We start from the raw sequence: 53204 nt of genomic DNA, 5'->3' as shown, positions 1-53204 counted from the left end.
TCGGTGGTGTTGTCGTAGTAGATGCCGTCGTTGAAGGCCATGGGAGTCATGCCGGCCTCCTTGACCATGGCGGACACCTCATTGACGTACTTGATAAAGTCGTCGTACTGGCCATTGGCTACCAGCTTGGGGAAGCCCATGCCGCCGGCATCGTTGGCGTACTCGTCCACACCCATGTTGAAGAGGGTGCAGCCCTTGCTGGCGAAGTAGGTGATGTACTTCTGGAGGAACGCCTTGGTGAAGCTGGTGGCGGTCTCGTTGGTGATGTCAATGGTGCGCTGAGAGGTGCCATAGGCGCAGTCCACACCAGTGAGGGCCTCGGCAGCGTCCAGGATGGAGTCCATGTGGCCGGGGGTGTTGATCAGAGGCACGATCTCCACGCCCTTGGTGGCGGCGTAGGACAGGATCTCGTTCATCTCGGCCTCGGTGAGCTCGTCCACCTCAAAGTCGCTGTAAGCCTCGTTGCCAGCGTGGATGGCGTCGGAGACCTGCTTGTCGGTGTAGGTAGTGCCGCCCACGGTCAGGGTCATGTCGTCCAGCAGGAAGCGCATACCGTCGTTGCCCAGACCCAGCATCACATAGTGCATGCCAGCGGAAGAAGCGCTGTCGATGATGGACTTCAGGCTGTCCACGGAGAAGTACTTCCGGCCAGCGTCCACCATGACAAAGGACTTGTCATACTCGTTGAGAGAGGCGTCGCCGTGGACGTGGCGCTCGGGAGTCTCGGGCAGAGCGGAGCCAAAGGCGGCGATGACGTCGGCCACTTCTTCTGCCACGCTGGCATCGGTCTGAGCCTGGGGCACGTCGCTCCAGATGCAGAACATGGCGCCCACGGGGTCCTCGATGGTGCCGCTCATGAAGCTGTTGATGTTAAACTGGCTGGCCTTCTCGGCGGTGCACTTGTTGCCGCCCACGATCCAATACCAGTCGCCGTGGGTGTTCACCAGCTGGTGGCCCTGCTCAGCCAGGAAGGCGGGCTTGGCCACGTCATAGCCCCACCAACCGGAGGACCAATAGCAGATGATGATGTCCTGGTCGAAGGTGCCCTGATCGGTGGTGTTGTCGTAGTAGATGCCGTCGTTGAAGGCCATGGGAGTCATGCCGGCCTCCTTGACCATGGCGGACACCTCATTGACGTACTTGATAAAGTCGTCGTACTGGCCATTGGCCACCAGCTTGGGGAAGCCCATGCCGCCGGCATCGTTGGCGTACTCGTCCACACCCATGTTGAAGAGGGTGCAGCCCTTGTCGGCGAAGTAGGTGATGTACTTCTGGAGGAACGCCTTGGTAAAGCTGGTGGCAGTCTCGTTGGTGATGTCAATGGTGCGCTGAGAGGAGCCATAGGCGCAGTCCACGCCGGTGAGGGCCTCAGCGGTGTCCAGGATGGCGTCCATGTGGCCGGGGGTGTTGATCAGGGGGATGATCTCCACGCCCTTGGAATCGGCATGGGACATGATGGCGTCCATGTCGTCCTCGGTGAGCTCGTCCACCTCAAAGTCGCTGTAAGCCTCGTTGCCAGCGTGGATGGCGGTGGACACCTCTTCGCTGGTGTAGGTGGTGTCACCCACAGTCAGGGACATGTCGTCCAGCAGGAAACGCATACCGTCGTTGCCCAGACCCAGCATCACATAGTGCATGCCAGCGGAAGAAGCGCTGTCGATGATGGACTTCAGGCTGTCCACGGAGAAATACTTACGGCCAGCGTCCACCATGACGATGGACTTGTCGTAAGAGCCCTCAGTGGCGGTTGTGGTGGTCTCCCCACTGCCCTGATTGGCGGCAGCGGCGGGGAGCAGCATGCTGGCAGCCATTGCAGCAGACAGCAGGATGGGCATAGCCCGTTTGAATAGTTTCACTACTCTTACCTCCTTGTGGTACATAAACTTCCTTTACCTACGCACGTTTTATCAATCATCACAGCCCGAGCCGTCGCTCTATGGCTGCTCTGTGGCCTGGGGCAAAGCCGTGCACATCATCGGGAACGCCGGTCCGCGCTCCCCCTTCCATTCTCCATCCTTCACCTACCTTACCTGGAAGTTGCAGCTGCCTTCCCCCATATGAAACTAGTGGAAACGCATAAATCTCCATGGTAATTCTGGTATAGTTTACCACGACATCACCAGGTTGTCAACATTTCCCCACAAAATGTCAGCTTTTATTGGGTTTTGTCCTCTGTCCCGGAAAAAAGGGCAAAAAAAGACCCGCCATCGGCGGGTCTTTTTCCCAGTGTTTGCTTGTCAGTGAGGGGCTCAGCCCGTCTCGCCGGGGAGGTTGACCTCCGGCATCAGCTCCTGGCTGACGATGGCCAGCATCTCCTCCAGCTTGTCGCACTCCTCCGGGCTAAAGCGCTCTTTGATGCGCTCCATGACCTTTCGAATGTAGTCGGTGCTGACATTGCAGTAATCCCGGTATTTCTGGGTCACTTGCAGGTGGTATTCCCGCTTATCCTGCTCCGACTGCACCTTGGTCAGGTACCCCTTGCGCACCAGACTGTTGATCTTATAGGCCGCATTGGGGGGTGAGATGCGCATAAAGGTGGCAAACTCGTTGACGGTGGGGGTGCCCAGGGCCTGGATGGTCTCCATGGCGAAGGTCTCCACCGTGGTCAGGCTGGCCTCCCGATTCTGAAAATGGGCGAAAATCTCCTGGTAAAAATGGAGCTTAAACTTGGTATACACCGCTCCGAATCGCTCCTCCAACATTCCGTTGCCTCCGTGTCCGTCTGTTTTATGGTACATAGTTCCAGATTTCACACAAAAGCCCGGTAATTTACTTACCCAGCGCCAGGGTGAGCTCGGCGGTGACGGCCACCTGGCCGTCCACCACAGCCTTGGCTTCCGCCACGGCCACGGGGCCTTTCTGCTTGATGATGGTGCACTCCAGCTCCAGCACGTCGCCGGGCACCACCTGGCGGCGGAAGCGGGCGTTCTTGATGCCGCCGAAGAAGCCCAGCTTGCCCCGATTCTCCTCCATGGACAGCACGGTGATGCCAGCCACCTGGGCCAGGGCCTCCAGAATGAGCACACCGGGCATCACGTGGTACTGGGGGAAGTGGCCCTGGAAGAAGGGCTCGTTGACGGTGACGCACTTGATTCCCTTGGCCCACTTGCCCTCTTCTCCGTCCACGATCTTGTCCACCAGGGCGAAGGGGTAGCGGTGAGGCATGATCTGGGCGATCTCATTGGAATTGTACTGCATAGCCTTTAGCCCTCCCACTTCTTCATGAGCACGCAGGCGTTGTGGCCGCCGAAGCCCAGAGAGTTGGACAGCGCGCAGCGCACGGTAGCGTGGCGGCCCTGGTTGGGCACGATGTCCAGGTCACAGGCGGGGTCGGGCTCTTTGTAGTTGATGGTGGCGGGGATGTAGTCCTCCTTCACAGCCAGAGCGGTGAAGATGGCCTCCACGCCGCCGGCAGCGCCCAGCATATGGCCGGTCATGGACTTGGTGGAGCTCACGGCCAGCTTGTAGGCGTGGTCGCCGAACACGGTCTTGATGGCGGCGGTCTCGCCGGAGTCGTTGAGGGGGGTGGAGGTGCCGTGGGCGTTGATGTAGTCCACGTCCTCCGGCTTCATGTCTCCGTCGGCCAGGGCCTGAGCCATGGCACGGGCGCCGCCCTCGCCGTTGGGGGCGGGTGCGGTCATGTGGTAGGCGTCACAGGTGACGCCATAGCCCACCATCTCGGCGTAAATCTTGGCGCCACGGGCCAGAGCGTGCTCCAGCTCCTCCAGCACCAGGATACCAGCGCCCTCGCCCATGACAAAGCCGCTGCGGCGGGCATCAAAGGGCACGGAAGCGGCGTTCTTGTCCTCTCCGGTGTGGAGAGCCCGCATGGTGGTAAAGCCGCCGATGGACAGAGGGGTCACGGCGGCCTCGGCACCGCCGCACACCATCACGGTGGCGTAGCCGTCCCGGATGTGGCGGAAGGCGTCGCCCACGGCGTTGGAGCCGCCGGCACAGGCGGTGACGGGGCAAGTGCACATGCCCTTAAAACCCAGGTCGATGGCAATGAGGCCGGCGCCCATGTTGGCAATGGCCTCGGGGATGTAGTAGGGGTTGACCCGGTCGAAGCCCTTCTCCAAGCCACGGGTCTGCTCGGCCTCGGTGGTGCCGATGCCGCCCACGCCGCTGGAGACGATGACACCGCACTGGGTCAGGTCCAGCTTCTCCTTCTCCAGGCCGCTGTCGGCAAAGGCCTCCCGGGCGGCCACCATGGCAAACTGGGCATAGCGGGCCATGTGCTTGACCTCCCGCTTATCCAGCACGGTGGTGGGGTCCCAGTTCTTCACCTCGGCGGCCAGCTTCACCTTGCGGTCGGTGGGGTCATAGAGGGTAATGGTGTCGATGCCGCACACGCCCTCCTGCACTGCCTGCCAGCTCTCCGCCACGTTGTGGCCCAGGGGGTTGACAGTGCCCATGCCAGTGATGACAACTCTGCGTTTGTTTCCCATAATTTCCTCCTTGTCTGGTCACATGCCCATGCCGCCGTCCACGCTGAGCACCTGGCCGGTGATGTATCCGGCCCCGTCGCTGGCCAGGAAGGCCACGGCCTTGGCCACATCTTCGGGGGTGCCTGCCCGGCGGGCGGGGATGGTGGTGAGCATGGCCTCCCGGGCCTGTTCGGGCAGGGCGGCGGTCATATCGGTGGCGATGTAGCCGGGGGCCACAGCGTTGACGGTGATGCCCCGTCCGGCCAGCTCCTTGGCCAGGGACTTGGTCATACCGATGACGCCAGCCTTGCTGGCGCAGTAGTTGACCTGGCCGGGGTTGCCCCGCAGGGCCACCACGGAGCTGAGGTTGACGATGCGGCCATACTTGGCCTTCATCATGGGCCGGGTCACCGCCTTCATGCACAAAAAGGTGCCTTTCAGGTTGGTGCTCACCACGGCGTCAAAGTCCTCTTCCTTCATGGTCATGGCCAGGCCGTCCCGGGTAATTCCGGCGTTGTTGACCAGGATGTGCACCCCGCCCAGCTCTTTCACGGCGGTGTCCACCAGGTTCTTCACGGCCTCGGCGTCGGTGACGTCACCCTTGAAGCTGCGCGCCTCCACACCCAGCTGGGTGAGGGCGGCCAGGGTCTCCTGAGCGGCGGCATCGTTGCCGGCGTAGGAGAACACCACATTGGCCCCCTGGGCGGCCAGTTCCAGGCAGATGGCTCGGCCAATGCCCCGGCTGCCGCCGGTGACGATGGCCACTTTTCCCTTCAATGACATGGTCGAATCCCTCATTTCAGTGCCTGGACCAGGGCCTGAACGTCGGCCACAGTCTCCACGGCATAAGTCTTGATCTCGGGGGTGGTCTTGCGCACAAAGCCGCTGAGCACCTTCCCCGGTCCGATTTCTACGATGGTGTCCACACCCAACTCAGCCAGACGGCGAATGGTGTCCTCCATGTACACGGAGGACTGCACCTGGCGCTCCAGCAGGGCGGGAATGGTGTCGTCGGGGCCCTTCTCACGGCCCAGACAGTTGAAGAGCACCGGCACCTGCATCTCGCCAAAGGTCTCCCCCTTGAACTTCTCGGCCAGGGCGTCCCCGGCGGGCTTCAACAGAGGGGTGTGGAAGGGTCCGCTGACCTTCAGGGGCATGCAGCGGCGGGCACCCATCTCCTTGGCCAGGCGAGCGGCCTCGTCCACAGCAGCCTGGTGGCCGCCGATGACCAGCTGGCCGGGGCAGTTGTAGTTGGCGATGCACACCACACCCAGAGCGCTGGCCTCGTCACAGGCCTGCTCCAGCTTTTCCCGGTCCAGGCCCAGCACGGCGGTCATGCCGCAGGGCACGTCCTTGGCGGCCTCGGCCATCACCTTGCCCCGGAAGGCCACCAGGGAGATGGCCTGCTGAGGGTTGAACACCCCGGCGGCCTGGAGGGCGGAGTACTCGCCCAGGCTCAGGCCCGCCACGTAGTCGGGGCGGATGCCCTCATGGTTGAGAATCTGGGTGACGCCCACGGCAAAGGCCACCATGCAGGGCTGGGTGTACCGGGTCTCATTCAAAACCCCCTGGCTGTCCTGGAAGCTGACCTCTTTGACATCAAAGTCCAGGTCTGCCCCGTCCAGCACGGCCCGGAACTGGGGGTAGGTCTCGTACAGGTCGGCACCCATGCCCGGGTGCTGGCTGCCCTGTCCGGCATACAAAAACGCAATGCTCATCCCTGCATCTCCTTTACGGTCTTGTCATAGCCTGCCATCAGATCCTCAAAGATCTGGCGCAGGGGGCGCACCTCATGGACCATACCGGCCACCTGACCGGCCATGAAGCTGCCGGTGTCCACGTCGCCGTCAAACACAGCCCGGCGCAGAGAGCCCAGGGTCAGCTTCTCCAGCTCCTCCAGGGGCAGGTGATCCTTCTCCATGCGCACATACTCCCGGGCCATCTTGTTCTTCAGCACCCGCACGGGAGCGCCAGTGGTGCGGCCGGTGACGATGGTGTCGGTGGCGCTGGCCTTGATGACCGCCTTCTTGTAGTTTTCATGGATGGGGCACTCCTCGCTGGCCAGCAGGCAAGTGCCGATCTGAGCGCCGCAGGCGCCCAGGGCAAAGGCAGCGGCCAGCTGACGGCCGTCGGCAATGCCGCCGGCGGCGATGACGGGGACGGACACGGTGTCCACCACCTGGGGCACCAGGGCCATGGTGGTCATCTCACCCACATGTCCGCCGCTCTCGGTGCCCTCGGCGATGAAGCCGTCCACACCCAGACGCTCCAGGCGCTTGGCCAGGATGGGAGCCGCCACCACGGGGAAGACCCGGATGCCAGCCTCTTTCCAGGCGGGGACGTACTTGCCGGGGTTGCCGGCGCCAGTGGTGACCACGGCCACCCCCTCCTCCACCACGACCTTGGCCAGGTCGTCGATGTGGGGGTTCATGAGCATGAGGTTGACGCCGAAGGGCTTGTCGGTGTGCTCCTTGGCGATGCGAATTTCACGGCGCAGGGTCTCAGCGTCCCAGCCGCCGGAGCCCACCAGGCCCAGAGCGCCAGCGTTGGACACAGCGGCGGCGAAGGCGCCGGTGGCGATGTTGGCCATGCCGCCCTGAATCAAAGGAAACTCAATTCCCAGCAGTTCATTTAACTTCATATCTGTTCAATCCTCCATTCTCAGCCCTGGGCCACTTCCAGCAGAGCGCCCGCCCAGGTCAGTCCGCCGCCGAAGCCCACGCACAGGACCTTATCTCCGGGCTTCACGTCTCCGTTTTGCACCAGCTCGTCCAGCAAAATGGGTACGCTGGCCGCCGAGGTGTTGGCGGTATGTTCGATATTGCCGGTGCACTTGGCCGGGTCTACCCCCAGCTTCTTCACGGCAAAATTGATGATTCTCTGGTTGGCCTGGTGGAGCACAAAGCGGTCCACCTCATCCAGGGTGATGCCCGCCTTCTCGGCTACTTCCCGGGCGCACCGGGGCAGGGCCTCCACGGCGAAGCGGAACACATCCTGTCCCTCCATGTGAATCACAGAGGGCTCACCCTTGTTGACCCCGGGGATGGTGAGCACCCGGTCGTTGCCCCGGCAGCCCAGAACGGCGTGGATGGAGGGGTAGTCCTCCCGCCACTGAACCAGGGCAGCGCCAGCGCCGTCTCCGAAGAGCACGCAGGTGCTGCGGTCCGTCAGGTCCATGACCCGGCTGAGCACCTCAGCCCCCAGCACCAGGGCGTACTTGCGCTTTGCGGCAGCCAGCAGGCACTCGGCCGTGTGCAGGGCGTAGACAAAGCCGGAACAGGCGGCATTCAAGTCAAAGCAGATGGTGTCCTCCTGGAACCCCAGCTCCTTTTGCAGCACGCAGGCGGTGGCGGGGGTCAGGTGATCCTGGGTGAGGGTGGCCACCAGGCACACCCCGATCTGCTGGGGGTCAATGCCCCCCCGCTCCAGGGCCTTGCGGGCGGCGTCCAGACACAGGCTGGTGTGGCACTCCTCCCCCCGGCAGTGGTGGCGGGCACCGATGCCGGTGCGGGTGCGAATCCACTCGTCGCTGGTGTCCACAATTTTCTCAAAATCCTGGTTGGTTATGACATGCTGGGGCAGGGCACTGCCCGTGGCCAGCAATTTGATGCCACTCATGTGCGCTCCTTTCTCAGGGCCTTTGCGCCCATGGCTCTAAATTTTTCATATCGACCGGTGAACAGGGCGTGGCCGCTCATGCGGCTCAGGCCTGCCAACTCCTCCTGGAGCACCCGGTCCAAGGTGTGTACCATAGCGGCCACATCGGTGTGGGCTCCGCCAGCGGGCTCAGGGATCACCCGGTCGATGACCCCCAGCTCCAAGAGGTCGGCGGCGGTGAGCTTCATCACCTCGCAGGCCTCGTCACTGCGAGAGGCATCCTTCCACAAGATGGCCGCAAAGCCCTCGGGAGAGAGGACGGAATACACGGCGTTTTCCAGCATCAGCACCCGGTTGCCCACGCCCAGGGCCAGGGCGCCGCCGCTGCCACCCTCTCCGGTGACAATGGCGATGGTGGGCACGGTGAGGGCGGACATCTTGGCCAGCATCCGGGCGATGGCCTCGCCCTGGCCTCTGGCCTCCGCCTCCAGGCCGGGGTAGGCGCCGGGGGTGTCGATGAAGGTGATCACCGGGCGGCCAAACTTCTCCGCCTGGTCCATGAGCCGTCCGGCCTTGCGGTATCCCTCGGGGTTGGGCATGCCGAAGCGGCAGGCCATGCGCTCGGCCAGGTCCTTGCCCTTGCGGTGGCCGATGACGGTGACGGGACGGCCGTGGAACAGGCCGATGCCGCCGAAAATACTGGGGTCCTCCCCGCACAGGCGGTCCCCTTTCTGCTCAAAAAAGTCGCCAAACAGGCCCTGGACATAGTCCACCACCCCGGGACGGGCGGTGTTGCGGGCCAGCGCCACGCGCTCAGCAGCAGTATACTCAGCCATCCCGGTTTGCACCTGCCTTTCCATGGAGCTTCAGCAGCCGGATGAGGGTCTCCCGCATCTGACTGCGGGGAACCACAGCGTCCAAAAAGCCGTGCTCCAACAAATATTCTGCGCTCTGGAAGCCCTCGGGCAGCTCCTGGCCGATGGTCTGCTCAATGACCCGGGGCCCGGCAAAGCCGATGAGAGCCCCCGGCTCGGCCAGCATGATGTCGCCCAGGCTGGCAAAGGAGGCGGTGACGCCGCCGGTGGTGGGGTGGGTGAGCACCGAGATGTACAGGCCGCCCCGGCGGGAGAACCGCTCCAGGGCCGCCGAGGTCTTGGCCATCTGCATCAGGGACAAAATGCCCTCCTGCATCCGGGCTCCGCCGCTGGCGGCAAAGAGGATGAGGGGCAGGCGGGACTTGGCGGCCTGCTCCACCAGCCGGGTGACCTTTTCACCCAGGGCGGCGCTCATGCTGCCCATAAAGAAGCGGCTGTCCAGCACGCCCACCGCCACTTTCGTGCCGCCGATGCGGCCCAGAGCGGTGACCACGCCCTCGTTCATGCCGGTCTTGGCCTGGGCCTTGGTCAGCTTCTGGCGATAGCCGGGGAAGTCCAGGGGGTCGGCGGAGGCCAGCTCCTCGTCCAGCTCCCGGAAGCTGCCCCGGTCCAGAATCTGACTCAGGCGGTAGTAGGCGCCAATGGGGTGGTGGTAGCCGCACAGGGGGCACACGTACCCCGCCGCCACCAGGTCCCGATGGGGCACCTCTCCACCGCAATTTTTGCACACCTCACTGCTGTGGGGCTGTACCGAGGCGGACACGCTGTGCATGGCCTTCAGGGCCAGCAGCTTCTGTCTGCGCCGTTGAAACACAGAACTCATGCCTTCTTCTCCTCCTCAGCAGGATTGCTCCAGGCCAGCAGGGTGTCCAGATTGGCATCCATGAACCCGGTGTGATAGCTGCCCCGGACAAAGTCGGGGTGGTACAAGATCTGGTGGAGCAGATCAATGTTGTTGGTGGTGCCCTCAATGACCAGCTCCTCCAGGGCCCGGCGCATGCGTCGGATGGCGTCCAGCCGGGTGGGGGCGTGGACGATGATCTTGGCCATCATGGAGTCGTAGTAGGGGGGCAGGTCGTAGCCGCCGTACAGGCCGCTGTCCACCCGCACCCCGCAGCCGCCGGGCATGTGGAGAAAGTCCACGTGGCCGGGGGTAGGTCGGAAGTCGTGGGTGGGGTCCTCGGCGTTGATGCGGCACTCAATGGCGTGGCCATGGAGCTGCACCTGGTCCTGGGTCACCGACAGGGGCAGCCCGGAGGCCACCCGAATCTGCTCCCGTACCAGGTCCAGCCCGGTGACCATCTCGGTGACCGGGTGCTCCACCTGGATACGGGTGTTCATCTCTATGAAGTAAAACTCTCCTTCCGGAGAGAGAACAAATTCTACCGTACCGGCGTTGACGTATCCGGCCGCCTTGGCCGCCGCCACCGCCGCCGCCCCCATCTTCTCCCGCAGCTCAGGGGTGAGGGCCTTGGAGGGGGATTCCTCCAACATCTTCTGGTTGCGCCGCTGGATGGAGCAGTCCCGCTCCCCCAGCTGGATGACGTTGCCCTGCCCATCGGCCATGATCTGGAACTCGATGTGGCGGGGGTTGACGATGAGCTTTTCCAGGTACATCTCGTCGCTGCCAAAGCAGGCAATGGACTCGCTGCGTGCCTCCTGGAACAGAGGGATAAGCTGGTCGGGCTCGTAGACCCGGCGCATGCCCCGTCCGCCGCCGCCGGCGGCGGCCTTGATGAGCACGGGGTAGCCCATGGCATCCGCCAGGGCCTTGGCCTGCTCAGGGGTGTCCACCGCTCCGTCGGAGCCGGGCACCACAGGCACCCCGGCCTGCTGCATCAGCTTGCGGGCGGCGGCCTTGTTGCCCATGTTGCGGATGACGTCCCCGGAGGGGCCGATGAAGGTGATGCCCGCCTGAGCACAGGCATCGGCAAAGTCGGCGTTCTCCGACAAAAAGCCGTACCCGGGGTGGAGGGCGTCACAGCCGGTCTGCTTGGCCACGGTGAGAATGGCGTTCATATTTAAGTAGCTGTCGGCAGAGCGGGCGGGGCCAATGCAGTAGGCCTCCTCGGCCAGCTGCACGTGGAGGGCGTCGGCGTCTCCCTGGGAGTATACCACCACGGGCTGGATGTTCATCTCCCGGCAGGCCCGGAAGATGCGCACGGCGATCTCGCCCCGGTTGGCAATGAGAATGCGTCGAAACATGCCGCTCACCCTTCCCGGTAGCGAATCAGGTTCTGGCCATAGGACACCAGGTCGCCATCCTGGGCCAGTACCTCCTCCACCACGCAGTCACAGGGGGCCTTGATCTCGTTCATGGTCTTCATGGCCTCCACCAGGCACAGCACGTCGCCCTTTTGCACCTTCTGCCCCGGCTTGACGTAGGGCTCTTCCCCGGGGGCGGAGGCGGCATAGAAGGTGCCCACCAGGGGGGCGGTGACAAAGGTGCCCTCTTCCACAGGCTCTGCCACAGGGGCAGCAGCCGCGGCGGGAGCGGCCACAGGAGCCACCACAGAGGCGGCGGCCACCGTCACGTTCTTGCCCAGCTCCAGGGAAAAGTCCTTGCGGGTCACCTTGAGAGTGGTCAGCCCACTCTGGTCAAAACGAGCCATCAGCTCGTAAATTTCTTGATTGGTCATAGCTCCTCCTTTTGGAAAAAAGGCACCGGGGTCCCCGGTGCCATTGCTTTTCCTCTTTCGATTAGCCCTGGTGGCTCTCCAGATAGTTCACCAGGTCGCCCACGGTCTTCATCTGGGGCAGAGCCTCGTCCTCGATGGTCACACCGAAGGCCTCCTCCAGAGCCATGGACAGCTCCACAGCAGCCAGGGAATCGGCGTCCAGGTCCTCAGCCAGACGGGCGTCCATGGTCACCTTGTCGGCGTCACAGTTGAGAGTCTCCACAATGATGTCGCGAATCTGCTCGAAATCCATATTGACAGCTCCTTTAAATTTGTGTTTTTTGAATTTAGTTAAAATTATTTAAGTAAAATAATTTAAGTACATTGTAGCACCATCGCCCTCAAAGTCAAGGGGTGATTTTAAGTTTTACAGATTCATGCAGGTTCCATAAAGTTCGACGTTTTATCATAGTGGAGGTGCACAACAAAAATTCCCAGGTGGGGAAGTTGCTGGTTGCGAACTTCCCTGCCCCCTCTCCCTTTCGCGGGAGATTGCCCTCCTGTTTCTCCTTGGCACAGGCTTGCCAGCCAGGCGGGGACGCTCCCCGCTTGGGGTTCCTTTTGCTCGGTCAAAAGGAACCAAAACCCGCTTAGGGCGTTCCCCCCTAAGGACCCCCCTGGGGTACGAGGCTGGAACTGCGTCAATCCTATGGCCGGCCCTGGCCCCGGTGGGGTCACATAGATGGCCTGGCAAGTCTATAGCAAGCATTTCCTTCTCTGTGAGACTGTACCTCTGTTTCCAGGGCCTCACCCCGGTGTGCGGCGTTTCCGCCGCCGGGAGCCAGGCCTCCGGCAACTGGGAACAGTTGCATTCCAAGGTAAGGCCCTGGCAGTAGAAGGACACACGAACAGAGGAGTAAATACAAACCATAGAACGACAAGTCATCTATGTGACCCCACCAGGCTAAGGGCCGAAACAAGGAGGACGCAGGGACTCCCAGTACCGCGGGGTGGATTCCACAAGGCGGGGGAAGGCCCCGCCTTTGGCGATTCTTTCCCCGATTTCTCATCGCTGAGAAATCGGGCCCAGCGGAGCGTCCCTGGAGGGGCGCTGGTTTCTGCCGAGGAAATCGGAGAAGCAACTCTTCTTCCTAAGAAAAAGGAGGAAGCACACAGCTTCCTCCTTCTCTTATTCCTCAATGGCAATGTCTACGCCGTTGACCTGCACCCCGTCCTGGGCACGGATCAAAATGTACTTTACCCCGTCAATGACCCGGGTGGACACCAGGTCGCTCTGCTCGGCGGGCAGACGCACCGTCACGTCGGCGGCGGCCACCTCCACCTGCTTGGGCTGGATGACGTTGGCGGGGTTGATGGCGGTCTCCTCCCCAAAGGCCTCCTGGAACTTGCGTCCGAACTCCTCGGCGCAGTGGGCGGGCACCCCGCAGGAACGCAGTACACCCGCCATCTCCCCATGGTTCAGGGTCAGAGGCTCCGGCTCGTGGCTCTCCTTATGGACCTCCATCATCTCTCGCAGCTGCTGGTGCACCCCTTCCACCACCTCGTAGCTGCCCTGTCCCTCCAGGGCCTCGCTGAAAATGGTCTGGAAGGTCTCCTTCTGGGCCTGGGCAGGCATGGGAGGCTGGCAGCGGAACAGCTCGCTCCACATAGCCTCCTGGCTGGCCTTGGTGTCCTTGGTGTAAAAGAGCGCCCCATACAGGTTGGTGCTGCGCTCGTCAAAGGCGGGGAACAAAAAGCCCAGAGCGGGGGGACTGACCAGGTGGTTCATCTGGCGGTTGTGAAACTCATTTTCCCGCATGTAGTAGCTCAAGGCAGGCTTGGTCTCCTTCACGGGACAGATGGAGCACATAATATAGCGGTACACCTCGTTGCCCCCATCGTCCTGGCGGCTGCCGTCCTTGCCCCGGTAGGGCACGTCGTAGCTGTCCTGAATGAGCAGAATGAGATAGCTGCCCTCCAGCTCCACCGTCTCCACAATGCGGCGGAACAGCTCCTCCACGGCGGCGTCATCCTTCAAGGCGGAGTCCCGCACCGTCATCAGCAGCTTGTGCTCCTCCCCATAGGCCACCTGCTGGGTCTCAAACTCCATGGGCAGCAGGTTCTTCCCCAGCTTGCCCGAGAGGGTCTTGCGCAGCACCCCCAGGAACATGTCCCGCTCGTCCTCGCTGAGCATGGACAAGGGCTGGTTGAACTGGGATACAATGTGCTTGAGTTCATTGACATAACAGCCCCGGATGGAGCCGATGGCATTGCGGTCATCTTTAAAGCGGCGGCGAATTTCGCCGATTTCCTTCTCATTCATGGTGGAATACTCCTTATAACTCGGTATCAACCCCCACAGCGGGGGAATATCAGTATAGCACGCTTCCGCCGCCCCTGGCAAGGAGAGTTGTGAAACATGCACATTGACAAGGGAAAAAAATCTCGTATAATAAAACCCACTTGTGTCATGACACCTGTATGGATAGAAAGAAGGAGGAAATCCCATGTCCAAATTCAAGGAGTTTTTGGCCCGAAAGGACGTTGTCATCTCGGGCAAGCGGTACGGCATTGACGCCCTGGGGGCCATGGCCCAAGGCCTGTTCTGCTCCCTGCTCATCGGTACCATCTTAAATACCTTAGGCAAACAGCTGGGGCTGGAGGTGCTGGTGACGGTAGGCGGCTACGCCTCCGCCATGAGCGGGGCGGCCATGGCCGTGGCCATCGGCTACGCCCTGAAAGCCCCTTCCCTGGTGCTCTTCTCCCTGGTCACTGTGGGCTACGCCGCCAACGCCCTGGGCTCTACCACTCTGGACGGCGGGTCGGGAGCCGGCGGTCCCCTGGCGGTGCTGTTCATCGCCATTATCGCCGCCGAGCTGGGCAAGCTGGTGAGCAAAGAGACCAAAATTGACATTCTGGTCACCCCCCTGGTGACCATTCTGGTGGGTGTGGGCCTGTCCGCCTGGTGGGCCCCCGCCATCGGCACCGCCGCCTCCTCCGTGGGTGACTTTGTGGAGTGGGCCACTGTGCTCCAGCCCTTCTGGATGGGCATTCTGGTGTCTGTGGTCATTGGCGTGGCCCTCACCCTCCCCATCTCCTCGGCGGCCATCTGCGCCGCCATTGGCCTGACCGGACTGGCGGGCGGCGCTGCGGTGGCAGGCTGCTGCGCCAACATGGTGGGCTTTGCCTTCCTCTCCTTCCGGGAAAACCGGTGGGGCGGCCTCATCAGCCAGGGCCTGGGCACCTCCATGCTGCAAATGGGCAACATCGTCCGCAACCCCCGCATCTGGCTGCCCGCCATTTTCACCTCCGCCATCACGGGACCTCTGGCCACCTGCGTGTTCCAGTTCCAGATGAATGACCCCTCCGGCGGCGTGGCCTCGGGCATGGGCACCTGCGGCATGGTGGGCCCCATTGGGGTATACGCCGGATGGGTCAACGATGTGGCCAACGGGGCCAAAGCCGCCATCACCGCCATGGACTGGGTGGCCATGGCCCTCCTCTGCTTCATCCTCCCCGCCGTGCTCACCTGGGCCTTCGGCCTGCTGCTGCGCCGGATTGGCTGGATTCGGGAGGGAGACCTGACCCTGTCCTAACCCCCACCCCTTGACATTCCCACTTTCCCCCTGTAACATAAGATTCAAACAGAGAGAAAGAAGCGAGAGACCATGGTAGATCCGACTGTTGAGAATAAGCTGCGCTCCCTAGGCCTGATGGGAAACTATCAGGGGTACCACTGTCTGGTGTACAGCGTGCATCTCATTCAGGCCGACGACACCTACCTGGACATGGCCACCAAGCGGCTCTACCCCGAGGTGGCCCGGTTCTTCGGCATGAACCCCGGAGCGGTGGACAGCGCCATGCGCACCGCCATCTCCCTGTGCTGTACCCGGTGCCAGGCCCAGGTCTCCCAGATGTGCGAAGGCAAGGCCCGGCCCACGGTGACCGAATTTCTCCACGGACTGGTGAAGCAACTGGCAGAATGACCCCAGGGTGCGCCTCCCAAACATCGGGAAGGCGCACCCTTTTTGTACCCCCTTTCGACCCGGTTGTGTTGACTTTTCCACCCCAAGTCTGATACAATACCCCGTAAATCTGAAAACAACGAGGTGTGAACATGGACAAATACAAGCTCTGTGCAGCGGCTCTCTCCGCCGCTCTTCTGGTGGCGCTGCCCGGCTGTACCCTTGGCACTCCCACCCCTACCCCTACGCCCACCCCCACGGTGGCCCCCACGCCCAACCCCTATGAGGAGGAGGCGGAGGCCTTTGTGGAGACCTTCTCCCAGGACCACCCCGGCTATGAGCTGCTGGACTACGCCGTGGGCAGCCTAGACACCACCCCCATCCATGCGGCTGTCATCGCCAAAGACACCGAGAGCGGCTCCTCCTCCACCCTGTTCCTTCTGGGCGACAACGGCGTGACCCAGCAGTTGGAGCTGGCCCAAGACTCCTACACCGTCTACCGGGAGGAGGACGGCATCACCCTGGAAGGGAATGTGGTCCACCTGTCCCTGGATCTGTCCATCCCAGCTGCTGCCTCCCTGTGGGAGATTCACGACTATGCCATCACCGTCACCCAGGACGAGAACGGCATCCAGAACACCAATCAGGACACCATCCGAAGCGAATAAGCAGAAAAATACCCCTGAGACTTGTTTGTGCGTCTCAGGGGTATTTTTTTCGGTTATTTGCCCGTCTGGCGCTTGATGACCTTCAGACGCACAAACTCCTCCCGTTCCTTTTCCTCCAACGCCTCAGTGATGAAGCGAATGGTGTTGTCCAGGTCGGGGATGACGATGTTTTTCAGGGCGTTGGCCCGCTTCTGGGCCTTCTTGATGGCCTGGGCCAGGCGGTAGATGGAGATCTCCACCTCCGCCATACGCCGGGTCAAATCCTTGACCTTGGCAAACTGAATGTAGGCCTGGTCGAAGGCGGGGGACGTATAGGCAAAGCCATAGGTGGGGCTCAGGGGCGGGGTGTTGTCGGGGATGTGGGGCAGCTCCACCCCCATCACCGAGCGCCAGCGCACGTCCAGACTGTTGTCCGGCTCCACGCCCTCCGCGATGCGGTCGCACAGGCCCAGCTCGATGTTTGCCTTGGCCAGGGCGATATAGGCGGACTGGAAGACCTGGTCAATCTCCCGCTGGATGCGGGAGGCGTCCTCCATCAGTGTCATCATTTCACGGACCAGAATGTTCCGCTTCCGGTCCATCAGCTCATAGCCGGTGGTTGCCAGCGCCCGGGAGCGCTTGGCGGCCATGAGGTTACCCTTGGTGGGCAGAATGGCAGCCATTGGGCCACCCCCTTTCCGTCACGTGTCCCATTACAGCTCGCCCAGGGACTCGAAGGCCCCTTCCTTGTAGTGCTCTTCCAGCTCCTTGTCGCTGATGCGGTCCAGCTCGCCTTTGGGCAGGATGGACAGCAGGGCCCAGCCCAGCTCCAGGGTCTGCTCCAGGGTGCGGTCCTCCTGCTGGCCCTGGCGGACAAAGTACTGCTCGAAGGCCCGGCCAAAGCGCAGGTACTGCTGGTCCAGGGGGGACAGCTCATCCTCGCCGATGACCGAGGCCAGGCTGCGGGCGTCCTGTACCTTGGAGTAGGAGGCAAACAGCTGGTTGGACAGGGCGGGATGGTCGGCCCGGGTGTAGCCCTCGCCGATGCCGTCCTTCATCAGACGGGACAGAGAGGACAGGATGTTGATGGGGGGATAGACCCCGGACTGGTCCATGTTCCGGTCCAACACGATCTGGCCCTCAGTGATGTAGCCCGTCAGGTCGGGGATGGGGTGGGTGATGTCGTCGTTGGGCATGGTGAGGATGGGCACCTGGGTCACCGAGCCCTTCTTGCCCACGATCATGCCCGCCCGCTCGTAGAGGGAGGCCAAATCGGAGTACAGGTAGGCGGGGAAGCCCTTACGGGAGGGAATCTCGCCCTTGGAGGAGGAGAACTCACGGACGGCCTCGCAGTAGGAGGTCATGTCGGTCATCACCACCAGCACGTGGTAGCCGTGGTTGAAGGCCAGATACTCGGCGGCGGTGAGGGCGCAGCGGGGGGTGAGGATACGCTCAATGATGGGGTCGGAGGCCAAGTTCAGGAACATGGCCACCCGGGGCAGAGCCCCGGACTCCTCAAAGTTGCGGCGGAAGAACTCGGCCACGTCGTTTTTCACGCCCATGGCGGCAAAGACGATGGCGAACTCCCCGTCGTCCCCGGCCACGTGGGCCTGGCGCACCATCTGGGCGGCCAGCTCATTGTGAGCCATACCAGCGCCGGAGAAGATGGGCAGCTTCTGGCCACGAATCAGGGTAGACGTGCCGTCGATGGCGGACACGCCGGTGTAGATGCAGCTGCGGGGGTACTGGCGGCTCACCGGGTTGATGGCGGAGCCGTTGATGTTGCGCCGCTCGTCGGGGTACAGCTCGCCCAGGCCGTCAATGGGGCGGCCCGCGCCGTCAAAGACACGGCCCAGCATCTCCTTGGACAGGGCAATGTCCATGGGCTTTCCGGTGAAGTGGGTGGAGGTGTTCTCCAGAGAGATGCCACGGGTGCCCTCAAACACCTGGAGCACCGCCCGGTCGCCCTCGATGAGAATGACACGGCCATAGCGGCGGGAGCCGTCGGCCATCACCAGCTCGGCCATCTCGTCGTAAGACACGCCGGAGACCCCTTCCAGGGCCACCAGGGAGCCGTTCAGGTCAGATAGTCCGGTATATTCCAATCTCATGGCAGTCACCTCAGCTATTGGCAGTGTTGACCTGCTCCAGGGCTTTGTCGATCATGGCGGCGTAGTCGTCGAACTTGGACAGGTCTTCGTTGGGAATCTCGTACTTCATCTTCACCACCGTGTCGAAGATGCCGGTGGCGGTGTACTGGGACAGGGGAATGGAGCGGTCAATACCCTCCTTCACCCCGTCGTAGAGGCGCAGAATGGTCTGCATCATCAGCAGCTGCTTTTTCAGGGGCACATAGGTGTCCACAGGGTTATAGGAGTTCTGCTGGAGGAAGCCCAGGCGGATGAGGCGGGCGGTCTCCATGATGAGCTTCTGGTTTTCAGGGAGAATGTCCGAGCCAATGAGCTTGACGATCTCCATCAGCTGGCTCTCCTCCCGCAGCAGGTTGGCAATGCGCTGACGGCAGGGGGCGAAGTCCGGGGAGACGTTCTCACTGTACCAGTCTTTGAAATCCACGGTGTACTCCGAGTAGGAGTTGAGCCAGTTGATGGAGGGGAAGTGCCGGGCGTAGGCCAGGCTTCGGTCCAGGGCCCAGAAGCAGCGGACAAAGCGCTTGGTGTTCTGGGTCACCGGCTCGGAGAAGTCGCCGCCCTGGGGGGACACGGCGCCGATGACGGTGACGGAGCCCTCCTTGCCCTCCAGGGTCTCCACGTAGCCCGCCCGCTCGTAGAACTCGGCCAGGCGGGAGGCCAGGTAGGCGGGGAAGCCCTCTTCGGCGGGCATCTCCTCCAGGCGGCCGGAGATCTCACGGAGCGCCTCGGCCCAGCGGGAGGTGGAGTCGGCCATGAGGGCCACGTGGTAGCCCATGTCCCGGTAGTACTCGGCAATGGTCATGCCGGTGTACACCGAAGCCTCACGGGCAGCCACCGGCATATTGGACGTATTGGCAATCAAGATGGTACGGTTCATCAGGGGCAGCCCGGTGCGGGGGTCCTTCAGCTCGGAGAACTCCTCCAGGGCCTGGGTCATCTCGTTGCCACGCTCGCCGCAGCCTAAGTAGACGATGATGTCTGCGTCCGACCACTTGGCCAGCTGGTGCTGGGTCATGGTCTTGCCTGCGCCGAAGGGGCCGGGGATGGCGGCGGCGCCCCCCTTGCCGATGGGGAAGAGGGTGTCCAAAATCCGCTGACCCGTGATGAGGGGGCGGTGGATGGGCAGACGCTGGGCGATGGGCCGGGCGCCTCGGATGGTGCACCGGGTGGCCAGTTTCAGACTCGTCACCTTGCCTCGGGCATCGGTGACCTCCACCAGCACGTCCTCCACGGTGTAAGGGCCATTGGGCATCACCCGGGTGACGGTGCCGTTGAGTCCGGCGGGGGTGAGGCAGCGGTGGAGGATGGCGGAGGTCTCCTGGCACTGGGCGTAGAGGGTGCCGGGCTTGACCGGGTCTCCCTCTTTCACGGTGATCTCCACGTCCCATTTCTTGGAGAGGTCCAGGGCGGGGATGTTGACCCCTCGGCCCAGGAAGGGGCCGGAAATGGCCTCCAGGCTCTTCAAGGGGCGGGCAATGCCGTCAAAGATGTTGCCCAGCAGGCCGGGGCCCAGCATCAGGGCCATGGGGGACCCGGTGGTGGTGACCGGCTGACCGGGGGCCAGTCCGGCGGTGTCCTCGTACACCTGCACGGTGGTCATGTCCCCTTCCACGCCCACCACTTCGCCGATGAGCTGCTGGTCGCCGGCAAACACCATGTCCATCATGGCCAGGCCTTTGCCACCCACTACCTTTACCACAGGGCCGTTGACACTGTAAATGCGATATTCACTCATTCCACTTCCCCCTCCTTACATCTCGTCCAAGTCATCGGACAGGGACAGCCCGAAGGACTCGGCGAAGTGGCCGGCCAACTCGTCCAGCCGGTTGTCGAAGGAGCAGTCCACCCGCAGCCCTAACTGGCTGCACTGGAGGATGAAGCCGCCCAGGGAGAAGCTTCCCTCCTGGCACTCCACCTTTACCGGGGCCAGGGCGGCGGAGAGCTTGGGGGCGAAGGACATGTCCTCCCCCCGCAGCTGCACCGTCACCTCCTGAGCCCCGGGCAGCTGCTCCATGGCACGGCGGAGCATCTGCACCATGTGGTCATAGTAGTCAGGGGTGCCGGTGAAGGTGCGGATGCGCTCACACACCTGCTCAAACACTTCCTGGGTGATCTCCTTGCGGCGCAGGTAAATCTGGCGCTTGCTGTCCATCAGGTGCCGGGACACCTCCCGGCCGGACTCCGCCCGGATACGGGCGGCCTCCTTATCGTAATAGGACCGGGCAGCGTCCTTGGCCTCAATTTTGGCCTCTGCCAGAGCGGCAGCCCGCTGCTCTTCCAATTCTTTCTTCATCTGCTCACTCTGCTGGGCGGCGTTGCGCACCACCTCTTCGGTGAAGTGAAGCAGCTTTTCGGTTTGTTCTGGCATGTTGAGATCCCTCCTTGTCATATGGGACTTGCCTGTCCAGTTAGAGCTTGACTCCAATGGCCTCCCGGATGTATCGGCCAATGGCATCGTGGTTGCGAGTTCCATGTCGGTCTGGAATCTCCACCACCAGGGGGGTGCGGCCACTCATCTTCCAATCCCCCAGCTGGTCGGCACACAGCTGGGCCAGGCTCTCGGTGATGAGCAGAATGCCCACCGTGTCGTCGGCCAGAGCCTTTTGAATGGCCTTCTCCGCCTCCTCTTTGCTGCGGGCTACCACGCCCTCCACGCCCGCCAGGCGCAGACCCACTTGGGTGTCCGTATTATCGGAGATGACAAAGTAACGCATGGTTCGCTCCCCGCTTCCCCATTAAGACACAAAGAGAAGGACGAGGGCGATAATCAGACCGTACAGAGCCACGCCTTCGGCCAGACCCACGAAGATCAGGGACTTACCGAACATGGAGTCGTTCTCGGAGATGGCGCCCAGAGCGGCGGAAGCGGAGGAGGACACGGCGATGCCGCCGCCGATGCCGGACAGGCCCACGGCCAGGCCGGCGCCGATGTACTTCAGACCAGTGGCCAGACCGTCCGCAGCGGCGCCAGTGGCAGCAGCAGCGTCGGGGGCGGCAGCAGAGGCCCCGGTGAGGCCCAGCACAGCGGTGATGACGAACAGGCCGCAGAACATGGCGATGTTGCTCAGCAGGGCGTGACGGGCGGAAGCGCCGGTGAGCTTCTTGACGGCAATGGTCACCAGGGGCAGAAACAGCATCAGGGAGCCCAGGATAAACAGGATAACTTTCATAATAATGACCTCCAATGTTTGTGTTTTTGGGATGGATTAAGAATTTTTCGCCGTATAGTCAATGATGCGGGGGCTATACTCCCGGCCGCTGTCCTGATAGAACCGGCCGAACAGCTCGTAGAATTCCAGACGCAGCACCTGGATGCCCACCAGCAGGCCCTCAAAGCCCATGACAAACAGGTTGCCCAGAATGAGGACGATGGGATTGAGGTTGGCCCCTGCCATGGTGTGGATGACCAGCATCAGACACACGTGGGTGATGGCATAGGCGCCCACACGCAGGAAGGACAGGGTGTTGGTGAGGAAGGACAGCAGGGTCTCAAACAGCTCGAAGAAGCCGGAGACCAGCAAGGCCCCCAGGGATTCGGGCTTCCAATCCTCTTTTCCCTCTGCCAGCGCGGACAGGGGCTCCCGGAACAGGATGAGGACCAGGGGCAGCACCAGCACCGGCAGGACGTACCACACCCGGAACAGGCTGAACCCGGTGAGCAGAGTCACCATAGCGGCAATGATGAGGCCTAAATAGAACACCATCCCGGCCAGGCCGTTGGGGCCAAAGAAAATCTTGTCAAAGTCGTGCTGACGGATGCCGTTTAGCACATTGAGCACCATCACAAAGGCCAACATCACCACGCCCATGGCCAGAGAGGCCACCAGCAGGTACACCACGTTGTTGCCCTCCAGGATTTTAAAGCCTGGGAGGATGTCCTCAAAGCCAAACACAGAGCCGTAGACAAATCCAAATATCGTGGAGGAAATGCCGCAGCAGACGATGATCTTCCCCAGCCACATGTGCTTTTTGGTGGCTAAAAACAGGCCGATGAGGGCCAGGCCAATGCCCTGCCCCACGTCTCCGAACATGATGCCGAAGAAGATGCAGTAGGTGATGGCCATAAAGGAAGACGGGTCATACTCGTGGTAGTTGGGCAGGCCGTACATCCGCAGGAAGGGCTCGAAAATCCGGCCCAACAGGGAATTTTTCAGCTTGGTGGGCGGGGTCAGCTCGGTCTCCTCTGCCTTGTCCACCACATAGTCCAGCTTGCCATAGGCGTCCACCCGGGCCAAGAACTCGGGCAGATCGTCCTCGGGCACCCAGCCCATGAGGTAGAAGGTCTCTTTGGAGCGGGCGCCGAAGCGGCGCATCTCCATGACCTGGTTTTCCCGGCACAGCCAGGACCGCAGGCTCAAAAGGTGGTCCTTCTGCTGCCGGGCCAGGTCCTGGCGCTGGTTTTTCAGCTGTCCCAGGGTCTGCTCGTCGTCCTCCATCTCGTGGCGCAGGGCCTCAATGGCCTCCTGAGCGGTGCCGCCCAGGCGCTCGTCCAGGGGCACAGGCACAAAGTGCATGGAGTCGAAGAGGGCGTCCACCTTCTCCTCCCGGGCCTTGAGGGCGAAGTAACAGCCGTACACTTGGTTGTTCTCCGTGTGGGTGGGGAAGAAGAAGCAGTCCTCTCGCTTGTCCAGCACCTCGGAGAAGGTGCGGTAGCTGTCCTCAGGCAGGTGCCCGAAGCGGAAGGACAGGTGGTCCATGTTGCGCAGGGTGTCCAGCTGCACCGAGATGCCAGCCAGCTTCTCCAGCTGGGACACGGAAGAGCGGTCGTCCGCCTCCTCCTGGCGCAGGGCCTCCTCCCACTGGTCCATCTGGTCCAGCTGCTGGGTGAGGTCATCCAGGTATCTCTGGCCCTCTTCCAGGTCTGCCCCCTCGGCAAAGGGGCGGTATTCCGGCTCCAATTCCAGCCGGGTGAGCACTTCCTCTGCTTGCCGCAGCAGAGGCATCACCTGGTTGGGCATGTTCAGGGACCGCAGGTGGTTGTTGCGGTGCATCACCTGTAACACGCTCTCCGGGTGAAACGGTCGGTCCACGACACACTGGCGCACCACCGCTTCAAATTCCGGCAGCGGGCCTGTGACCGTGACAAACTTCATTGCTTGAACAGACATGTACTCCCTCCTCAGCGGTCCATCATGTCCAGTATGGACGGATTCAGGGCCATCTGGTATTTTGCCGCCTCCACCGCGGACACCACCGCTTTGAGCTCGATCTCTCGCAGGTTCATCAGCGCCACGGCGCTGTAAATGGAGGGTTTGCCCATCATCAGCTGGCGGCGGCTGGTGCGGTAAATGGTGGCGGTGTAGAGATAATTCAAGTCCTCCCCGCTATGCTGGTCAAAGATGCGGCCATAGGGGGTCTGCTGGGCCAGCTCCAGCACCGCCTCAGCGTTGGGGGCGGCACACATGGCGTGAATCATCTGGGGTTTGAGCTTGTAGTGGTAGGGCAGCAGCACCGGCAGGTAGTTGTCCTCCTGGGGGAAATACCGCTTCATGCGCAAAATGTGCATGAGGTTGAGCATATCCACCTGACTGCCCACGGATTTCTCCATAATCCGGCGCACATCTCCGTCGTATTTCCGGCGGATGATGGACTGGAGCTTTTGGTAGTATACCCCGTTGAGCAGCGCCTCGGTGACGCCGTAGTCGGGCAGAGCACCGTCGGCGGAGCGCAGCCGCTCCAGGGCGTCGTGGTAGATACTCCCCCGTGTGGCCTCCACCAGCCCGTCATAGGTGGTGCAGCGGCGCAGGGCCTGCACATCCACCCGGGTGTGGCTCATAAAGGCCGGGGGAAGCGGCTCCACTTCCTTATAAATACTGGCGTGGAGGTGGCGCAGGGCGGCCAAGATCTCGTCCATCCCCGCCCGCATAATGGGAAAGCCCATGACGGCCCGGTCCTTGTGGGGCACAAAGGCCATCAAGCTCAGGTATTCCCGGCGAATCTGCTCCCGCAGAGCGGTCTCCAGGGTGGCACGGGTCAAGAGAGCATCTTGGGGCAGATGCTCCGCTGCATGGCTCCACCCAGGCAGCTGGCGCAGCTCGGCCAGCACGTCGTCCACCGAGCGCATCCCGGCCAGATGCTCCAGGTCCTGCCGGGTGATGCGCTTGCCATAGATGGCCTTGGCCTTGGTGGCCAGGGCCTCATATCCGGCGCTCACGGAATGTCAACCGTCTGGTGGAACAACGTATGCACCCAGTTGTCCCCATACCGAGTGTACGCCCGCTCCATTTTGGCGTTTGCGTCATCCAAACGCACCTTCTGGGCAGCAATCAGCTGCTCTTTCTTCTCTTCCTCCTGGCTTTTCAGCTCCTCCAGCCAGGCTTTGGCGCGATCCAGATACTTCTGTCGAATTGCAGCCTTTTCCTGCTCCAATTCTGCCTCGAAATTGGCTTTCTGGGTCTTTACCTCTTCCGCTACATCCCGGGCAGATCGTTCTGCTTCCAGAATTCGGTCAATTAGCATGGTATAGTCCATCCACACTGCCTCCTTCTTTCTAAATTGCACCATGAATTTGTATCAATTCACACAACTGCATATTATACCACTCCCCTCCCACCATGGGAAGCACCTTTTTACAAATCTTGCAAGAAGCAAAATCCCACCTTTCTCCGCCCCACAATGGGGATTGCATTGCACTATGGTAAAGTGTATAATACGTTTCAACCACATTTCTCCATACAACCCCCGGGTTGCAGGGAGAAAAAGCGGTGAAATAAGCAAAGGAGGACGTACCATGAAACAGCTGCTGCAACTTTTGGAAAATGATTGCACCCTCACCCCCGCTCAATTGGCATCTATGACCGGTTCTACCCAGGAGGACGTGGCAGCAGCCATTGCCGACTACGAGAAGAATCGTGTGATTCTGGGCTACAAGGCCATTGTGGACTGGGACCGTACCCACCGGGAGTCTGTCACCGCCCTCATTGAGGTGAAGGTCACCCCCCAGCGGGGCGACGGCTTCGACCGCATTGCCCAGCGCATTTACCAATATGATGAAGTGGAATCCCTCTTTTTGATGAGCGGTTCCTTCGACTTCACCGTCATCATCTCGGGACGCACCTTGCAGGAGGTGGCCCGGTTCGTGGGTGAGAAGCTGGCCCCCATGGAGGGCGTCACCGGCACCGCCACCCACTTCATCCTGAAGAAATACAAAGAGAAGCACCTGATTTTCCCGGTGCAGGAGGAACAGGAAGAGAGGTTCGTATTGGAATGATGGATTATAAACAGATTTTAAGCCAGCGCATTCAGGAAGTGCCTCCCTCCGGCATTCGGAAATACTTCGACATCATGGCGGAGATGGACGACGCCATCTCCCTGGGCGTGGGAGAGCCGGACTTCCAGACCCCCTGGCACATCCGGGATGCGGGTATCTACTCCCTGGAAAAGGGCTTTACCAAGTACACCCCCAACGCCGGACTCTCCGACCTGCGCCGGGCCATCTGCCGCTATCTGAAGCGGCGGTTTGACCTGGAGTATCAGCCCATCGGCCAGACCCTGGTCACCGTGGGCGGCAGTGAGGGCCTGGATTTGGCCTTCCGCTGTCTGCTGGAGCCGGGGGACGAGGTCATCATCCCCACCCCCTCCTTCGTGTGCTATGGGCCCCTGGTGTCCATGATTCACGGCGTACCCGTGTACGTGGAGACCAAGGTGGAAAACGAGTTCCGCCTCACCCCCGAGGAGCTGAAAGCCGCCATCACCCCCCGCACCAAGATTCTGGTGCTCCCCTTCCCCAACAACCCCACCGGCGGCATCATGCACCGGGAGGATTTGGAGGCCCTGGCGGAGGTGCTGCGGGGTACCAATATTATGGTGGTGTCCGACGAGATCTATGCCGAGCTCACCTATGGCCAGCACCACGTGTCCATGGCCAACATTCCCGACATGTACGAGCGCACCATTGTCATCAACGGCTTCTCCAAGGCATATTCTATGACCGGCTGGCGTATGGGGTACGTGTGCGGACCCAAGGAGCTCATCGCCGCCATGACCAAGCTGCACCAGTACGGCATCATGTCCGCTCCCACCACCAGCCAGTACGCCGCCATCGAGGCCATGGAACACGGGGACCGGGACATTGAGACCATGAAGCAGGAGTACGACGGCCGCCGCCGTTTCCTGGTGGATGGCTTCCGCCAGCTGGGGCTGGACTGCTTCGAGCCCCGGGGTGCCTTCTACGTCTTCCCCTGCATCCGCTCCACCGGACTGTCCAGCGAGGAGTTCTGCGACCGGTTCCTGGAGCAGGAGCACGTGGCGGTGATCCCCGGCTCTGCCTTCGGACCCGGCGGCGAGGGCTTTGTACGGGCCTGCTACGCCGCCTCCATGAAAAACCTCACCGAGGCCCTCACCCGCCTGGAGCGGTTCTTGGGCACCCTGTAACCATATATGAAAAAGGAGGAACCGGCTATGTACATCACCTGTCTGGATTTGGAGGGCGTGCTGGTCCCTGAGATCTGGATTGCCTTCGCCCAGGCCCGGGGCATCCCCGAGCTGGAGCGCACCACCCGGGACGAACCGGACTACGACAAGCTGATGCGCTATCGCCTGGATATTCTGGCCCAGCACGGGCTGAAACTGTCCGACATCCAGGAGACCATCGCCACCCTGGACCCTCTGCCCGGGGCCAAGGAGTTCCTGGACGCTCTGCGGGAGAAGACCCAGGTCATCATCCTCAGCGACACCTTCGAGCAGTTTGCCCAGCCCCTGATGAAAAAATTGGGCTGGCCCACCATCTTCTGCAACACCCTGGAGGTGGCCCCGGACGGCACCATCACCGGGCACCAGATGCGCTGCCCCCAGTCCAAGCTCACCACGGTGAAGGCTCTCCAGTCGGCGGGCTTTACCACCATCGCCGCTGGGGACAGCTACAACGACCTGGGCATGATCGGGGCCAGCAAGGCCGGGTTCCTCTTCAAGAGCACCCCCGCCATCCAGGCCGAGCACCCCGAAGTGCCCGCCCTGGAGGAGTACGACCAGTTGCTGGAGGCCATTGAGGCCGCCATGGACTAAAGGGCGGAGGATGCACATGGAGAAACAAGCCTATGCCAAGCTGAATCTGTCCCTGGACATTCTCCGCCGCCGGGACGATGGCTTCCACGACTTGCAGATGGTGATGGTGTCCATCGACCTCACCGACACCCTCACCCTCACCCCCGGTGAGGGTAGCATGTCCACCAACCTGTCCTTTCTCCCCTCCGACGACAGCAACCTGGCCCAAAAGGCCGCCGCTGCCTTCCGCTCGGCCACCGGGCAGGGGGAGGTGCTGGACATCCACATTGACAAGCACATCCCCGTGTGTGCGGGCATGGCGGGGGGCAGCTCTGACGCCGCCGCCGTGCTGCGGGCCATGAATGAGATGTACCACACCAATCTGTCCCCCCTGGAGCTGGCGGACATTGGAGCCACCGTGGGCTCCGACGTGCCCTACTGCGTGGTGGGGAGCACCGCCCTGGTGGAGGGCCGAGGGGAGCGGGTCACCCCCATCTCCCCTCTGCCCCCCTGCTATATCGTGGTGTGCAAGCCCCCCTTCCCCATCTCCACCCCCCAGCTGTTTGGCCGGGTGAATGTGAAGAAAATCACCTGTCGCCCCGACACTCAGGGTCTGGTGAAGGCCCTGGAGGCGGGCGACTTGCAGGGGGTGGCGCGGCGGCTGTACAACGTCTTTGAGGACGTGCTGGAGCCCCGCCACCGCCAAACGGTGGACGAAATCAAGTCCACCCTCATTGAGTACGGCGCTCTGGGGGCTGTCATGTCGGGCAGCGGCCCCACCGTGTTTGGGCTCTACCAGGACGAGGGCACCGCCCGCAAGGCCGCCCAGGTGCTGGGGGAGCAGTACAAAGACGTGTTTGTGTGCCAGCCGGTCTGACATCCTGACACAGTCAGGATGTAATGAAGAATGAATAGTGAATAATGAATAATTATGGTGTGCCGCCACAGCGGCACAAATTATAATTCTCTCATGGCTGCATCCCCTCCAAAAAATGCTTGCATTTTTTGGACTAAACAATAAAAACACCGTCCATACTGTAAGAGACTTCAATCTCTTACTTAGGACGGTGTTTTTTATGTATACCCATCGTTTGTACCGCTGGGAAGCAGCCCTTCTCATGGCCTTCGCCATCCTCCTCACCATCGGCATGTGGGCCAGCGTCACCCAAAGCGCTCTGGCCGACGAGGTGCTGCGCCTCCACGTGGTGGCCAACTCGGACAGCGACGCCGACCAGGCGGTGAAGCTCCAGGTGCGGGACGCCATTCTCTCCGCCGCCACCCCCTATCTGGATGGGGTACAGGGTCAGCAGCAAGCCCAGCAGGCCCTGGAGCCCCACCTCAACGAGCTGGCCCAGGCGGGGGCGCAGGTACTCCGTGAAACGGGGATGGACTACCCCATCACCGTGTCCATTCAGGACGTGTGGTTTCCCACCCGGGAGTACACCGACTTCGCGCTGCCCGCCGGCACCTACCGCTCCCTCCAGGTGATTCTGGGGGATGGGGTGGGCCACAACTGGTGGTGCGTGGTGTACCCTCCTCTGTGCGTGGGGTCAGTGAGTGAGGAGAGCGTGGAGACCTCCGCCTCCGGGGTACTCAGTGAGGACCAGATCTCCCTCATCTCCGGCCAGGACGGAGAATACGTCCTGCGCTTTAAGGTTCTGGAGTGGTGGGACAATCTGGTGCAGAAGTTCCAGGGGTAAGGGCCTTAGAATACGGGCACCACAGAGCCCTGATAGGTCTCCTCCATGTACTCCTTCACCTCGTCGGACTTGAGGGCCTTCACCAGGGCCTGGATGGCCTCGTCGTTCTCCCGGCCCTCCTTCACCGCCAGGACGTTGACATAGGCGGTAGCGGCAGCACCGTCGGCGGACTCAATGGCCAAGGCGTCGGACACCTTCAGGCCAGCCCCGATGGCATAGTTGCCGTTGATAACCGCCAGGTCCACGTCCGCCAGACGGGAGGGAATCTGGGCGGCCTCCAGCTCCACGATGTCCAGGTTCTTGGGGTTATCCACAATGTCCAGGATGGTGGCGTTGATGCCGGCGTCCTTGTTCAGGGTGATGAGCCCCTCCTGCTCCAGCAGCAGCAGAGCCCGGGCCTCGTTGGTGGCGTCGTTGGGCACGGCGATCTGAGCGCCGTCGGGCAGAGCGTCAATGGAAGCGGTCTTGCCAGCGTACAGGCCGAAGGGCTCGTAGTGGATCTCGGCCACGCTCACCAGGTGGGTGCCATTGCTGGCATTGAAGTCGTTCATGTAGGTGATGTGCTGGAAGTAGTTGGCGTCAATGGAGCCGTCCTCCACCGCCTCGTTGGGCATGATGTAGTCGTTGAAGGTCTTGATCTCCAGGGTGTATCCCTCTTCGGCCATGATGTCCTTGGCCACCTCCAAAATGCCGGCGTGGGGGGTGGGGGAAGCGCCTACCACCACGGTCTTGTCGTCTTTCTTGCCGCCGCAGCCAGCCAGCAGGGACAGGGAGGCCGCAGCGGCCAGGGTCAGAGCCAAAATCTTCTTTTTCATGGTAATTTCTCCTTCATCATTCATCTGCATAAAACAAAACGCCCTTAACAGAAATCCAATTCTGTCAAGGACGAGAGCCTTCGCTTCGTGGTACCACCTTGGTTCACTTTCACCTCACGATGAAAGCCTTACAGAGTGCGGGAGGGTGAGCTACTACCATCCGATACTCCTGTGCGATGACGGGCACTCCCGTCGCAGCCTATGCAAGGGCCCTTGCAGTCGGTGCGCAGCTCCGAGACCATGTTCACCGTGACCTTCCGTACCCGTTTGCAGCTACCCGGGCTCTCTGTGCCGTATCTTCACGTCTACTCTTCTCTTCATTGCCTTTGTGAAACCGTATTTTGTTTTACTGGGCAAGAGTATAGCTACCCGTTGGGAAAAAGTCAACCAGCAGATTGCACAAAAACGAACACCGAGAGAGCGGCACGCTCTCTCGGTGTTATACATTTTATTGGAGTCCGGCCTTCTCGCCCCGGTGTGCTTTCCGGGCAGACTTACCTCGCTTGTTGGTGACCCGGCGGTCCAGAGCCACAGCGAAATGGGTGCCCAGGGACTGGAACACCTGGACCATGACCACCAAAATCACCACGGACACATAGAGGATGAAATACATCTTGCGCTGGTAGCCGTAGTTGATGGCCAGGCTGCCCAGACCGCCGCCGCCGATGGCGCCGGACATGGCGCCATAGCTCAAAATGGTGATAAAGGCGGTGGTGAAGCCGATGAGGAGGGAGGGCAGGGCCTCCGGCAGCATCACCTTGCGGATGATCTGCATGGGGGTGCAGCCCATAGCCTGGGCGGCCTCCAGAATGCCCTTGTCGGTCTCCCGCAGGGAGGCCTCCACCAGGCGTGCCACAAAGGGGAAGGCGGCACAGATCAGGGGGATGATGGAGGCGGTGGTGCCCACCGAAGTGCCCAGAATCATCCGGGACAGGGGGATAACCATAACCATGAGGATGAGGAAGGGCACGGAGCGCAGGAGGTTTACCACGGTGTTGAGCACCTTCATCAGCCAACCGGGCAGGGGGCGCACGCCGCCCTTCTCCCCGGTGACCAGAATGACGCCCAGGGGCAGGCCGATGACGTAGGAGAAGAAGGTGGCCACGATGGTGGAGTAGATGGTCTCCCAGATGGCGGTGCCCAGCTCCATTTGCAGATACATGAGCTGTTGGCTCAGGGGCGTGTTGCCGAACAGGGTTCCAAACAGTTCATCCATGATAGTCGTGCACCTCCTCCATGGTCACATTGGGTTGATTCTTGATGTACTGGATGGCCCGCTCCCGCTCCTCTGCGTTTTCCGGCAGGCCCAGCAGCATGGTGCCGAAGGCCTTGCCGTCCACGTTGCGGGTGTCGGCACCCAGGATATTCACCTTCACCTGGCAGTCCATGGCCAGGGAGGCGATGAGGGGCTCATAGGAGGAGCTGCCGTTGAAGGCGATGCGGATGACATTGGCCGCAGGCAGCTGGTCGATGATGACCCCGTCGGGGTACACCAGACGGCGGCCCGCCTCGGTCTTGGGGTTGGAGAAGGTCTCCTCCACCGTCCCCGTCTCCTGGAGCACGCCGTGGTCCAGAATGGCCACATGGGAGCAGATCTCCTCGATAACCCCCATCTCGTGGGTGATGATGACCACGGTGATACCCAGGCGGCGGTTGATGTCCTGAATGAGGCGCAGAATGTCCCGGGTGGTCTTAGGGTCCAGGGCGGAGGTGGCCTCGTCGCACAGCAAAATCTTAGGGTCGGAGGCCAGGGCACGGGCGATGGCAATGCGCTGCTTCTGGCCGCCGGAGAGTTGGGCGGGGTAGGCGTCCGCCTTGTCGGGCAGGCCCACAATGTCCAGCAGCTCCCGGGCCTTTTTCTTCACCTCAGGCCCCTTCTTCCCCGCAATCTCCATGGGGAAACAGATGTTGTCCAGGCAGGTGCGCTGCATGAGCAGGTTGAAGTGCTGGAAGATCATGCTGATGGAGCGGCGGCGCAGGGTCAGCTCCTTTTGGGACATGGCGCACAGGTCCTCCCCGTCAATGACCACCTGGCCCTCACTGGGCCGCTCCAGCAGGTTCAGGCAGCGCACCAGGGTGGACTTGCCCGCCCCGCTCATGCCCACAATGCCGAAGATATCCCCATCTCCAATGGTCAGGGACACGTCGTGCAAGGCGGTGAGCTCCCCCTCCGGGGTGGGGAAGCGTTTTGTGATATGTTTTAACTCAATCATAGGATCTTCTCCCTTTGTTTTCAAACAGTGGTTTGATTCTATGACAATTTTCCTACTGTGTCAATAGGGCATACATCCCATTGTCTCCTCCTCTGCTTTAGAAGTCTCTACTTCTCCGATTTCTCCGGCGCAAACCTGCGTCCCAGCCGGGGACGCTCCGCTGGGGTGACTTTTGTTCGGGCAAAAGTCACCAAAACCCGCCTAGGGCGTTCCCCCCTAGGTACCTCCCTTGGGGTACGAGGCTGTCAATGCGTCAAGCTGGTGTTCGGCCCGTCACCCTTGCTGTGGCCCCTGTCTCTGCCACCACACCAAGCCACCATGGCAACTGGCCCTATGACTGGGTGGTTTCCACCTCCGGGCCTACTCTGGAGAAGCGGCGTTCCCGCCGCCGGGAGCCAAACCTCCGGCAACTGGGAACAGTTGCACACCAGGGTAAGGCCCTGGCGGTAGAAGCATAATGTTCCACAACAAGCAGGTGCATTCTGTGGAAATTCCATGCCATCTATGTGACCCCACCGGGCCAAGGGCCGAACAGAGGAGGTTGCACACCCATCCAGTACCGCGGGGTGGATTCCACAAGGCGGGGGAAGGCCCCGCCTTTGGCGATTCTTTCCCCAATTTCTCATCGCTGAGAAATTGGGCCCAGCGGAGCGTCCCCGCCAAGATGGGGACATTCTCCTGAGAAATTGGAGAAGAGAAAGCCTTCCTGTTACTCTTGGCATGTTTCTCCCTGGAAAAAGGCATGCATGTATGGTATCATGACAAAAAAGGCGGGTGAAACTATGCAATCCATTCTCTTAGTGGAAGACGACAGACACATTGTGGACAACCTCACCGAGTATCTGGAGGGGGAGGGCTTCCGGGTATGCAGTGCATCGGGCCAGGCCGGGGCTCTGGAGCGGCTGGAACAAGAGCAGTTCGACCTCATCCTGCTGGACATCTCCCTCTCCGACGGCAACGGCTTTGCGGTGTGCTCGGCGGTCAAGGCCCTATACCACCTTCCGGTGATTTTCCTCACCGCCTCCGGGGACGAGTACAGCACCGTCACCGGGTTCGAGGTGGGGGCGGACGACTACATTCCCAAGCCCTTCCGCCCCCGGGAACTGCTCATGCGCATCAAAAATGTGCTGCGGCGCACAGGCAGCGGCGGCGGGCTGGTGCGCCTGGGCCGTGTGGAAGTGGACACCGTGCGAGGCACCGCCACCAAGGACGGCCGGGACCTGAACCTGTCCGCTCTGGAGTATCGGCTGCTGCTGATGTTCCTCAACCACCCCGGGGCCGTGCTCACCCGAAGCCAGCTGCTGGAGGGCATCTGGGACATTGCCGGGGACTTTGTCAACGACAACACCCTGACGGTGTACATCAAGCGGCTGCGGGAGAAAATCGAGGACGACCCCCAAAGCCCCACCCTCATCAAGACCGTGCGGGGTCTGGGCTATAAGGCGGAAATGAGGTGAATCCCTTGGAACACAAGACCGTCACCCGGCTGCTGTATCTGGCCCTCACCGGGGCTGCCACCGGGTTCGGGTGGTACCTGGGCGGACTCCAGGGGTTGCTCCTTCTCCCCCTGTGCCTGGGCTTTTGGGGCTTGGCGGAGTGGAACGCCGCCCGCACCGACCGGGAACTGGCCCAGCTCTCCCAGACCCTCAACCGCATTCTCCACGGGGAGGAGCACCTGGGGGTGGAGGAATACAGCGAGGGAGAATTGGGCATCCTGCGCAGTGAAATTCACAAGATGACGGTGCGGCTGCGGGAGCAGCAGCAGGCCCTGCAAGCGGACAAGGTGTATCTGGCCAACTCCCTGGCCGACCTGTCCCACCAGCTGCGCACCCCCCTCACCTCCATGAATCTGGTGGCGGAGCTACTGTACAAAGAGGACCTCACCCCCCAGCGGCGGGCCAAGCTGTGCCGGGAGCTCTATCAGCTGCTCAGCCAGATGGACTGGCTGGTGACCACCCTTCTGAAACTCTCTAAGCTGGAGGCGGGCACCATCCCCTTCCGCTCGGACACCGTCCCCCTGGAGGAGGTGGTGCGCCAAGCCGCCGCCCCCTTTCTCATCCCCATGGAGCTGCGGGAACAGACGTTTTCTGTGGACTGTTCCGGCTCCTTTATTGGAGATGTGCACTGGACGGCGGAAGGAGTTGGCAATCTCATCAAAAACGCCATGGAGCACACTCCTGCCGGGGGTTCTATTACCGTTCGTGGGCGGGAAAATGCCCTCTTTAGTGAGCTGGTGGTGGAGGACACCGGGCCGGGGATTGACCCTCAGGACCTGCCCCACCTCTTTGAGCGGTTCTACCGGGGCACCTCCCGCACGTCCCACGGCTTTGGCATCGGCCTGTCCCTGACCCAGCGCATTGTCACCGGACAGGGCGGCACCATCCAGGCCCGCAACCGCACCCCCCAGGGGGCACAATTCGTGTTACGCTTTTACAAGGGGACCGTCTGATGGGCGGTCCCTTTTGTGACGGATCTGTCACTGGAAAGTCACAGCCCTGTCACCTGGGTCTGATATCATAAAGCCACAATCCCAAAGGAGGAATGAACATGGAACTGCTTCGTGTGGAGCATTTGTGCAAAACCTACGGCACCGGGGAAAATCAAGTCAAAGCCCTGGATGACGTGTCCTTTTCCGTAAACAGAGGGGAATTTGTGGCCATCATCGGCCCCTCCGGGTCGGGCAAGTCCACCCTGCTGCACCTGCTGGGCGGCGTGGACAAACCCACCAGCGGCAAGGTGTATGTGGACGGCTGCGACGTGTACGCCCAAAACGAGGAGAAGCTGGCCATCTTCCGCCGCCGTCAGGTGGGGCTGATCTACCAGTTTTACAACCTCATCCCCGTGCTGGACGTGGTGGAGAATATGACCCTCCCCGTCCAGCTGGACGGGCAGAAGGTGAACCAAAAGCGGCTGAATGAACTGCTGGACACCTTAGGGCTGCGGGGCCGGGAGCGGCACCTGCCCAACCAGCTCTCCGGCGGCCAGCAGCAGCGGGTGTCCATCGGTCGGGCGTTGATGAACGCCCCGGCGGTGGTGCTGGCCGACGAGCCCACCGGCAACCTGGACTCCAAAAACAGCCAGGAGATCGTGGAGCTGCTGCGGCTGTCCAACCGCACCTATCACCAGACCCTCATTGTCATCACCCACGATGAACAGCTGGCCCTCCAGGCCGACCGCATCATCGCCATTGAGGACGGTAAAATTGTGCGGGACGAGGTGATTCGCCCATGAACGTGCTGCACAAGCTCACCCTCCAGGCCCTCAAGCAAAACCGCACCCGCACCATTGTCACCATTATCGGTATCATCCTGTCCACCGCCATGCTGTGCGCCGTGACCACCTTCACCACCAGCTTCCAGCAGTTTATGCTGGACGACAGTGTGTACTCCTCCGGCAGCTGGCATGTGGGCCAGAAGGATACCACTTACAGCGAATATCAGCAGCTGTCCCAAGCCGACGGCGTGGCGGAAGCCGTCTATTTGCAGCACCTGGGCTATGCCCAGGCAGAGGGCAGTTTCAACGAGTACAAACCCTATTTCTATGTGCTGGGCCTGTCCGATATGGGGGCCGATCTGCTCCCCATCCACCTCACCCAGGGCCGTATGCCCACTTCTCCCGATGAAATCGTGCTCCCCCAACACTTTTTTGACAACTCCACCCAGCGCTATCAGGTGGGGGACACCCTTACCCTGGAGCTGGGCCAGCGTATGTCCGAGGGCTTCGCCCTGGGGCAAAACAACCCGTTCAGCCTTGACACAGAGGAGACTCTGGAGGTGACCGACACCCGCACCTACACGGTGGTGGGTATCTGCCAACGGTGGGGCATGGAGAATTACTCCGCCCCAGGATATACCGCCTTCACCGTGGCCGACTCCAATCTGGCCGAGGACGCCACGTGCGACGTGTACCTGGCCATGGAGGACATGACCCAGGCCTACGACTTCCAACAGGCCCACGATTTAGAGCAGGACAATCGCAACGTGCTGATGTACTCCGGCGTATCCGAATACGACACGTTTTACACCGTCCTCTACCGTCTGGCCGCCATTGTCATGGTCATTATCATCGCCGCCTCGGTGATTCTCATCTACAACGCCTTTGCCATCTCGGTGTCCGAGCGCACCCGGCAGTTCGGCCTGCTCTCCTCTCTGGGAGCCACCAAAAAACAGATGCGGAACATGGTGCGCTTTGAGGCCCTGGCCCTCAGCGCCATTGGCGTCCCCCTGGGCATCCTGTCCGGCATCCTGGGCATTGGGGTTACCCTCCACTTTGTGGGAAAACTCTTTGCTTTCTCCAGCACCCAAGGGGGAGTGGCCATGAGACTCCATGTGTCCTGGGTAGGCATTCTGGTTGCGGTGGTGCTGGGTGTGGTGACCGTGCTCCTCTCCGCCTGGATTCCCTCCCGGCGAGCCACCAAAGTGTCCGCCATGGAGGCCATCCGACAGTCCCAGGACATCCACGGCACAAAAAAACTGGTGCGCCCCTCGCTGCTCACCCGAAAGCTCTTCGGCCTGCCCGGTGTGCTGGGGGTGAAGTACTACAAGCGCAGCGCTAAAAAGTATCGCACCACCGTGTTCAGTCTCTTCCTCAGCGTGGTGCTCTTTGTCTCCGCCTCCTCCTTTTCCTCCTCCCTGGCCAAATCCGTGGGCGGAGCCTTTGGCGGGGACACCTACGACCTGTCTTTTCCCTTTTACACCGAGGACACCGACCTATCCCCCGACACCCTGCTGGACCAGCTGCGGGGGTTGGACAGCGTGGACGACTCCGCCTATGTTCTGAGCTTCCAGCTCACCGGTGGCTTCCGCCCGGAGGATTTGAGCCAGGACATGCAAGCGCTGTCCACTCCGGTGGACGGGACGATTTACCAGCCCTTCGATCTGAGCTTTGTAGACGACGACACCTACCAGGCCCTGTGTGCAGCGCGGAAGCTGGACCCCGCCGCCACCTCCGGCATCGCCTTTGACGGCATCACGGAATTCGATTCTCAACAAGAGAAATACGTGTACCTGTACCAGCTGGAAGCCTCCTCCCTGTCCATGTCGGCCCTCACCTTTGACCAGGTGGCCAACCACTACCCTGACTCCCCCGTGGAGGGGCTGGACGGAACCGTCCAAGTGCCCTATATTGATGCGGATAACGGCACGCCCACCCTCTACCCGCTGGAGGATGTGGCCCACATCACACCCATAGAGGTGACCTTGGTGGAGAAAGAATGGCCCTATTTTCTCTCCAACGGGGGACTTGTGACGGTGCTCTATCCCATGTCCCAGCTGGAGGAGTTCCCCGTGGACCTCTCCCGGGGAAGCTATTACTTCTATATAATGGCCTCGGACCACCAGCAAGCGGAGCAGGATATCAAGGACTTGCTGGGCAAGCAGCAACTGCGTCCCGGCAACCTGTTTAACAACGCCGAATATGACGAGTCCAACCGGAACCTCATCACCATCATCAATGTGTTCTCCTATGGGTTCATCGCCCTCATCTCCCTGGTGGCCATGACCAATGTGTTCAACACCATTTCCACCAACGTGATGCTCCGCACCCGGGACTTTGCCATGCTCCAGTCGGTGGGCATGACGGCGCGGGAGATGCGGCGGATGCTGGGCTTTGAGTGTGTGCTCTACGGCACCCGGGCCTTGATTCTGGGCATTCCCGTGTCCATCTTCCTCAGCTACCTCATCTTTGACGCCATCGCCCAAGGCTATCCCCTCCCCTTCCAAGTGCCCTGGATTCCCCTGGGCATCGCCTGTCTGAGCGTGTTCCTGGTGGTGTTTGCCACCATGGCCTACGCCGCCCGAACGGTTGGCAAGCAGCAGCTGGTGGAGGCGCTGAAAAACGAGAATTTGTAACCGATTTCTTGTATACAGAAGGATTGTACTCCTCCGATTTCTCAGACGGAAACCTGCGCCCCCGGTGGGGACGCTCCGCTGGGGTGACTTTCTGCCGCCAGAAAGTCACCAAAGGCCGCCAAAGGCGGGGCCTTCCCCCGCCTTGTGGAATCCACCCCGCCGGTACTGGTTGAAGCGTGCACCTTCCTCTTTTCGGCCCTTGGACTGGTGGGGCCACATAGATGGCATGGCAATTCTATTGTAAGTTTCAACTTCTATGGCAAATAAACTTCTACCTCCAGGGCCTTACTCTGGTGGGCCGCTGTTCCCAGCGATCGGCGGCGGGAACGCCGCTTCTCCAGGGTAGGCCCGGCTGTGGAAACCACCTAGCCATAGGGCCAGTTGCCCAGAATAGCCTGGTGTGGTGGCACGACTAGGCGCCACAGCAAGGGTGACGGGCCGAATCGAGACTTGACGCAGGTCCAGCCTCGTACCCCAGGGAGGTCCTTAGGGGGGAACGCCCTAAGCGGGTTTTGGTTCCTTTTGACCGAGCAAAAGGAACCCCCAGCGGGAAGCGTCCCCACCAGGCTGGCAAGCCGGAACCATGGGCGGTTAGAGCGTTCATTCCTCCACCTCATGGATATGAAATGAAGATTTACTCAAAAGAAGGGCTGTCCCCCGTGGACAGCCCTTCTTTTGTACGTATTCAGTTCTTAGCCAGAGGCAGGGTCACCGACACAGTGGTGCCGGAGCCCACCACGCTGGCCAGCTTGATCTGGCCCTGGTACAGGGCCACGATGTGCTTGACAATGGCCAGGCCCAGTCCCGTGCCGCCAGCGGCACGACTGCGGCCCTTATCCACCCGGTAGAACCGCTCAAAGACACGGCTCTGGCTCTCCTCGGGGATGCCGATGCCGGTGTCCGCCACCACAAAGCGGGCCATACCTTCTGCCACGCCCACGGTGACGGTGACCCGTCCCCCCTTGCGGTTGTACTTGATGGCGTTCTCCACCAGGTTGATGGCCACTTCCTTGAAGCGGTCGGGGGCAATGCAGGCCACCACCTCGCCGCCGGTGACGTTGAGCTTCACCCCGGCCTTGTCCGCCTGGGGCTGGAGGATGGTCTGCACCTCCTGGGCAATGCTCTTCAGCGGGGCCCGCTCGGTGCCGGTGGCTCCCGCCACGGTCTCCAGCTCGGAGACGGTGAGAATGTCGTCCACCAGATTGGACAGCCGGTCCACCTCCACCGAAATCATGGTCAAAAACCGCTGTTGATCCTCCGGCTTGGTGACCATCCCGGAGGAGAGCATGTCGGTAAAGCCCTTGATGGAAGTGAGGGGAGTTTTCAACTCGTGGGTGACGTTGGCGGTGAACTCACTGCGCGCCGATTGCAGGGTCTCGTCCACTTGACGCACCGCCACCTCGGCCTCCTCCACCGGCTTGGCGGTAGAGGCCGCCAGGCGGCGGGCCAGCAGCAGAGCCAGCGCCAGAGACAGCACCGCAGCCGCCACAAGGCCCACAGCAGTCTGAGCCACCAGGGTGTCCACGGTGGACAGGGACATGGCCGCCCGTCCGATGTAGCCGTCGGTGAACACCCGGGCCACGTAAATGGTGTAGATGCCGGTGGTGGCGGAGCGGCGCACGTCCTCTCCCACCCCGTTTTCCTTGGCCTCCACCACCTCAGGACGGGTGGCGTGGTTCTCCCGGGACTCCTTGTCCGTATCGCCCAGCACGGTGCCGTCCGGGGAAATAATAGTCAGTCGCTTTTCCGGGGCCGCCTTGGTGAACTGCTCCAGCAGCTCCTCCGTCCAGGTCTCGTAGTTCTGGGCGTCCATGAGGGCCAGCAGCTCGGTGAGGTTTTCTCGGGCAGTGTCCATCTCCCGCTGGTGGAAGGTCCAGATACCCACCACCCCAGAGAGCAGCACCGACAGAGCGGCAATGAGGAAAATGGATATGGTCAGTTTCTTCTTCATCGGTTCTCACCCCATCTTATAGCCCACGGAGCGCACCGTGGTGATATAGCCCTCCCCCAGCTTCTGGCGCAGGGCTTTGATGTGCATGTCCACGGTGCGGGTCTCGCCGGTGAAGTCGTAGTTCCACACGGCGGCCAGAATCTCATCCCGGGTGAGGACGGTACCTCGGCGGCGCACCAGCAGGCACAGCAGTTCGAACTCCTTGTAGGTCAGGGCGATGTCCTCCCCGCCCCGGGTGACGGTGCGCCCGGCGGGGTCGATGACCAGGTCCCGGTAGCGAAGCATGGGGTCCCGATCGCCCACCCGGCGCATGACGGCATTGACCCGGGCTTGCAGCTCCATGACCCCGAAGGGCTTGGAGATGTAGTCGTCCGCCCCCAAATCCAGGGCAGTGACCTTGTCCATCTCGGTCTGACGGGCGGTGAGCATGATGATGGGCAGCTTGGCCGTGGCCTCCTCCCCTCTCAGACGGCGGACAATGTCCAACCCGTCCATGCCGGGGAGCATCACGTCCAGCAGCGCCAGGTCTGCCACGGGGGCGGCGTCAAAGAAGTCCTCCCCGCTTTCAAAGGCCAACACCTCATGACCCATAGATTTGAAATAATACTCTAACATGGTGCGGATGGACTCGTCGTCCTCCACCACCGCAATACGAAGGGTCATGGTGCCTCTCTCCTTTTTTCTTACTGAATTTCTCCGGTGACACAGAAAATGGCCCAGTTGGCAATGTTCACGGCGTGATCGGCCACTCGCTCCAAGTACTTGCCGATGATAATGAGGTCCACCGAGCGGTCGGAGTGGTCGGCCCGGGAGGCAATGCGCTCCACCAGAATCTTCTTGAGCTGGACAAACAGGTCGTCCACCACGTCGTCCAGGTTGATGACCGCCCGGGCGGTGTTCTCGTCCCGGTCCACGTAGGCGGCAATGGCCTGGCGCACCATCAGCCCCGCCTGGCGGCTCATGGCCACGATCTCCTCGGGCACGTCGGGCTTGTCGCCGCTCTCGGCAATGAGCAGGGAGATCTCGGCGATGTTGGCGGCCTGGTCTCCAATGCGCTGCAGGTCGGTGACCATCTTCATGGCAGCGGAAATGGTACGCAGGTCCCGGGCCACCGGCTGCTGGCGCATGAGCAGGGACATGCAGCGGTTTTCAATGTCCCGCTCCATCTGGTCCATGGTGTTGCGCATCGCGATGGTGGCCTTGGCTCCCTCCGCCTTGCCCTGGGTCAGGGAGGCGGTAACCAGGTCGATGGCGTCCTGGGTGGTAGTACCCATGGCGGTGAGCTCGTGGCTGAGCTCCACCAGCTCGGCATCAAATGTCTTTCTCATGTAGCGTCCCTCCTTAGCCGAATCGTCCGGTGATGTAGTCTTCGGTGCGCTTGTCCTTTGGCACGGAGAACAGCTTCTCGGTGTCGTCGGCCTCCACCAGCTCGCCGTGGAGGAAGAAGGCGCAGCGGTCGGACACACGGGTGGCCTGCTGCATGTTATGGGTCACGATTACTATTGTATACGATTTTTTCAATTCTGCAATCAGATCTTCGATCTTGGAGGTGGAGATGGGGTCCAGAGCGGAGGTGGCCTCGTCCATGAGCAGCACGTCGGGCTCCACGGCCAGGGCTCGGGCGATGCAGATACGCTGCTGCTGGCCGCCGGACAGGGACAGGGCGGACTTCTTCAGACGGTCCTTCACCTCGTCCCAGATGGCAGCGCCCCGCAGAGACTTCTCCACAATCTCATCCAGCTGCTTTTTGTTGTGGATGCCGTGGGTACGGGGGCCATAGGCGATGTTGTCATAGATGGACATGGGGAAGGGGTTGGGCTTCTGGAACACCATGCCCACGTGACGGCGCAGCCAAGTCACATCCACCTGGGGGTCAAAGATGTTCTGGTCCCGGTAGAGCACCTTGCCCTCGATCTTCACCGTGGGCACCAGGTCGTTCATCCGGTCCAGGGTCTTGAGGAAGGTGGACTTACCACAGCCAGAAGGCCCGATGAGGGCGGTGACCTGGTTTTGGGGCATCTCCAGATTGATATCCTTCAGGGCATGGTTCTGGCCATACCACAGATTCAAATTCTCCGTTTTTAAAATGGCGTTCATGGGAGCAGTTCTCCTTTACTTGTTCTTCAGACGGCTGCCGGCCACAGAGGCCAGGAGGTTGATGACCAGGGTGATCACCATCAGGACAGCGGCCACGGCCAGGGCGCTCTGCACGTCACCGTTTTCGTTGACGTACACGTACAGGGCCACGCTGAGGGTGCCGGAGGAAGTGGTGAGGGCGTCAAAGAAGTTGTTGACCACGCTGCCCATACCGGCGGTGAAGAGCAGGGCGGCGGATTCGCCCACGATACGGCCAACGGCCAGGATGCAGCCGGTGACGATGCCGTCCACGGCGTTGGGCAGCACCACGGTGCGCACCATGCGCCACTTGCCGGCGCCCAGGCCCAGAGCGCCCTCCCGGTAGGACTGGGGCACGGTCTTCAAAGACTCCTGGGTGGTACGCACGATGGTGGGCAGAATCATGATGACCAGGGTGAGGCCGCCACCCAGGATGCCGTATTTAAAGCCCAGAACCTGCTGGAAGAAGAGCATACCCACCAGACCGAAGATGATGGAGGGGATGCCAGTGAGGGTCTCGGTGGCAAACTCGATGATGGACACCAGCTTGTGGTTGGTGGCGTACTCGGTGAGGTAGATAGCCGCTCCCACACCCAGGGGGAGCACGATGACCATGGACAGAAGGATGATGTACAGGGTGTTGAGGATGTTGGGCAGAATGCCGTCGGTGCCACGGATGAGGCTGCGCTGGGTGGTGAGGAACTCCCAGGTGATGCCGCCCAGGCCACGGTAGAAGACGTAGCCGATCATAAACACCAGCAGGGCGATGGTGAGGGCGGCGCACAGGTAGAGCAGGCCCCGCAGGCCGCGGTCATAGATGCGGCGACGCAAAGACAGATGTTCCACGAGTTAACCCTCCTTTTTATTTTTGACAAACAGGTTGAGTGCCACGTTAATGAGCATGATGAAGAGGAAGAGGACCAGAGCAATGGAGAAGAGGGATTCCCGCCACAGAGAGCCCACGGTGGCGTAGTTCATCTCGGAGGCGATGGCGGTGGTGAGGAAGCGCACGGGGGTAAACAGGCTGCCGGGCATGTTGGGCACGTTGCCGGAGACCATGATGATGGCCATGGCCTCGCCGATGGCACGGCCCACGCCCAACACGATGGCGGTGGCCACACCGGAACGGGCGGCGGGGAGAGAGACCCGGAAGATGGTCTCGGTGTGGGTGGCACCCAGAGCCAGGGAGGCCTCCTCATACTCCTTGGGCACAGCCCGCAGAGCGGTCTCAGCCACGTTGATGATGGAGGGCAGAATCATGACGGTAAGTACCACGATGGCCGCCAGCAGGTTGGCGCCGGAGGACAGGTGGAAGGCCTTCTGAATGGCGGGCACCAGCACCACCATACCCACCAGGCCGTACACCACCGAGGGGATGCCAGCCAGCAGGGACACGGCGGAGCGAATCACAACCGCCAGGCGGTGGTTGGCCACCTTGGCCAGGAACATGGCGGTGAGCACACCCACAGGCACGCCAATGAGAATGGCGCCGCCGGTACCGGCAAAGGAGGTGAGGATGAAGGGCAGGATGCCGTACACTCCGTTTTTGCCGTCCCAGGTATCTCCAAACAGGAAATCTGTCACGCCAATTTCCAGCATAGCAGGCAGACCGGAGATCACCAGGTAGACGCTGATGAACAGCACGCTGGCCACTGCCACGATGCCGCACAGGAAGAAGATGTTCTTCACCAGCCACTCTACGCTGTCCCGCAGCCGCCGGGCCTTCTGGGCCTTGGCCTGGTCGTTTTGTTTCTCTTGCGCCATGGGGACCGCCTCCTTAGGGGTTTGGGTTATCACGTTCTCGTTATCCAAGTTTTTCATTCTCCTTTACACAGGGGAACGGCCCCCATCCCGTGTGGGGGATGGGGGCTGGTCCCGCAGCCTTGTTTCTTACTTGGCGGTAGGCACAGCGCCAGCCTGACGGATGAGGTCAGCGGCGTCGGTGGACATAGCCCAGTCAAAGAAGGCCTCAGTCTGAGCGGACATCTCGGCGCCCTCCTTGGTCACGATGACGAAGGGACGCTGAATCTTGTAAGTACCGTCCAGAATGGTGGACTCGCTGCACTCCACACCGTCCACGGTGATGGCGGACACGCCGTCCTGGCCCTCCACCTCAGACAGAGAGGCGTAGCCGATGGCAGCGGCGTTGCCGCGCACGGCCTCGATGACAGCGCCGGTGGAGGTCAGCTCCTGGTCCAGCTTGCAGCTATCCTCGGTCTCGGTGATGGACTCGAAGCCGTCACGGGTGCCGGAACCAGCCTCACGGCCGATCACAGCGATGTCGCCAGCCTCGCCGCCCACCTCAGACCAGTCGGTGATCTCACCGGTGAAGATCTTGGCGATCTGCTCCACGGACAGGTCGGCCACGGCGTTGTCGGCGTTGACGATGATGGCGATGCCGTCCAGAGCAACGATGTTCTCCACCAGACCCTGCTCCTTCTCCTCGTCCTTCAGAGCGCGGGAGGCCAGGCCCAGATCAGCGGTGCCGTTGGCAGCAGCCTCCACACCAGCGGAGGAACCGCCGCCCTCCACGGACACGGTGACACCGGAGTTGTCGGTGCTGAACTGCTCAGACAGGTAGCCCATGACCTTGGACATAGAGGTGGAACCCAGGCACATCACGGTGCCGGACAGCTCGGAGCCGTCGGTCTTGTCGGAACCGCTCTGGGTGTTCTCAGCGGACTGGTTGCCGCAGGCAGCCAGGCTGAACGCCATGGCACCAGCCATCAGCATAGCGATAAACTTCTTCATTTGTTGTCTCTCCATTTCATATTCGTTGTGTTTCATTGTCTCTCTTGGGAACAGCTTTGAGTTTACAAAAGAATTGTAAAGAGTGCGTCCAGGGCTTTGTAAAGTCTGTGTAAAGCGGCCCTTTTCTACCTATTCTTAGCGATACCATTGTAATACCGCTGTGTTTTTCTCCCGTTTTAGTGCAATACTACTAATGAGGCAGTCCGCCCCCAGCACGATCCAGGCGGGCACGGTAAAGGCGGTTGGAAGGGCGGAAACGCAAATCTTTACAATTGGGTGTACTGTGTAAACCAGTGCCAGAGCCAGACCAGACCAGGCCAAAGAAAAGGGCAAACAAACCAATCCGCACACATTCCAACGGATTTGGGAGTAATTCCAAAAGGCCACCCCCAACACATATTTATAATAGAGTCCAAACAGCAGCTCCACCACTGTGGCCGCCCCGAAGCCCACCCCCATCACCCACAGGGGCTGAGGATTGGGACCGCTGAGGGCCACAATGGCCACGCCCCCCACCCCGTACACCGGGCATAAGGGCAGCAGCAGCAGGCACTTGCGCCCACTGCCCCGGCCGTGGACAATCTTGGCGTAGGCCACCTCCAGCAGGTAGCCCAAAAAGCTGTAAACCAAAAGATACCAGATCCAGGTGCTCATATCTCATCCTCCCCGTCTGCATAGTCTGTCCCAAAGGTGGGATTCTCATGAAGTGTATAAAATTTTTCTCTGCGGCCTGTGATTTACCACCAGTTACCTGTTGTTTGCCCGGTGGGATTGTGATACAATGTATCGAACTTTGCAAGGAGGGACCGATATGCGTCATTTGATTGACTTCGGGGATTTGAGTAGACAGGAATGGGACGAGATCTATCAGAGAGCCGACAAAATCATCAACAACCCAGAACAATATTTAGATGTATGCCACGGTAAGGTGTCGGCCAACCTGTTCTATGAGCCCTCCACCCGCACCAACTTCTCCTTCCAAACCGCCATGATGCGCCTGGGCGGATCGGTGTTCGGCTTTGCCGACCCCAACTCCTCCTCGGTGGCCAAGGGCGAGACGTTGAAGGACACCATTAAGATGGTATCCAACTACGCGGATGTCATCGTCATGCGCACCCCCTGGGAGGGCGCTGCCAAGGCTGCCTCTCTCTACGCCGATGTGCCGGTGATCAACGCCGGTGACGGCGGCCACATGCACCCCACCCAGACCACCGCCGACCTGACCACCATCACCCGCCTGCGGGGCAGTGTGGACGGGCTGTCCATCGGTCTGTGCGGCGATTTGAAAAACGGACGTACCGTCCACTCTCTCATCAAGGCTCTGTCCAAGTTCAAGGACATCCGCTTCTATCTCATCGCGCCCCGGGACCTGGCTATCCCCCAGTACCTGCGCCAGTTCATGCAGGAGCGCAACATGCCCTTCGTGGAGGTCACCGGTCTGGAGGCTGTCATTCCCCAGCTGGACGTGCTGTACATGACCCGGGTGCAGAAGGAGCGGTTTGTGGACCCCCTGGAGTATGAGCGCAACAAGGGCATTTACGTGCTCACCCGGTCCAAGCTGGAGCGCGCCCGGGAGAATCTGCTCATCATGCACCCCCTGCCCCGGGTGGACGAGATCACCGTGGACGTGGACGACGACCCCAGAGCCGTGTATTTCCAGCAGGCCCGGTTTGGCATGTTTGCCCGCATGGCCCTGTTGTCCGATCTGGCCAACCAGCCCCGGAAGACTCCCGACCCGGTGGAAATCGGCACCAAACCCGTGTGCCACAACCCCCGGTGCATCACCCAGACGGAGCTCTATCTGCCCCCGCTGGTGAAGAAAAACGGCGGCGTGGACTGCTGCGCCTTCTGCGACGCACCCCTCTAATTGATTTTTTGAAAAAAGGGCTTGACACCCCAGACATTCTGTGCTATTATACACAGGCTGATGTTTGGGGCGTCACCCTTAACCTGCGGGTGTAGTTCAATGGTAGAATCCCAGCCTTCCAAGCTGGTCGCGTGGGTTCGATTCCCATCACCCGCTCCATACGCGCCTGTAGCTCAGGTGGATAGAGCAACTGCCTTCTAAGCAGTGGGTCAGGGGTTCGAGTCCCTTCAGGCGTGCCAATCATTTAGAGTTTTGCCTCTGAATGAGATTCCTGCATTGCTGGCAGAAGGCACTCCTGTTGCGCATCAAGGTTCGCCTTCGGCTCCCTTTCTGCGGAAGGGACTTTGGCCGGCGAACTTGCCACCGGCAAGTCCGCTGATCGGCCAAACTTCAGGCGTGCCAGCCCATTTGAGGGCCTCTCCCCGTCCCAAGCGCAACAAAGTCAATATGGTGGGTATAGCTCAGTTGGCAGAGCACCGGATTGTGGTTCCGGGTGTCGTGGGTTCGAGCCCCATTACCCACCCCATACTGTGGCTAAGGGCCGGAGCGTCCGCTCCGGCCCTTGCTTCCATCCTCTTCATTGGGGTGTAGCCAAGTGGTAAGGCACGGGACTTTGACTCCCGCATTCGTTGGTTCGAGTCCAACCATCCCAGCCAGACCATTGTCCCCCTGGCTCGCCCGGGGGGACTTTGCGGAATAACTTCATATGACCTAGTAGCTCAGTTGGTAGAGCAACGCCCTTTTAAGGCGAAGGTCCGGGGTTCGAGTCCCCGCTGGGTCACCATCGAAAATGCGTTATTTTCTCTTTTTGGGAGGAAATAACGCATTTTTTCGTCATATTTGAAAATTACACCTGATTGAAAATTCAACTTTAATTCCACTCGCTCTGAACATTCAAGCCTTCTTCAAGAACATCTCTGAGAGGATGTCGGCGTTGCGCTGGTCTGCCCCCTCCAACACATGGGCGTAGATGTTGGCCGTGGTGGACACCTGGGCGTGTCCCAGCCGTTTGGATATGCTCACGCTGTCCACCCCATTGAAGTACAGCATAGAGGCCATTGTATGCCGGAACGCATGGGGGTTGATGTGCGGGAGATCGTGGCGGCGGCTGAACTTCTTGAGCCAATTTGTCACGCTGTCCGGGTGCATGGGGTTTCCGTTGTCCTGGGCAAAGACAAAGCCCTGGTTTTGGTAGTACTCCCCCAGCCTGAGCCGTTCCTCAGCTTGCCACGCCCGGTAACGCCGGAGAAGCTGCATGGTTTCCGTGGGCAGGGCCACATACCGCCGGGAGCGTTCCGTTTTAGGGCTGCTCTCATAGATGCCCACGTCTGCCCGGTAAAGAATGTTGTTGCAGATAAAAATACGGTTGCCCTCAAAGTCCACCTTGTCCCATTTCAGGCCCAGCACTTCTCCACGTCGTGCCCCTGTAATCAGAAGCAGGTGGACAAGGGTTTTCCATTTCATTGGCTCTTGCTCCAGGGCCTCCCGGATTGCTGCCACCTGTTCCGGCTGGAAGTAGTTCACGTCCTTGTGTTCTGCCTTTGGCAGCGTGGCCCGTGCCGCCACATTGAAGGGAACAAGCCCCTCTTTCACCGCTTGCTCCAGCACTGTGGAGATCAGGCGGTGATACTTTTGGAGGAGGAGGGCATTTACCGCCGCTTCATCACCGCCCGCTCCAATCCCACCGGTTGGTGCCGGTAAACACAGTGAGCCGAACGAAACGGAAAGAATGGCCGGGAGATGTATCCCGGTCATTCTTCGTTCCAGCTTCTTCCCTTGATTGATCCCAGAGAACATGCAAAACCAATATGGCGGCATCTTGCAATTTCATGCGACAAAGAGTATGATGTGGTTAGCTGGTACTAACCATCATTGAGGTGACCATATTGTATGGATGACAACAAGCAGTTTTGGGAGCGGTTTTCACGGCATTACTCTGGTTTCATACGCCGCTCTCAGACAACCTATCAGCAGATCTGCAAAGCAATGCGTCCTTTTCTGAAACGGGACATGGACGTACTGGAGTTGGCCTGCGGAACAGGCCAGCTGTCCGTGCCGCTGTCTCCATGTGTCCGGAGCTGGGAGGCAACCGACTTTTCATCTGAGATGATCCGTCAGGCCAAAAAGCAGGTGCATTCGTCCCGGCTCCATTTCTCCGTCCAGGACGCCACCAAGCTGCCCTACGGGCCGGAGAGCTTCGATGCGGTGGTGATCTCCAACGCCCTCCATGTCATGCCTCACCCGGAAAAGGCCCTGGCGGAAGCCTGGCGGGTTCTGAAGCCGGGGGGATGGCTGTTCGCCCCCACCTTTGTCTGGGGCAAAAGCCGAAGCGCCAGACTCCGGCTCTGGTTCATGGGGCTGTCAGGCTTTCGGGTGTACCATGTTTGGACTGCCGGGGAGCTGATGGCATACCTGTCCGAGCGCGGCTATTCCATCGTTCGCCATCAGCTTCTCGGAAGTTCGTTGGCGCCGCTGTGCTGTCTGATGGCCAGGAAGATCCCGGATGAACGGACTGCGGCACGGCAGACCACCGTCCGGTCCGCACAGCACGATGATCCAAAAGTCAAGAAGGAGTGATAGAACATGTGGAAGTCAACGGAATGATGTGCGGGATGTGCGAGGCCCATGTCAATGACGCCGTGCGCAAAGCCTGCCCGGTCAAAAAGGTGAGTTCTTCCCGGAGCAAAAACCAGACCGTGATCCTCTCTGAAACAGAGCTGGACACGGAGGCTGTTATGAATGCCATTCGCAGCACGGGATATGAGGTCGGCACGATCCAGCAGGAGCCGTACAAAAAAAGAGGACTATTCGGTTGAGTTCCTTGGCGGCAGCGGCCAGAAAAGAGGTGTGAACATGAACACGGCAATGCAGTCGTTTGGATATGGATTAACAGCTTTGCTGTTTTGCATCGCTATTCTTGGCGTGTGCCATAACATCAAAAAAACTGCCCGAAAAGTTTTGAAAAGCCAGCAGCCACATAAGGATGAGCTGCCGTAAGCGTTTGGAGCTATGGAGCAGATGCGCTTGGCGGTGAACTTACACAGCAGGTCGCTCCTGATTTAAAAGCGCAGATCACATAAAATGCGGTGGAGGCCATATCCAGGCTCCACCGCATTTGATATTCCGTGCCAAATGGCAGGTATTCACTTATCGCGTTGCCGCTCGATAGCAAAGTCCGCCAAATTTGCACAGGCTCATTGCCCGTGCGCATCTTCCCGCATTTTCGTTATCTGCTCCAAGTGCGCCTGCACCGCCGCAAAGGATTTTTCGCTGATCACATGCTCGATCCTGCAGGCATCCTCTGCGGCTGTTTTTTCATCCACGCCAAGACCCTTGAGCATTTCTGTCAGTACCGTATGCCGGGTGTACATAGTCTCAGCAATGGCGAGACCTTTTGACGTCAGGGTGATTGCGCCCTCTCCGTCCACCTCCACATAACCGTCTTTTTTTAGAATGGACAGAGCACGGCTGACGCTGGGCTTGGTATAGCCCATTTGTTCTCCCACGTCAATGGCCCGCACAAAGGATTTTGTTTGCCTTAAAATATAAATGGTCTCCAAATACATCTGACCAGATTCATGGATTGCCATACAAGACCTCCATTGGATAAAGCATTTTGATTATTATAGCACAGTCCGGAAAAATGAACCAGCCTGTTTATCGGAAACGGAGATTTTCTTTGCTGAATATAGGTTCCCGCTTGACAATTGATTAGGCATGGTATATTATAGCAGAGGGTTAGATATTGCTAACCTAATTTTTTCGCGGTCTGGTTTCCTATCGCTAACCAGACTGTGGAAAAATGATTAAATCAACTCTGAAAAGGTGATGGATATGACATTGTTGGATGCTCTGGACGGTCAGGAATATATCGTCAAGCAAATCAATACGGACGATGAGGAGCTGAATGCGTTCCTTTTTTCTTTAGGTTGCTATGTGGGAGAGCCGGTGACCGTGGTATCCCACCTCAAGGGCGGCTGCGTGGTTTCCATCAAGGATGGCCGCTACAATATCGACAACCAGCTGGCCTCGGCCATCGAGATATAAGATCTGGAGCACTTATTACGCCCCAGAGCCCCAGATCTAAGGTATTCATTCATGTTTATTCTGCCCAACGGTTAGCGTAGGGCAACCGCTGAGTTGTGAATAAAGTACATCGCACACATAGAAAAGGAGGAAATGTCATGCGTATTGCCTTGACTGGCAACCCGAACTCCGGCAAAACCACCATGTACAACGCCCTCACCGGGCGAAATGAGAAGGTGGGCAACTGGGCCGGCGTGACGGTTGAAAAGAAGGAGCACCCCATTAAGAAAGCCTACTGCAGCGGGACGGAGGATCTGATTGCCGTGGATCTGCCCGGCGCCTACTCCATGTCCCCGTTCACATCGGAGGAAAGCATCACCAGTTCCTATGTGAAGCACGAACACCCCGATGCCATCATCAACATTGTGGATGCCACCAACCTGAGCCGCAGCCTGTTCTTCACCACCCAGCTGCTGGAACTGGGCATCCCCGTGGTGGTCGCCCTGAACAAGAGCGATATCAATGCAAAAAAGCAGACCGTCATTGATGTAGCGTCTCTCTCCGCCAAACTGGGCTGTCCCGTGGTAGAGACCGTCTCCACCGCCGCGGAAGGGCTGAAGGCCGTAGTGGATGCCGCTGTTGCACAAAGCGGTAAAATCCAAAGAGCTCCTTATGTCCAGGGCGACATTGATCTGACTGACAAGAAGGTTGTGGAGGAAGCCGACCGTAAGCGTTTCGCGTTTGTCAATTCCCTGGTCTCCCAGGTGGAGAAGCGGAAGGTCCTCACCAAGGACAAGGGCACGGGGGACGCCATTGACGCCGTGCTGACCAACAAGTTCCTGGGCATTCCCATCTTTGCCGTGGTCATGTTCCTGGTGTTTCAGATCTCGCAGGTCTGGGTGGGGCCGTTTATTGCAGACACGCTGGTGGCCTGGATCGAGACCTTCCAGGGCTACGTCGGCGAGGTGCTGCTGGCTGACGCCAATCCTCTGCTGACCGCGCTGCTGGCCGACGGCATCATCGGCGGCGTGGGCGCCGTGGTGGGCTTCCTTCCCTTGGTGATGATCATGTACTTCCTCATCGCCCTGCTGGAGGACTGCGGCTATATGTCCCGCGTGTCCGTAGTGCTGGACCCCATCTTCAAGAAGGTGGGCCTGTCCGGTAAGTCTGTCATCCCCTTCGTCATCGGCACCGGCTGTGCCATCCCCGGCGTCATGGCCAGCCGCACCATCCGCAACGAGCGGGAGCGCCGGGCCACCGCCATGCTGACCCCCTTCATGCCCTGTGGCGCCAAGATCCCCGTCATCGCCCTGTTTGCCGGTGCCTTCTTTGACGATGCCGGCTGGGTAAGCTTCCTCATGTACTTCACCGGCATCGTGCTTATTTTCCTGGGCGCCCTGCTGGTCAACAAGATTGCCGGCTACAAGAACCGCAAGTCCTTCTTTATCATCGAGCTGCCGGAGTATAAGGTACCCTCTCTCTGGTTCGCCTTCAAGGCCATGTGCGCCCGGGGCTGGGCTTACATCGTGAAGGCCGCCACCATTATTCTGCTGTGCAACACCGCCGTGCAGATCATGCAGACCTTCAACTGGAGCTTTGCCGTGGCGGAGACCGCCGACAGCTCCATCCTGGCCTCCATCGCCCACCCCTTTGCCTATCTGCTGGTGCCCATCGTGGGTGTTCTCAGTTGGCAGCTGGCAGCCGCTGCCGTCACCGGTTTCATTGCTAAGGAAAATGTGGTGGGCACGCTGGCCGTCTGCTTTGCGGGCCTTGAGAACTTCATCGACACCGATGCCCTGGAGATGATGGAGGGCGCTGGCGCCGAGGTGGCGGGCGTCATCGCCATCACCAAGGTGGCGGCTTTGGCCTACTTAATGTTCAACCTGTACACACCTCCCTGCTTCGCCGCCATCGGCGCCATGCACTCTGAGATCAAGAGCGCCAAGTGGCTGTGGGGCGGCATCGGCCTCCAGCTGGGTACTGGCTATACAGTGGGCTTCCTGGTCTACCAGATCGGCACCCTAATCACCACCGGTTCCATTGGCGCCGGCTTTGTCCCCGGTCTTGTCGCTGTAATTGTGTTCGCCGCAGTTCTGGTGTGGCTGTGCCTGAAGGCGGATAAGGATCTGAAGCAGGAGTATGCGCTGAATGGAGCGAGAGCCTGATGATCGACTGTATCGTAATTGGCATTCTTGTGGTAATTATCGCAGCCGCCGCGTTCTATGTCTATAAGGCAAAAAAGAGCGGCAAGAAGTGTATCGGCTGCCCGGATGGATGCTCTTGCAGTTCCAAAAAGGCAGACCAGCATCACTGCTGCTGCAGTACCCATGAGAAATAGAAAAGATGCGGGGGCCTTCCGTTTGGATGGCCCCCGCTAATCATTTCATGCATCCATGAACTTTCCTATTGACAAACACGATGTGATATATTAAAATCAGAACATAAGTTAGCTATCGCTAACCTCCGGGAGAAATCCCGAATATTTTTTGAATATAAGTTAGCTACTGCTAACCATCTGCTTTGGGAGTGACTCACTATACAAGACCGGCTATAAAGGGTTGTCAAGAGAAGATTTCTAAATAGCTGGGGAATAGGGGGTATTGTCACGAAGGACAGCGAAGATGATATTCACCATTTTGCGGGAAACATGTCCCAG

55 protein-coding genes, 5 tRNA genes and 1 other annotated feature are annotated in these 53204 nt (G+C 60.4%); of the genes, 24 read left to right on the top strand and 36 right to left on the bottom strand.

Features of this window, described 5'->3' with window-relative positions:
* From B5F98_RS09075 to B5F98_RS09010, 14 genes are all read right to left on the bottom strand, one after another.
* The coding region (locus B5F98_RS09075) for a family 20 glycosylhydrolase (protein ID WP_158099822.1) at window positions 1–1856 on the bottom strand (1856 nt) is incomplete at its 3' end.
* A 393-nt stretch (window positions 1857–2249) separates the two neighbouring features.
* Entirely contained in the window at window positions 2250–2702 is a 453-nt protein-coding gene (locus B5F98_RS09070; RefSeq protein ID WP_087371622.1) for a MarR family transcriptional regulator, read from the bottom strand.
* 67 nt (window positions 2703–2769) lie between these two features.
* Window positions 2770–3198 carry a 3-hydroxyacyl-ACP dehydratase FabZ gene (gene fabZ / locus B5F98_RS09065; protein ID WP_087234227.1) on the bottom strand — a complete coding sequence of 143 codons (429 nt, stop codon included), beginning with the start codon at window positions 3196–3198 and terminating at the stop codon, window positions 2770–2772.
* Between the two features lie 5 nt (window positions 3199–3203).
* Window positions 3204–4448 (bottom strand): beta-ketoacyl-ACP synthase II, encoded by a 1245-nt coding sequence (gene fabF / locus B5F98_RS09060; protein WP_087371619.1) that lies wholly within the window; start codon window positions 4446–4448, stop codon window positions 3204–3206.
* A gap of 18 nt (window positions 4449–4466) precedes the next feature.
* On the bottom strand, window positions 4467–5210 hold the full coding sequence (fabG, locus tag B5F98_RS09055; protein WP_087371617.1) for a 3-oxoacyl-[acyl-carrier-protein] reductase: 744 nt from the start codon (window positions 5208–5210) through the stop codon (window positions 4467–4469).
* An 11-nt stretch (window positions 5211–5221) separates the two neighbouring features.
* Window positions 5222–6145, bottom strand: coding sequence for an ACP S-malonyltransferase (fabD, locus tag B5F98_RS09050; RefSeq protein WP_087371615.1), 924 nt, complete (start codon window positions 6143–6145; stop codon window positions 5222–5224).
* The gene (locus B5F98_RS09045; RefSeq protein ID WP_087234234.1) at window positions 6142–7068 is read right to left on the bottom strand and encodes a nitronate monooxygenase; all 927 of its coding nucleotides are present in this window, start codon (window positions 7066–7068) and stop codon (window positions 6142–6144) included. The genes fabD and B5F98_RS09045 overlap by 4 nt, the downstream gene beginning before the upstream one ends.
* A gap of 20 nt (window positions 7069–7088) precedes the next feature.
* Entirely contained in the window at window positions 7089–8045 is a 957-nt protein-coding gene (locus tag B5F98_RS09040) for a beta-ketoacyl-ACP synthase III (protein WP_087234236.1), read from the bottom strand.
* A complete protein-coding gene (locus tag B5F98_RS09035) occupies window positions 8042–8860 on the bottom strand; it encodes an acetyl-CoA carboxylase carboxyltransferase subunit alpha (RefSeq protein WP_087371612.1) in 819 nt (272 codons plus the stop codon). The genes B5F98_RS09040 and B5F98_RS09035 overlap by 4 nt, the downstream gene beginning before the upstream one ends.
* Window positions 8853–9722 carry an acetyl-CoA carboxylase, carboxyltransferase subunit beta gene (gene accD / locus B5F98_RS09030; RefSeq protein WP_087371609.1) on the bottom strand — a complete coding sequence of 290 codons (870 nt, stop codon included), beginning with the start codon at window positions 9720–9722 and terminating at the stop codon, window positions 8853–8855. Before accD ends, B5F98_RS09035 begins: the two co-directional genes overlap by 8 nt.
* Entirely contained in the window at window positions 9719–11104 is a 1386-nt protein-coding gene (gene accC, locus B5F98_RS09025; RefSeq protein WP_087234242.1) for an acetyl-CoA carboxylase biotin carboxylase subunit, read from the bottom strand. The genes accD and accC overlap by 4 nt, the downstream gene beginning before the upstream one ends.
* A gap of 5 nt (window positions 11105–11109) precedes the next feature.
* Entirely contained in the window at window positions 11110–11538 is a 429-nt protein-coding gene (gene accB / locus B5F98_RS09020) for an acetyl-CoA carboxylase biotin carboxyl carrier protein (protein ID WP_087371607.1), read from the bottom strand.
* A 61-nt stretch (window positions 11539–11599) separates the two neighbouring features.
* On the bottom strand, window positions 11600–11830 hold the full coding sequence (acpP, locus tag B5F98_RS09015) for an acyl carrier protein (protein WP_087234246.1): 231 nt from the start codon (window positions 11828–11830) through the stop codon (window positions 11600–11602).
* Between the two features lie 876 nt (window positions 11831–12706).
* Window positions 12707–13840: a DUF4317 domain-containing protein gene (locus B5F98_RS09010; protein WP_087234248.1), complete on the bottom strand. Its 1134-nt coding sequence runs from the start codon at window positions 13838–13840 to the stop codon at window positions 12707–12709.
* Window positions 13841–14024: 184 nt separating this feature from the next.
* Here B5F98_RS09010 and B5F98_RS09005 point away from each other — a divergent pair, with 184 nt between their 5' ends.
* The 3 genes from B5F98_RS09005 to B5F98_RS08995 all read left to right on the top strand — a co-directional run bounded on the left by B5F98_RS09005 (window position 14025) and on the right by B5F98_RS08995 (window position 16150).
* The gene (locus B5F98_RS09005; RefSeq protein WP_087371604.1) at window positions 14025–15113 is read left to right on the top strand and encodes a PTS sugar transporter subunit IIC; all 1089 of its coding nucleotides are present in this window, start codon (window positions 14025–14027) and stop codon (window positions 15111–15113) included.
* A gap of 72 nt (window positions 15114–15185) precedes the next feature.
* The gene (locus B5F98_RS09000; protein ID WP_087371602.1) at window positions 15186–15503 is read left to right on the top strand and encodes a sporulation initiation factor Spo0A C-terminal domain-containing protein; all 318 of its coding nucleotides are present in this window, start codon (window positions 15186–15188) and stop codon (window positions 15501–15503) included.
* 131 nt (window positions 15504–15634) lie between these two features.
* Window positions 15635–16150 carry a hypothetical protein gene (locus B5F98_RS08995; protein ID WP_087371599.1) on the top strand — a complete coding sequence of 172 codons (516 nt, stop codon included), beginning with the start codon at window positions 15635–15637 and terminating at the stop codon, window positions 16148–16150.
* A gap of 53 nt (window positions 16151–16203) precedes the next feature.
* Here B5F98_RS08995 and B5F98_RS08990 read toward each other — a convergent pair whose 3' ends face one another.
* From B5F98_RS08990 to B5F98_RS08950, 9 genes are read right to left on the bottom strand one after another with little or no spacing between them, the layout of a single operon-like run.
* Complete coding sequence (locus tag B5F98_RS08990) at window positions 16204–16812, bottom strand: V-type ATP synthase subunit D (protein WP_087232697.1); 609 nt, start codon at window positions 16810–16812, stop codon at window positions 16204–16206.
* Window positions 16813–16842: 30 nt separating this feature from the next.
* The gene (locus B5F98_RS08985; protein WP_087232700.1) at window positions 16843–18240 is read right to left on the bottom strand and encodes a V-type ATP synthase subunit B; all 1398 of its coding nucleotides are present in this window, start codon (window positions 18238–18240) and stop codon (window positions 16843–16845) included.
* A 10-nt stretch (window positions 18241–18250) separates the two neighbouring features.
* Window positions 18251–20014 (bottom strand): V-type ATP synthase subunit A, encoded by a 1764-nt coding sequence (locus tag B5F98_RS08980; protein ID WP_087232703.1) that lies wholly within the window; start codon window positions 20012–20014, stop codon window positions 18251–18253.
* A 15-nt stretch (window positions 20015–20029) separates the two neighbouring features.
* Window positions 20030–20647 carry a V-type ATP synthase subunit E gene (locus tag B5F98_RS08975; protein WP_158099821.1) on the bottom strand — a complete coding sequence of 206 codons (618 nt, stop codon included), beginning with the start codon at window positions 20645–20647 and terminating at the stop codon, window positions 20030–20032.
* Window positions 20648–20687: 40 nt separating this feature from the next.
* Window positions 20688–20993 (bottom strand): V-type ATP synthase subunit F, encoded by a 306-nt coding sequence (locus B5F98_RS08970; protein ID WP_087232709.1) that lies wholly within the window; start codon window positions 20991–20993, stop codon window positions 20688–20690.
* A 21-nt stretch (window positions 20994–21014) separates the two neighbouring features.
* The gene (locus B5F98_RS08965) at window positions 21015–21449 is read right to left on the bottom strand and encodes an ATP synthase subunit C (protein WP_087371594.1); all 435 of its coding nucleotides are present in this window, start codon (window positions 21447–21449) and stop codon (window positions 21015–21017) included.
* A gap of 36 nt (window positions 21450–21485) precedes the next feature.
* Window positions 21486–23387 (bottom strand): V-type ATPase 116kDa subunit family protein, encoded by a 1902-nt coding sequence (locus tag B5F98_RS08960; protein WP_087371590.1) that lies wholly within the window; start codon window positions 23385–23387, stop codon window positions 21486–21488.
* An 11-nt stretch (window positions 23388–23398) separates the two neighbouring features.
* The gene (locus B5F98_RS08955; RefSeq protein ID WP_087371587.1) at window positions 23399–24433 is read right to left on the bottom strand and encodes a V-type ATPase subunit; all 1035 of its coding nucleotides are present in this window, start codon (window positions 24431–24433) and stop codon (window positions 23399–23401) included.
* Complete coding sequence (locus B5F98_RS08950; protein WP_087232722.1) at window positions 24430–24750, bottom strand: hypothetical protein; 321 nt, start codon at window positions 24748–24750, stop codon at window positions 24430–24432. The genes B5F98_RS08955 and B5F98_RS08950 overlap by 4 nt, the downstream gene beginning before the upstream one ends.
* 259 nt (window positions 24751–25009) lie before the next feature.
* On the opposite strand from B5F98_RS08950, the gene B5F98_RS08945 reads away from it, so the two are divergent.
* The 5 genes from B5F98_RS08945 (at window position 25010) to spoIIR (ending at window position 28961) form a co-directional block, all read left to right on the top strand.
* The gene (locus B5F98_RS08945) at window positions 25010–25489 is read left to right on the top strand and encodes an Lrp/AsnC family transcriptional regulator (protein ID WP_087232725.1); all 480 of its coding nucleotides are present in this window, start codon (window positions 25010–25012) and stop codon (window positions 25487–25489) included.
* Window positions 25489–26652, top strand: coding sequence for an aminotransferase class I/II-fold pyridoxal phosphate-dependent enzyme (locus B5F98_RS08940; RefSeq protein WP_087232817.1), 1164 nt, complete (start codon window positions 25489–25491; stop codon window positions 26650–26652). The genes B5F98_RS08945 and B5F98_RS08940 overlap by 1 nt, the downstream gene beginning before the upstream one ends.
* A gap of 27 nt (window positions 26653–26679) precedes the next feature.
* A complete protein-coding gene (gene thrH / locus B5F98_RS08935) occupies window positions 26680–27282 on the top strand; it encodes a bifunctional phosphoserine phosphatase/homoserine phosphotransferase ThrH (protein ID WP_087232728.1) in 603 nt (200 codons plus the stop codon).
* 16 nt (window positions 27283–27298) lie between these two features.
* The gene (gene ispE, locus B5F98_RS08930) at window positions 27299–28138 is read left to right on the top strand and encodes a 4-(cytidine 5'-diphospho)-2-C-methyl-D-erythritol kinase (RefSeq protein ID WP_242961640.1); all 840 of its coding nucleotides are present in this window, start codon (window positions 27299–27301) and stop codon (window positions 28136–28138) included.
* A gap of 199 nt (window positions 28139–28337) precedes the next feature.
* Window positions 28338–28961 carry a stage II sporulation protein R gene (gene spoIIR / locus B5F98_RS08925; protein ID WP_087371582.1) on the top strand — a complete coding sequence of 208 codons (624 nt, stop codon included), beginning with the start codon at window positions 28338–28340 and terminating at the stop codon, window positions 28959–28961.
* A gap of 5 nt (window positions 28962–28966) precedes the next feature.
* On the opposite strand, the gene B5F98_RS08920 is transcribed toward spoIIR, so the two are convergent.
* The 3 genes from B5F98_RS08920 to B5F98_RS08910 form a co-directional block, all read right to left on the bottom strand.
* A complete protein-coding gene (locus B5F98_RS08920) occupies window positions 28967–29776 on the bottom strand; it encodes a MetQ/NlpA family ABC transporter substrate-binding protein (RefSeq protein WP_087371579.1) in 810 nt (269 codons plus the stop codon).
* Window positions 29777–29839: 63 nt separating this feature from the next.
* Window positions 29840–30106, bottom strand: a binding site (T-box leader).
* A gap of 118 nt (window positions 30107–30224) precedes the next feature.
* Window positions 30225–30926 carry a methionine ABC transporter permease gene (locus B5F98_RS08915; protein ID WP_087232820.1) on the bottom strand — a complete coding sequence of 234 codons (702 nt, stop codon included), beginning with the start codon at window positions 30924–30926 and terminating at the stop codon, window positions 30225–30227.
* A 58-nt stretch (window positions 30927–30984) separates the two neighbouring features.
* Window positions 30985–31989 (bottom strand): ATP-binding cassette domain-containing protein, encoded by a 1005-nt coding sequence (locus tag B5F98_RS08910; protein WP_087371576.1) that lies wholly within the window; start codon window positions 31987–31989, stop codon window positions 30985–30987.
* A 248-nt stretch (window positions 31990–32237) separates the two neighbouring features.
* Here B5F98_RS08910 and B5F98_RS12785 point away from each other — a divergent pair, with 248 nt between their 5' ends.
* The 5 genes from B5F98_RS12785 (at window position 32238) to B5F98_RS08890 (ending at window position 37838) form a co-directional block, all read left to right on the top strand.
* Window positions 32238–32447: a hypothetical protein gene (locus B5F98_RS12785; protein ID WP_143482357.1), complete on the top strand. Its 210-nt coding sequence runs from the start codon at window positions 32238–32240 to the stop codon at window positions 32445–32447.
* A 324-nt stretch (window positions 32448–32771) separates the two neighbouring features.
* Window positions 32772–33446: a response regulator transcription factor gene (locus B5F98_RS08905; RefSeq protein WP_087371573.1), complete on the top strand. Its 675-nt coding sequence runs from the start codon at window positions 32772–32774 to the stop codon at window positions 33444–33446.
* Window positions 33443–34438 carry a HAMP domain-containing sensor histidine kinase gene (locus B5F98_RS08900; protein WP_087371570.1) on the top strand — a complete coding sequence of 332 codons (996 nt, stop codon included), beginning with the start codon at window positions 33443–33445 and terminating at the stop codon, window positions 34436–34438. The genes B5F98_RS08905 and B5F98_RS08900 overlap by 4 nt, the downstream gene beginning before the upstream one ends.
* A 98-nt stretch (window positions 34439–34536) precedes the next feature.
* Window positions 34537–35220 carry an ABC transporter ATP-binding protein gene (locus tag B5F98_RS08895; RefSeq protein ID WP_087371567.1) on the top strand — a complete coding sequence of 228 codons (684 nt, stop codon included), beginning with the start codon at window positions 34537–34539 and terminating at the stop codon, window positions 35218–35220.
* Complete coding sequence (locus B5F98_RS08890; protein WP_087371564.1) at window positions 35217–37838, top strand: ABC transporter permease; 2622 nt, start codon at window positions 35217–35219, stop codon at window positions 37836–37838. Before B5F98_RS08895 ends, B5F98_RS08890 begins: the two co-directional genes overlap by 4 nt.
* Before the next feature lie 685 nt (window positions 37839–38523).
* Here B5F98_RS08890 and B5F98_RS08885 read toward each other — a convergent pair.
* The 8 genes from B5F98_RS08885 to B5F98_RS08850 form a co-directional block, all read right to left on the bottom strand.
* Entirely contained in the window at window positions 38524–39789 is a 1266-nt protein-coding gene (locus B5F98_RS08885; RefSeq protein WP_087371560.1) for an ATP-binding protein, read from the bottom strand.
* 6 nt (window positions 39790–39795) lie between these two features.
* Entirely contained in the window at window positions 39796–40452 is a 657-nt protein-coding gene (locus B5F98_RS08880; protein ID WP_087371557.1) for a response regulator transcription factor, read from the bottom strand.
* A gap of 20 nt (window positions 40453–40472) precedes the next feature.
* Complete coding sequence (gene phoU / locus B5F98_RS08875) at window positions 40473–41117, bottom strand: phosphate signaling complex protein PhoU (protein ID WP_087232761.1); 645 nt, start codon at window positions 41115–41117, stop codon at window positions 40473–40475.
* A 13-nt stretch (window positions 41118–41130) separates the two neighbouring features.
* A complete protein-coding gene (gene pstB, locus B5F98_RS08870) occupies window positions 41131–41886 on the bottom strand; it encodes a phosphate ABC transporter ATP-binding protein PstB (RefSeq protein WP_087232764.1) in 756 nt (251 codons plus the stop codon).
* Window positions 41887–41901: 15 nt separating this feature from the next.
* Window positions 41902–42750 (bottom strand): phosphate ABC transporter permease PstA, encoded by an 849-nt coding sequence (pstA, locus tag B5F98_RS08865; RefSeq protein WP_087232767.1) that lies wholly within the window; start codon window positions 42748–42750, stop codon window positions 41902–41904.
* Between the two features lie 3 nt (window positions 42751–42753).
* Window positions 42754–43668, bottom strand: a complete 915-nt coding sequence (pstC, locus tag B5F98_RS08860; RefSeq protein ID WP_087232770.1) for a phosphate ABC transporter permease subunit PstC — start codon at window positions 43666–43668, stop codon at window positions 42754–42756.
* Between the two features lie 126 nt (window positions 43669–43794).
* On the bottom strand, window positions 43795–44655 hold the full coding sequence (locus B5F98_RS08855) for a phosphate ABC transporter substrate-binding protein (protein WP_204871637.1): 861 nt from the start codon (window positions 44653–44655) through the stop codon (window positions 43795–43797).
* A 135-nt stretch (window positions 44656–44790) separates the two neighbouring features.
* Entirely contained in the window at window positions 44791–45309 is a 519-nt protein-coding gene (locus B5F98_RS08850; RefSeq protein WP_087371554.1) for a putative ABC transporter permease, read from the bottom strand.
* A 157-nt stretch (window positions 45310–45466) separates the two neighbouring features.
* Here B5F98_RS08850 and pyrB point away from each other — a divergent pair, with 157 nt between their 5' ends.
* The 6 genes from pyrB to B5F98_RS08820 all read left to right on the top strand — a co-directional run bounded on the left by pyrB (window position 45467) and on the right by B5F98_RS08820 (window position 47306).
* Entirely contained in the window at window positions 45467–46522 is a 1056-nt protein-coding gene (gene pyrB / locus B5F98_RS08845) for an aspartate carbamoyltransferase (protein WP_087232776.1), read from the top strand.
* An 85-nt stretch (window positions 46523–46607) separates the two neighbouring features.
* Window positions 46608–46681 (top strand) — tRNA-Gly (locus tag B5F98_RS08840).
* A 3-nt stretch (window positions 46682–46684) separates the two neighbouring features.
* Window positions 46685–46761: transfer RNA gene (locus B5F98_RS08835), tRNA-Arg, on the top strand.
* A gap of 211 nt (window positions 46762–46972) precedes the next feature.
* A tRNA-His gene (locus tag B5F98_RS08830) sits at window positions 46973–47048 on the top strand.
* Between the two features lie 55 nt (window positions 47049–47103).
* Window positions 47104–47178: transfer RNA gene (locus B5F98_RS08825), tRNA-Gln, on the top strand.
* A 52-nt stretch (window positions 47179–47230) separates the two neighbouring features.
* Window positions 47231–47306, top strand: a tRNA-Lys gene (locus tag B5F98_RS08820).
* Between the two features lie 110 nt (window positions 47307–47416).
* On the opposite strand, the gene B5F98_RS08815 is transcribed toward B5F98_RS08820, so the two are convergent.
* Complete coding sequence (locus B5F98_RS08815) at window positions 47417–48115, bottom strand: site-specific integrase (protein ID WP_158099820.1); 699 nt, start codon at window positions 48113–48115, stop codon at window positions 47417–47419.
* 297 nt (window positions 48116–48412) lie between these two features.
* Between B5F98_RS08815 and B5F98_RS08810 the strand changes: the two genes are divergently transcribed.
* Genes B5F98_RS08810 through B5F98_RS13345 form a run of 3 tightly spaced genes read left to right on the top strand, consistent with a single transcriptional unit; the run spans window position 48413 to window position 49519 of the window.
* A complete protein-coding gene (locus B5F98_RS08810) occupies window positions 48413–49099 on the top strand; it encodes a class I SAM-dependent methyltransferase (protein ID WP_087371547.1) in 687 nt (228 codons plus the stop codon).
* Window positions 49096–49338 carry a cation transporter gene (locus B5F98_RS08805; RefSeq protein WP_206418104.1) on the top strand — a complete coding sequence of 81 codons (243 nt, stop codon included), beginning with the start codon at window positions 49096–49098 and terminating at the stop codon, window positions 49336–49338. The genes B5F98_RS08810 and B5F98_RS08805 overlap by 4 nt, the downstream gene beginning before the upstream one ends.
* A gap of 37 nt (window positions 49339–49375) precedes the next feature.
* Complete coding sequence (locus B5F98_RS13345; protein ID WP_242961639.1) at window positions 49376–49519, top strand: hypothetical protein; 144 nt, start codon at window positions 49376–49378, stop codon at window positions 49517–49519.
* Between the two features lie 197 nt (window positions 49520–49716).
* Here the strand turns inward: B5F98_RS13345 and B5F98_RS08795 are convergent, their stop codons facing one another.
* Window positions 49717–50112, bottom strand: a complete 396-nt coding sequence (locus tag B5F98_RS08795; protein ID WP_087371539.1) for a metal-dependent transcriptional regulator — start codon at window positions 50110–50112, stop codon at window positions 49717–49719.
* A gap of 244 nt (window positions 50113–50356) precedes the next feature.
* Here B5F98_RS08795 and B5F98_RS08790 point away from each other — a divergent pair, with 244 nt between their 5' ends.
* A complete protein-coding gene (locus tag B5F98_RS08790) occupies window positions 50357–50569 on the top strand; it encodes a FeoA family protein (RefSeq protein WP_087232784.1) in 213 nt (70 codons plus the stop codon).
* A gap of 137 nt (window positions 50570–50706) precedes the next feature.
* Window positions 50707–52713 carry a ferrous iron transport protein B gene (feoB, locus tag B5F98_RS08785; protein WP_087371535.1) on the top strand — a complete coding sequence of 669 codons (2007 nt, stop codon included), beginning with the start codon at window positions 50707–50709 and terminating at the stop codon, window positions 52711–52713.
* The last annotated feature ends 491 nt before the right edge of the window (window positions 52714–53204 follow it).

It is taken from the genome of Pseudoflavonifractor sp. An44 (assembly GCF_002161675.1).
Taxonomy (GTDB): Bacteria; Bacillota; Clostridia; order Oscillospirales; family Oscillospiraceae; genus Enterenecus; species Enterenecus faecium.
This window is presented reverse-complemented; position numbering and strand designations above follow the sequence as displayed.

Bases quoted from the DNA above. Each gene is read 5' to 3' on its own strand.
- B5F98_RS08965 (WP_087371594.1), bottom strand. From the start codon at position 21,449: ATGAAAGTTATCCTGTTTATCCTGGGCTCCCTGATGCTGTTTCTGCCC.
- B5F98_RS08855 (WP_204871637.1), bottom strand. From the start codon at position 44,655: ATGAAGAAGTTTATCGCTATGCTGATGGCTGGTGCCATGGCGTTCAGC.
- B5F98_RS09040 (WP_087234236.1), bottom strand. From the start codon at position 8,045: ATGAGTGGCATCAAATTGCTGGCCACGGGCAGTGCCCTGCCCCAGCAT.
- B5F98_RS09070 (WP_087371622.1), bottom strand. From the start codon at position 2,702: ATGTTGGAGGAGCGATTCGGAGCGGTGTATACCAAGTTTAAGCTCCAT.
- accC (WP_087234242.1), bottom strand. From the start codon at position 11,104: ATGTTTCGACGCATTCTCATTGCCAACCGGGGCGAGATCGCCGTGCGC.
- B5F98_RS09045 (WP_087234234.1), bottom strand. From the start codon at position 7,068: ATGAAGTTAAATGAACTGCTGGGAATTGAGTTTCCTTTGATTCAGGGC.
- thrH (WP_087232728.1), top strand. From the start codon at position 26,680: ATGTACATCACCTGTCTGGATTTGGAGGGCGTGCTGGTCCCTGAGATC.
- B5F98_RS08890 (WP_087371564.1), top strand. From the start codon at position 35,217: ATGAACGTGCTGCACAAGCTCACCCTCCAGGCCCTCAAGCAAAACCGC.
- B5F98_RS08915 (WP_087232820.1), bottom strand. From the start codon at position 30,926: ATGGAGCTGGGCACCGCCATCTGGGAGACCATCTACTCCACCATCGTG.
- spoIIR (WP_087371582.1), top strand. From the start codon at position 28,338: ATGTATACCCATCGTTTGTACCGCTGGGAAGCAGCCCTTCTCATGGCC.
- B5F98_RS08975 (WP_158099821.1), bottom strand. From the start codon at position 20,647: ATGCCAGAACAAACCGAAAAGCTGCTTCACTTCACCGAAGAGGTGGTG.
- acpP (WP_087234246.1), bottom strand. From the start codon at position 11,830: ATGGATTTCGAGCAGATTCGCGACATCATTGTGGAGACTCTCAACTGT.
- B5F98_RS08905 (WP_087371573.1), top strand. From the start codon at position 32,772: ATGCAATCCATTCTCTTAGTGGAAGACGACAGACACATTGTGGACAAC.
- B5F98_RS08885 (WP_087371560.1), bottom strand. From the start codon at position 39,789: ATGAAGAAGAAACTGACCATATCCATTTTCCTCATTGCCGCTCTGTCG.
- B5F98_RS09005 (WP_087371604.1), top strand. From the start codon at position 14,025: ATGTCCAAATTCAAGGAGTTTTTGGCCCGAAAGGACGTTGTCATCTCG.
- pyrB (WP_087232776.1), top strand. From the start codon at position 45,467: ATGCGTCATTTGATTGACTTCGGGGATTTGAGTAGACAGGAATGGGAC.
- fabF (WP_087371619.1), bottom strand. From the start codon at position 4,448: ATGGGAAACAAACGCAGAGTTGTCATCACTGGCATGGGCACTGTCAAC.
- fabD (WP_087371615.1), bottom strand. From the start codon at position 6,145: ATGAGCATTGCGTTTTTGTATGCCGGACAGGGCAGCCAGCACCCGGGC.
- accD (WP_087371609.1), bottom strand. From the start codon at position 9,722: ATGAGTTCTGTGTTTCAACGGCGCAGACAGAAGCTGCTGGCCCTGAAG.
- pstC (WP_087232770.1), bottom strand. From the start codon at position 43,668: ATGGCGCAAGAGAAACAAAACGACCAGGCCAAGGCCCAGAAGGCCCGG.
- B5F98_RS08910 (WP_087371576.1), bottom strand. From the start codon at position 31,989: ATGATTGAGTTAAAACATATCACAAAACGCTTCCCCACCCCGGAGGGG.
- ispE (WP_242961640.1), top strand. From the start codon at position 27,299: ATGGAGAAACAAGCCTATGCCAAGCTGAATCTGTCCCTGGACATTCTC.
- B5F98_RS13345 (WP_242961639.1), top strand. From the start codon at position 49,376: ATGAACACGGCAATGCAGTCGTTTGGATATGGATTAACAGCTTTGCTG.
- B5F98_RS08990 (WP_087232697.1), bottom strand. From the start codon at position 16,812: ATGGCTGCCATTCTGCCCACCAAGGGTAACCTCATGGCCGCCAAGCGC.
- pstB (WP_087232764.1), bottom strand. From the start codon at position 41,886: ATGAACGCCATTTTAAAAACGGAGAATTTGAATCTGTGGTATGGCCAG.
- B5F98_RS08960 (WP_087371590.1), bottom strand. From the start codon at position 23,387: ATGTCTGTTCAAGCAATGAAGTTTGTCACGGTCACAGGCCCGCTGCCG.
- B5F98_RS08790 (WP_087232784.1), top strand. From the start codon at position 50,357: ATGACATTGTTGGATGCTCTGGACGGTCAGGAATATATCGTCAAGCAA.
- B5F98_RS08940 (WP_087232817.1), top strand. From the start codon at position 25,489: ATGGATTATAAACAGATTTTAAGCCAGCGCATTCAGGAAGTGCCTCCC.
- B5F98_RS08995 (WP_087371599.1), top strand. From the start codon at position 15,635: ATGGACAAATACAAGCTCTGTGCAGCGGCTCTCTCCGCCGCTCTTCTG.
- B5F98_RS08880 (WP_087371557.1), bottom strand. From the start codon at position 40,452: ATGACCCTTCGTATTGCGGTGGTGGAGGACGACGAGTCCATCCGCACC.
- feoB (WP_087371535.1), top strand. From the start codon at position 50,707: ATGCGTATTGCCTTGACTGGCAACCCGAACTCCGGCAAAACCACCATG.
- B5F98_RS08950 (WP_087232722.1), bottom strand. From the start codon at position 24,750: ATGGACTATACCATGCTAATTGACCGAATTCTGGAAGCAGAACGATCT.
- phoU (WP_087232761.1), bottom strand. From the start codon at position 41,117: ATGAGAAAGACATTTGATGCCGAGCTGGTGGAGCTCAGCCACGAGCTC.
- B5F98_RS08980 (WP_087232703.1), bottom strand. From the start codon at position 20,014: ATGAGTGAATATCGCATTTACAGTGTCAACGGCCCTGTGGTAAAGGTA.
- B5F98_RS09035 (WP_087371612.1), bottom strand. From the start codon at position 8,860: ATGGCTGAGTATACTGCTGCTGAGCGCGTGGCGCTGGCCCGCAACACC.
- B5F98_RS08945 (WP_087232725.1), top strand. From the start codon at position 25,010: ATGAAACAGCTGCTGCAACTTTTGGAAAATGATTGCACCCTCACCCCC.
- B5F98_RS08970 (WP_087232709.1), bottom strand. From the start codon at position 20,993: ATGCGTTACTTTGTCATCTCCGATAATACGGACACCCAAGTGGGTCTG.
- accB (WP_087371607.1), bottom strand. From the start codon at position 11,538: ATGACCAATCAAGAAATTTACGAGCTGATGGCTCGTTTTGACCAGAGT.
- B5F98_RS08810 (WP_087371547.1), top strand. From the start codon at position 48,413: ATGGATGACAACAAGCAGTTTTGGGAGCGGTTTTCACGGCATTACTCT.
- fabG (WP_087371617.1), bottom strand. From the start codon at position 5,210: ATGTCATTGAAGGGAAAAGTGGCCATCGTCACCGGCGGCAGCCGGGGC.
- B5F98_RS08920 (WP_087371579.1), bottom strand. From the start codon at position 29,776: ATGAAAAAGAAGATTTTGGCTCTGACCCTGGCCGCTGCGGCCTCCCTG.
- B5F98_RS12785 (WP_143482357.1), top strand. From the start codon at position 32,238: ATGCGTCAAGCTGGTGTTCGGCCCGTCACCCTTGCTGTGGCCCCTGTC.
- B5F98_RS08895 (WP_087371567.1), top strand. From the start codon at position 34,537: ATGGAACTGCTTCGTGTGGAGCATTTGTGCAAAACCTACGGCACCGGG.
- B5F98_RS08795 (WP_087371539.1), bottom strand. From the start codon at position 50,112: ATGGCAATCCATGAATCTGGTCAGATGTATTTGGAGACCATTTATATT.
- B5F98_RS09010 (WP_087234248.1), bottom strand. From the start codon at position 13,840: ATGAATGAGAAGGAAATCGGCGAAATTCGCCGCCGCTTTAAAGATGAC.
- fabZ (WP_087234227.1), bottom strand. From the start codon at position 3,198: ATGCAGTACAATTCCAATGAGATCGCCCAGATCATGCCTCACCGCTAC.
- B5F98_RS09000 (WP_087371602.1), top strand. From the start codon at position 15,186: ATGGTAGATCCGACTGTTGAGAATAAGCTGCGCTCCCTAGGCCTGATG.
- B5F98_RS08850 (WP_087371554.1), bottom strand. From the start codon at position 45,309: ATGAGCACCTGGATCTGGTATCTTTTGGTTTACAGCTTTTTGGGCTAC.
- B5F98_RS08985 (WP_087232700.1), bottom strand. From the start codon at position 18,240: ATGAGATTGGAATATACCGGACTATCTGACCTGAACGGCTCCCTGGTG.